The sequence below is a fragment of the Pseudomonas sp. GM30 genome (assembly GCF_000282275.2).
In the GTDB taxonomy this organism is placed as follows: domain Bacteria; phylum Pseudomonadota; class Gammaproteobacteria; order Pseudomonadales; family Pseudomonadaceae; genus Aquipseudomonas.
Genome location: NZ_AKJP02000007.1, coordinates 111,805 through 160,651, shown reverse-complemented (window position 1 = coordinate 160,651; position 48,847 = coordinate 111,805). Strand labels below are relative to the sequence as shown.

The following is a 48,847-nucleotide window of genomic DNA, read 5'->3' as shown; positions in this document are numbered from 1 at the left end:
CCGGGTTGAGCGTGTAGGTGTAAGTGCCGTCGGTGTGCAATTCCAGCGTGCCGTAGGTGCCGGTGAAAGTACCGGCGGTGACCGGGCCGGTGGGTACGCGGTCGGCGCCTTGCACGTCGTTGGTCAGGACGTTGCCGGTCAGGGTCAGATTGGTTTCTGACGCGGTGCCGGTGTTGCCGTCGTTCACCGCTTTAGGCAGGTCGTCGACCACACTGACGTCGAGGGTCGCATTGGCCGTCGTGCCGTTGTCGTCCACCACGGTGACGGCAAATTGCTCTGGCAAGGTGTTGGCGCCGTTGCCGGTTGGATGCGCGTCATTGTGATCGAGGGTGTAGCTGTAACTCACCACGCCGGTGGTGGCGTTGAAACCAGTGATGGTCAGCGTGCTGCCGAGCGGTGTGGTGACCGATTGCGGGAAGCCTGCGGCCACGCCGTTGGTGACCACGGCAATGCCGCCAACGGTCAGCGTGGTGACGCCGTCCAGCGCGGTAATGGTAAATGTGCCGCTCTGGGTCAGTGCGTTGGAATCCGGCTCGCTGCCGGTGCCGAGGTTTTTTTCATAAACCGTCAGTTCGCCACCCTCGACGTTCAAGCCATTGATCAGCACCGGATCGTCGTTGTTGTGGATCTGCAAAACCAGATTCGCGGTGCTGGTATCACCGTCCGAATCGGTGATGGTGTAGGTGAACGTCTCGGTGCCATTGCCGCCACCGTGCAGCGCTTTGAAGTCTGCGTCGCTGGTGTTGAGGGTGTAGGTGTACGTGCCATTGGCATTCAACACCAACGTACCGAAAGTGCCGGTGAAAGTGCCGGCAGTGACGGGTCCGGTGGGCACGCGGTCGGCGCCTTGCACGTCGTTGGTCAGGACGTTGCCGGTCAAGGTCAACTGGGTTTCCGAGGCGGTGTTGGCGTTGCTGTCATTCGCCGCTTTGGGCACGTCGTCGATGATGTTGACGTCGAGCGAGCCGGTGGCGCTGTCACCATTGCTGTCGCCTGCGGTCACGGTGAAATGTTCGCTGAGGCTGTTGGCACCGTCACCGGCCGGATGGGCGTCGTTGCCGTTGAGGATGTAGCTGTAGCTGACGACTCCGGTTGCGGCGTTGTAGCCGGTGATGGTCAGGGTGTTGCCCAGTTGTGTGGTGATCGACTGCGGAAAACCCGCCGCCACGCCACCGCTGATCACGTTGATGCCGCCGATGTTCAGGCTGCTCAGGCCATCCGGCGCCGACACCGTAAAGCTGCCGCTCTGGGTCAGCGCGCCGGGGTTGGCCGAGGAGCCGGCAGGCAGGTTGGCTTCGTTGAGGGTCAGCTCACCGCCAGGCACCGCGAGGCCACTGAGGGTCACCGGATTGTTGACCGGTGGCGGCACGATCGGCGTGTTGTCGCCATTGTCGATGACGACGTTATGGCGCTCTTCGGGAAACTCGGGAATACCGTTGAAACCGGCAGTCGGGAAGCCGATCACCGGATCCACGCGCCCACCGACTTCCGTTAGCAGGACAAAACTGTGGCCGCCACCCAACTCACCTGGCGCGCCGCCCGGTGCATTCGGGCCGGCGGCGGTGGCTTCTGCCGCTTTGGTCGGGTCTTCGCCGGCAGCGATGGCTTTCTGAATCTGCTCGACGTCAGTCAGTTGTGCTTCGCTGGGCGTCAGTGCTTCAGGGGAATCGACATGTACGGCCTGATTGGCCAGCAGCTGCCCGGACAGGGTCATGCTGCTGTCGCGGCCCAGGGTCAACTCGTGACCATTTTGCAGATGAATGGCGACGGCACCTTCTGCCCCGGTGATCACTTGATCGCCGGCAAACAAGCGGTCGCCCTCGACCAGGGCGCGGCGCGTGCCGTCGGTGCCCTGCGCAAAAACCTGACCAATGACTTTAGTGACGATCCCGATGAGCGTTGCCATGTGAAATTCCTCCGCTGCCGACCACCGTCGGCACTGGTTCGCGAAGCAGCCCATGGCTCAAGCGGGTTGCCGGGGTGACGCTCGCACCTCGACAGTTCGTTTCGCAGGTTGCACAGAAAAGGAAACTTCAGTGCTTTCAAGCACTTCGGCGTCCTGATCGATGCGGCAGGCCCACTAACGCTACGTAACGGTGGTGAATCACCTGAGTGACAAAAATCTGTCGCTCGTTTGCCGCTACGCGTCCCTCCCCTTCAGCAGTACTTCGCCGTATGTCGCAAAGTGAGTGGAACTTTCCTCAAGCCTTTTTGTGCTCCCTAAAGCGCATGAAACAAAGGCTTTCGCTCTGAACAATGTGCCGGTTTTCGCCAAGCGCATAAGTTTTTTTCGGCATAAGCCTTATGAAAATTTTTTCTTAGCTACGCTTCAGGATGTTCTTAGCTCTGTTGTTACAAGAGTGAAACGCTTACACCTCAAATTATCGTCAAATATTTGGCGACAGTAACGCACCATCAGGACCAGGGAGATGCACCCCATGCGCGTTTTAACCCCCCTCTGCAGCGCGGTTTTGCTGGCCATGGCTTGCACTTCCCAAGCCCAGGCCATGAACCTGACCGAAGCGATTCAAAGCACCATCGCCACCCACCCGGACCTCGCCTCGCGCGTGGACGCCAAACTGTCCGCCGATGAACAGGTGAAAGTGGCCAAGGGTGGCTTCTATCCGTCCGTCGATTTGAATGCCGCTTACGGGCGCGGTTACAGCGACAACACCAATACCCGGGCTTTCGGTAATCACCACACCGAAATCCTCAATTACACCCAGTCGGAACTGCGCCTGCGGCAGATGATCTTCGACGGCTTCAACACCGCCAACGAGGTCGAGCGCACCAAGGGCGTGTCCAACTCGCGCGCCTATTACGCACAGGGCACCGCTCAGGATCTGGCGCTGCGCACCATCGAGGTCTACCTCGAAGTGCTCAAGCGCCGTGAACTGGTGACCCTGGCCCGGAACAACCTGCAAGCGCATTTGCGCGTCAACGATCAGATCGGCCTGCGCACCCAGCGCGGCATCGGCAGCACCGCCGACTCCGATCAATCGGTGGCCCGTAAGGCGCTGGCGCAAAACAACCTCGACACCGCCGAGGTCGATCTGGCGGATGCCGAGTCAAACTTCTACGCCGTGGTCGGGCGCATGCCCGATGAACTCGAAGCCCCACCGTCGACTCGCGGCGAAATCCCCACCAGCCTGCCGGAAGCCCAGCAGAGCATGGTCGAGAACAACCCGTACCTGAAATCCGCGCAGGCGGACGTGCAGTCGGCCGAGAGCCAGTATGAAGTCGCCAAATCGCCGTTCTACCCGCGTTTTGACGCCGAAGCGGCGGTGGGTGCGAACAACAACGTGCAAGGCGATGAAGGCCACGACAACGAATGGCGCGTGGGCGTGATCATGAATTACAACCTGTTCCGTGGCGGCAGCGACAAGGCCCGTCTGGCGTCTGATGCGCACCAGATCAACCAGGCGATGGACATCCGCAACAACGCCCTGCGCCAGTTGAACGAGAACATTCACTTGGCGTGGAACGCCATGGTCAACGCCAACAAGCAGACCCCGACCGCCCGCGAATACGCCGAGACCACCAAGCGTGTGCGCGCGGCGTATCAGGATCAGTTCGGTCTTGGGCAACGCACCCTGCTCGACTTGCTCGACAGTGAAAACGAGCTCTACAACGCCAACCGTCGCTACACCGAAATCCGCTACACCGAGGAATATTCGATGTACCGCGTGCTGGCGAACATGGGCCAGTTGCTGAGCAAGCAACGGGTGGTGTTGCCGGCGGATGCGATCGCCGCAACCGAGGTGAAAAATGAAGCGCGCCTGCCCGAGCTGAAGTAAGTCCCACGATCCATTGTGGCGAGGGAGCTCGCTCCCGCTGGGTTGCGCAGCGACCCCAAAGATTTGAGCAGCAATGAGATCCATGGGGCTGCTGCGCAGCCATCGGGGATAAATCCCCTCGCCACAGGTTGGACCAGTCATTACAGGGGCGATCAATATGACCAGCATGGCCGAAGGCGGACACACCGGGATCGATCCGCGGCTGAGCTTCGATGACCCGTTGCTCGACGGTCTGTTGATCCTCTGCAAGCTCCACGGCGCGACGGTCAGTCGCGCCAGCCTGAGTGCCGGGCTGCCCCTGAACAAGCAACGCCTGAGCCTGGACCTGCTGCCCCGTGCAGCGGCCCGGGCCGGTTTGCAGGCGCGTTTGTTACGGCGTGAACTGAAAGACATCTCACCGCTGAACCTGCCGATCCTGTTGCTGCTCAAGGATGGTCGTACCGCCGTGCTGCGGCGTTTTGGCGATGACGGCAAGGCGCTGATCCTGCCCAGCGAAGCCGATGGCGGCGAGCAATGGGTGGAGCGCGAAGAACTTGCCGAACACTACAGCGGCCAGGCCTTGTTCGCCCGTCCGCGCCACGAACTCGAAGACTTGCGTTCACCGCTGGTGCCGCGGGTCCACGCCTGGTTTCGCGACACCCTGAAGCTGTCAAAATGGCTGTACAGCGACGCGATCCTCGCCAGTTTCCTGATCAACCTGCTGGGCCTGATGGTGCCGCTGTTCGTCATGCAGACCTACGACCGCGTGGTGCCGAATCAGGCCACGTCGACCCTGTGGGTGTTGGCGATCGGCCTGCTGATCGGCACCGGTTTCGAACTGGTGTTGCGGGTGGTGCGCGCGCACCTGCTGGACACCGCCGGCAAGAAAACCGATGTGATCCTTTCCGCGACTTTATTCGAGCGCATCACCGGCATGGCAATGAAAGCGCGGCCGGCGACCATCGGCGGTTTCGCCCAGAGCATTCATGACTTTCAGGGCCTGCGCGAATTCCTCACCGCCGTGACCCTGACCAGCCTGATCGACCTGCCCTTCGTGGTGTTGATGCTGGTGGTGATCGGCCTGCTCGGCGGCTGGCTGGTGGTGATTCCGCTGCTGGCGTTTCCGCTCACGATCATTTTTGCCCTGGCGATTCAGGTGCGCCTGCGCGACACCGTGCAGAAGAGCCTGAGCCTGGGTGCCGAACGGCAGGCGCTGCTGATCGAAACCCTCGGCGGCCTGGAAACCCTCAAGGCCTGCAGCGCCGAAAGCGAGCGCCAGCACAAATGGGAAAGCACCCACGGCGCCCTCACCCGCCTCGACAGCCACGCGCGCAATCTTTCGGCGCTGGCGACCAACGGCACGCTGTTCATTCAGCAGTTTTCCGGGATGGCGACGATTGTCGCCGGGGTCTACAGCATCATCGCCGGCAACCTCAGCGTCGGTGCGCTGGTGGCCAGCTACATGCTCGGCAGCCGGGTACTCGCGCCGCTGGGGCAGATCGCCGGGCTGATCACCCGCTACCAGCAAGCGCAACTGACCATGAAAAGCACTGACGCGCTGATGGGCCTGCCGCAGGAGCGCGACGGCAAGCAGCGGCCCCTGGAGCGCACGCAGTTGCAAGGCGCGCTGGACGTCAGCGGCGTGACCTTTCACTACAACGGCCAGAACGCACCGGCGCTGAGCAACGTCAGCTTCAGCATGAAACCCGGCGAACGAATCGGCATCATCGGCCGTAGCGGCTCCGGCAAAAGCACCCTGGCGCGGCTGGTGATGGGTTTCTATGAACCCGAGGAAGGCCAGTTGCTGCTCGACGGTCTTGACCTGCGGCAACTGGATGTCGCCGACTTGCGCCAGCAGATCGGTTATGTCGCCCACGACCTGCCGCTGCTGGCCGGCAGCCTGCGCGACAACCTGACCCTCGGCGCCCGCTACATCAGCGATTCGCGCATGCTCGAAGTCGCTGAACTGACCGGCGTCACCGAGCTGGCGCGGCAGCATCCGCAAGGCTTCGACCGGCCGGTAGGCGAACGCGGCCAGCTACTTTCCGGCGGCCAGCGCCAGGCCGTTTTACTCGCCAGGGCATTGCTGCTCGACCCACCGATCATGCTGCTCGACGAACCCACCAGCGCCATGGACAACAGCAGCGAAGACCTGCTGCGCCAGAAGCTGCACGGCTGGGTGCAAGGCAAGACGCTGCTGCTGGTCACCCACCGCACCTCGATGCTGAGCCTGGTGGACCGGCTGCTGGTACTGGACAACGGCCGGGTCGTCGCCGACGGCCCGAAAGAAGCGGTCATCGATGCACTGCGCAAAGGCCGGGTCGGCTCGGCGGCGGTTTAGTCGATGCAACATAAACCTGCGGCCACCTACTGTCTGTGGCGAGGGAGCTTGCTCCCGCTGGGTTGCGAAGCAGCCCCAAAGATCTTGTGGGCGCTGCGCACCCAAGCGGGAGCAAGCTCCCTCGCCACAAGGATTGTGTTGACCTGTTTCTCTTGAGTGAGGGGTATCGCCCCATGTCTGCATCTTCAGATAGCAAATCACGCGGCTACTTCGACAGTTTCGGCAAAAGCGCCGAAGCCGAGTTCATGCCGGAAACCGCCGGCGCGGCATTGCAGGATTCGCCGCGCTGGTCGCGAATCACCGTGTGGCTGGCGGCAGCGTTGCTGATCAGTGCGCTGGTCTGGGCCAAATTCGCCGTGCTTGAAGAAGTGACCATGGGCGAAGGCAAGGCGATTCCGTCGAGCAAGGTTCAGGTGATCCAGAACCTGGAGGGCGGGATCGTCACCGAGATCTTTGTCCGTGAAGGACAGATGGTGAACAAGGGCGACAAGCTGCTGCGCCTGGATGACACGCGGTTTCTGTCGAACAAGGGTGAGAGCGAAGCCGACCGTTACGCCCTGACCGCGCAAGTCGAACGCCTTTCCGCCGAAGCCGAGGGCCGTCCGTTCAAGCTGTCTGACGAAGTGATCGCCAAGGCGCCACAGGTCGCCGAAGACGAGCGCGCGCTGTATGACCAGCGCCAACGGCGTCTGGCCAGTGAGCAACGCACCCTCACCGAACAGCTGCGACAGAAGACTCAGGAGCTGGCGGAGTTTCGCTCCAAGCAAGGCCAGTACAGCTCCAGTCTGGCGCTGCTGCAGCAAGAGATGAACATGTCGGCGCCGCTGGTCGGCACTGGCGCGGTGTCACCGGTGGAGATCCTGCGACTGAAACGCAGCGCGGTGGAAATTCGCGGCTCGCTGAACGCGACGACCCTGGCCATCCCAAGGGCCGAATCGGCAATCAACGAGATCAAGAGCAAGATCGACGAATCGGAACAGACCTTCCGTTCCGACGCCGCCAAGGACCTCAATCAGAAGCGCACCGACCTGTCGAAAATCACCGCGTCGAGCATCGCCATCGACGACCGGGTCAGCCGCACCACCGTGACCTCGCCGGTGCACGGGGTGATCAAGCAGCTTAAGGTCAACACCATCGGCGGCGTGGTGCAGCCGGGCAGCGATATGGTGGAAATCGTGCCGCTGGAAGACAACCTGCTGATCGAAGCCAAGGTCCGTCCGCAAGACGTCGCGTTCCTCCATCCGGGCCAGAAAGCCATGGTCAAGTTCAGTGCCTATGACTACACGATCTACGGCGGGCTGAGCGCAAAACTGGAACTGATCGGCGCCGACACCATCACCGATGACAAGGGCAACAGCTTCTACCTGATTCAGGTGCGCACCGATAAAAACCACTTGGGCGGCGATGTGAAACCGCTGCTGATCATCCCGGGGATGGTGGCGACGGTGGACATTATTACCGGGGAGAAAAGTGTGCTGGATTATCTGCTTAAACCGGTGCTGAAAGCGCGGACAGAGGCGATGCGCGAGCGGTAGAAATGTCTGGATTTTGTGGTGAATTGGCTGGCCTCATCGCTGGCAAGCCAGCTCCCACAGTGTCCGTGTCGAACACAAAATCTGCGAACACCTCAGAACCTGTGGGAGCTGGCTTGCCAGCGATGAGGCCAGTACTGCCAACACTTATCTGTCGCCATGATTACGCTGAAAAACCTCGCCCCCATCGCCGCAATCTGCCCCTCGATCAGCGCCTCGAACGGCTTCAACAACGGCGCAAACGTCGTCGGCGCTTCGAGGGTTTCCAGCGCCTGCACAATCGCCTCAATGGTCGACAACGCCCCCGGCCCCGGTGCCTTGCGCAACCGGTAGCGCGACACCCCGCCCTGCGCCAGCGTCACCCGCGGCAACGCCGCCAGCAGCGGATTGAGATGGAGCATCTTGCGCGCCTTGCGCCAGGTGCCGTCCGGCACCACCAACAGCAGCGGCTCATCGGATTCGCGGTAAGCCTGCATCGGCTGCGCATCGTCGTTGGGAAACAGCAACCGCGCCTGATAACCGGGTCGGTTCAACAACGCCGGCAAATCCTCGAACACCTCGCCGACAATCAGCTCGGCATTGCTCAAACCTAGTGCCGCCAGGCGCGCGGTGTTGAGCGCGTGATTGACCTCGCTCGGATGCTGCAACAGCAGCACGCGGGTGCGGCTGTCGAGGCTGGGGATCAGCGGGCACAGGCAATGGGTCTGGGGGCGCAGGCAGCGCGGGCATTGGGGTCTGGACATGGTTCTTATGCCTGATTGAGCTGTGCTTTGAGCAAATCACGGAAGGTCTGAATCAACGGTTCGCGGCTGCGACCGCGGCGCATGATCATCGAGAACGGCGCCTGATAACCAAAGGTCGCCGGCAGCAATACGCGCAAGTCGCCCTTGTCGGCCCAGGCCTGGGCGTAGTGCTCCGGCAGGTAACCGATATAGGCACCGGACAGCACCAGAATCAGCTGCGCCTCCATACTTTCAACAGTCGCCGCGCTGTGTTTGAAACCATGGCGTGCGAGTTCCGCCTGACTCCAGTAACCACGACCGACCATGCGCTGCTGGGTGATGACCTGCTCGGGGATCCGCCGCTCGTTGAACAGCGGGTGGCGGCTGCTGCAATACAGCCAGTGCTGCTCGCGGTACAGCGGCATATACACCAGACCGCTCATGCGCGTGGAAAACGCACCGATGGCCAGATCGAGACGGTTGTCCTGCACACCGAGTTGCAGTTCGTAGGGGCTCATCACCGACAGGTGCAAATGCACCGCCGGGTGTTCCTGACTGTAGGCGCCAATGGCTTCGGCGAACGGCAAGGCCTTGTCGCTGACGGTGGAGTCGATCACCCCGAGGTTGAGCGTGCCACGCAGTTCGCCCTTGAGCGCGGCGGCGTATTGCTCGAAACCTTCGAGTTCGGCCAGCAGGCGCAAAGTTTCCTGATGGAACAGCTCGCCCTTGCTGGTCAGGCTGAACCCGCCACGCCCGCGATGACACAGCACCAGACCGAGCGCCGCTTCGAGCTGGCTCATGTAAGTGCTGATCGCCGAGGTCGACAGGTTGAGTTCCTGCTGCGCATTGGCAAAGCCCTGATGGCGGACCACGCTGACGAAGATGCGCAATAGTTTCAGGTCGGGTAAAGCGTTGGCCATGCGGCTCTCCAAACATCTGTCGAACGCTGATGACTTTGTGGTGAGGGGATTTATCCCCGATGGGTGGCGAAGCCGCCCCAAGCCTGCAAACCAATCCATCCGGGAAGTCGCGAGCAACGAATTTACGACTGCTGCGCAGCCGATCGGGGATAAATCCCCTCGCCACAGGGGTATCGGTACGGGTTCGGGAAGTCTATCCCGCGCCTCTCCATTAGTTTAGAAAAATCTGAACTAAGTTTTTGCCCGTAGCGATTCTTCCGCCGCACTACATTTCGCAGAATCAGCCCCACAGCGGCGTCCGAACCTGTGCTGAACGGTGCGCCGACATAAATAAAACAAAGACGATGAGGCCCTACCCGTGGACAAGATTCTTCACCAACCACTGGGCGGCAACGAAATGCCGCGCTTCGGCGGCATCGCCACCATGCTCCGACTCCCCCATGTACCGACCGCTGCCGGCCTGGACGCTGCCTTCGTTGGCGTGCCCCTGGACATCGGTACTTCGCTGCGCCCCGGCACCCGCTTCGGGCCGCGCGACATCCGCACCGAATCGGTGATGATCCGCCCGTACAACATGGCCACCGGCGCCGCGCCGTTCGACTCGCTGTCGGTGGCCGACATCGGTGACGTGGCGATCAACACCTTCAACCTGCTCGACGCCGTGCGCATCATCGAAGAAGCCTACGACAACATCCTCGAGCACAACGTGATCCCGATGACCCTGGGTGGCGACCACACCATCACCCTGCCGATCCTGCGTGCCATCCATAAAAAGCACGGCAAGGTCGGTCTGGTGCACATCGACGCTCACGCTGACGTCAACGATCACATGTTCGGCGAGAAGATCGCCCACGGCACGACCTTCCGTCGCGCCGTCGAAGAAGGTCTTCTGGACTGCGACCGCGTGGTGCAGATTGGTCTGCGCGCACAGGGCTACACCGCTGACGACTTCAACTGGAGCCGCGATCAGGGCTTCCGTGTCGTACAAGCCGAAGAGTGCTGGCACAAGTCGCTGGCGCCGCTGATGGCCGAAGTGCGCGAGAAAGTCGACGGCGGCCCGGTGTACCTGAGCTTCGACATCGACGGTATCGACCCGGCCTGGGCGCCAGGCACCGGCACCCCGGAAATCGGTGGTCTGACGACCATTCAGGCGATTGAAATCGTTCGCGGCTGCCAGGGCCTCGACCTGATCGGCTGCGATCTGGTAGAAGTCTCGCCCGCCTACGACACCACCGGCAACACCTCGCTGCTGGCTGCCAACCTGCTGTACGAAATGCTCTGCGTACTGCCTGGCGTGGTCCACCGCTGAGGGTTCGGCCATGAACGAACGTGATCAGGTGTTGCAAGCGGCTGCCGATCTGGTGTCCGCCTTCGCTCGCAACGATCGCGAAGCTTATTTCGGCGCGTTCAGCGCCGATGCAAGTTTCGTGTTTTACACCCTCGAGCAGCCACTGCTGTCGCGCGATGCCTATCAGGCCTTGTGGGACAGCTGGCGCACCGAGGATGGCTTTGAAGTGCTGTCGTGCACTTCGAGCAACGCCTTCGTCAGCCTGCAGGGTGACGTGGCGGTGTTTATCCATGACGTGGCCACCGAGCTGCGCATGCAAGGGGAGCAACACTTCAGCCAGGAGCGCGAGACGATTGTTTTCAGGAAACAAGCGTCGAGCCTAGAACAACAAGGCCATTGGCTGGCCTGCCACGAACATTTGTCCGCAATGCCGGAAGGGCTGCCATCCCCTTAGCCAAGACAGGTGACGCTCACGCACGATGAGCGCGCCTTTATGATCGGAGCAGATCATGAATAACAACAACAACGACCAAAGCCTTACGCAAATTGAAACCCACGGGGTCGAGCAGATCCCGGATCACGAACGCACCGCAGGCCCGACGGACTTGTTCCGGATGATCTTCGGTGGTTCCAATACCTTTGCCACCGCCGTGCTCGGCAGTTTCCCGGTGCTGTTCGGTCTGTCGTTTCAGGCCGGCGTCTGGGCAATTGTGCTGGGCGTGCTGCTCGGCTCGCTGATCCTCGCACCGATGGGCCTGTTCGGCCCGCTCAACGGCACCAACAATGCCGTGTCCTCGGGTGCCCACTTCGGCGTGCACGGGCGGATCGTCGGCTCGTTCCTGTCGCTGTTGACCGCCATCGCGTTTTTCTCGCTCTCGGTGTGGAGTTCGGGGGATGCGCTGATCGGGGGTGCGAAACGCCTGATCGGTCTGCCGGAAACCGACCTGACCCTGGGCCTGGCCTACGGTCTGTTCGCGATTCTGGTGCTGACCGTGTGCATCTACGGCTTCCGCTTTCTGCTGTGGGTGAACAAGATCGCGGTGTGGAGCGCCAGCCTGTTGTTCCTGCTGGGCATCTTCGCCTTCGCCGGTCCTTTCGATGTGAACTACGCCGGCACGGTGAACCTCGGTCAACCGGGCTTCTGGGCGGCGTTCATCGGCGCGGCGCTGGTGGCGATGAGCAACCCGATTTCCTTCGGTGCGTTCCTCGGCGACTGGTCACGCTACATCCCGCGTGACACCTCCAAGCAGCGGATCATGGCCGCCGTGGTGCTGTCGCAGATCGCCACGTTCATCCCGTTCCTGTTCGGCCTGACCACCGCGACCATTGTCGCGATCAAGGCGCCGGACTACATCGCGGCGAACAACTATGTAGGCGGCCTGCTGGCGGTGTCGCCGAGCTGGTTCTTCCTGCCGGTGTGCCTGATTGCGGTGATCGGCGGCATGTCCACCGGCACCACCTCGCTGTATGGCACCGGGCTGGACATGTCCAGCGTGTTTCCGCGAGTGCTGTCACGGGTCAAGGCGACGCTGCTGATCGGCGTGCTGTCGATTGCCTTCATCTTCATCGGGCGCTTTGCGGCGAACCTGGTGCAGAGCGTGTCGACCTTCGCCGTGCTGATCATCACCTGCACCACCCCGTGGATGGTGATCATGATCATCGGCCTCTTGATGCGTCGCGGCTTCTACTGCCCGGATGACCTGCAAGTGTTCACTCGCGGCGAGCAAGGTGGACGCTACTGGTTCAACCACGGCTGGAACTGGCGTGGCCTGGGTGCATGGATCCCGAGCGCGGCGGTCGGCCTGTGCTTCGTCAACCTGCCGGGGCAGTTCGTCGGCCCGCTGGGCGAGATGGCCGGTGGTATCGACATCAGCCTGCCGGTGACCCTGGGCCTGGCGTCGGTGGTGTACCTGACACTGCTGAGCCTGTTCCCGGAACCGCGGGAGGTGTTTGGACCGCAGGATGCGCGCAGCCAAGGCGCGAAGTCGCCAGCTAAATCGGCACTGCGCCAGGCGGCCTGATTCACACAGAAAATTTGAAGGATTGGAGTTCTTGTGGCGAGGGAGCTTGCTCCCGCTCGACTGCGCAGCAGTCGCAATGAAGCTGTTGGGGCCGCTTCGCAGCCCAGCGGGAGCAAGCTCCCTCGCCACAGAGAGGCATTCGATTCAGCGTTCCACATAAAAAAGACAATCGGAGACACGCCATCATGGCTTTGGATTTATTCGTCGTCCTCATCTACGCCGCCGGCATGCTGTTGCTCGGCTACTACGGCATGCGCAAGGCCAAGACCAACGAGGACTTTCTGGTCGCCGGGCGTAACCTGGGCCCGAGCCTGTACATGGGCACCATGGCCGCGACCGTGCTCGGTGGCGCGTCCACCGTCGGCACCGTGCGTCTGGGCTACGTGCATGGCATCTCCGGCTTCTGGCTGTGCGCAGCACTGGGTTGCGGCATCGTCGCGCTGAACCTGTTCCTCGCCAAACCACTGTTGAAACTGAAGATCTACACCGTTACCCAGGTGCTGGAAAAACGCTACAACCCGATGGCCCGTTCGGCGAGCGCGGCGATCATGCTGGCCTATGCGCTGATGATCGGCGTGACCTCGATCCTGGCGATCGGCACCGTGCTGCAAGTGCTGTTCGGTCTGCCATTCTGGATCTCGGTATTGCTCGGCGGTGGCGTGGTGGTGATCTACTCGACGATCGGCGGCATGTGGTCGCTGACCCTGACCGACATCGTCCAGTTCATCATCAAGACCGTGGGCCTGATGTTCATCCTGTTGCCGATCTGCCTGTACCGCGTAGGCGGCTGGGACGAACTGGTGCTGAAGCTGCCGGCAGCGGCGTTCAACTTCACCACCATCGGCTGGGACACGATCATCACCTACTTCATGATCTACTTCTTCGGCATCCTGATCGGTCAGGACATCTGGCAACGGGTGTTCACCGTCAAGACCGCCAAAGTCGCCCAATACGCCGGCAGCATCGCCGGTATCTACTGCATTCTCTACGGTCTGGCCTGCGCGCTGATCGGCATGGCCGCTCACGTACTGATCCCGGATCTGGACAACGTCAACAACGCCTTCGCCGCCATCGTCAAACTGTCGCTGCCGGACGGCATCCGTGGTCTGGTAATCGCTGCGGCACTGGCGGCGATGATGTCCACCGCCAGCGCCGGCCTGCTCGCTGCTGCCACCACCCTGACTGAAGACCTGCTGCCGAAATTGCGCGGCGGCAAACAGTCGAGCCTGGCGATCAACCGCCTGTTCACCCTGCTCACCGGTGTCGTGGTCCTGGGTATCGCGCTGGTAGTGAACGACGTGATCAGCGCCCTGACTCTGGCCTACAACCTGTTGGTCGGCGGCATGCTGATTCCGCTGATCGGTGCGATTTTCTGGAAACGCGCGACCACCGGCGGCGCCATCGCCAGCATGGGCCTGGGTTTCGCCACCGCGCTGTTGTTCATGTTCAAGGACGGTCTGGACGCCAACACACCGATCTACTACAGCCTCGCAGTAGGTCTGGTGAGTTTTGTGGTGGTCAGCCTGGTCTCCCCTCGCCCGGCGACGGTGGCGAGTGCGATCTAAGCTGTGATGTAACGACTTGATGCTTTCTTCGACGGGTGTGGCGTCGGTTGCCACACCCGTTTTTTTCGTCTGAAGGAAAGTGCTGATGAAGATTGTTTCGCGCGATCAATGGTTCGAAGTTTTGAGTTTGAGCGACGGCATCCGACTGATCCATGAGCCGTACATTCGCCCGTTCTACCGCTGCAACCTCTGGCACATTCAGGGTCGCGACAAGGATCTGCTGCTCGACAGCGGCTCGGGGCTGGTCAGCCTGCGCGAACAGTTGCCGTGGCTCACCGAACGGCCGCTGGTGACCGTCGCCAGCCACTGCCACTTTGATCACATCGCCGGGCATCACGAATTCGCCGAACGCCTGGTGCATCGCCTCGAGGCCGACATTCTTGCCGCGCCGGACGGTGACAATGACCTGAGCCGGGCCTTCGTCGGCGACGACATGTTCGAGGCGCACCCGGACTGCCCGCTGTGCTACGCCGAATACCGGGTCAAGACAGCGCCGGCCACCGGGTTTGTCGAGGATGGCGACGTGCTGGATCTAGGCAATCGCACCTTGCAGGTGCTGCACACGCCGGGGCATTCGCCGGGCGGGATCAGCCTGTATGAAGCGGCCACCGAAACCCTGTTCAGCGGCGACATCATCTACGACGGGCCGCTGATCGAAGACGCCTACCACTCCAATCTCGATGACTACGCCGCCAGTCTGCGGCGCTTGCAGGCGTTGCCGATCCGCACCGTACACGGCGGGCATTTCGGCAGTTTCTCCGGCGAACATTTGCGCTCGATGATTGACGAATGGCTGCGCCGACACGCTTGAGGCCTGCTGTAATCAGTCAAAACAACAACGAAACTGTCTGCCATGAGAAGAGCTGCCGTGCGTGCCGCCGTACATCGGTTCATCAAGCGCCTGCTGGAAAATCGCGACTTCAACGACAACACCAGCCTGGTGCAACTGGGGCTGGAGAAAGCGGATATCGAGGATCTGATCTTCCACCTGGAAGATGAATTCGGACTGACGGCATTCACTGCCGAAGAGGATCACATGCTCAAGACCGCGAAGACCGCGAATGACTTGAGCCGGTTTTTGCTGGAGATTGGACGGCATTGAGAGGGTTTGCCAAATACAACCATCAGGGTGAGCTGAAACCCTGTGGCGAGGGAGCTTGCTCCCGCTGGGCTGCGAAGCAGCCCCAAAACCATTAAGCCCGGTTGTGCCAGACGGACCTTGTTCAGTGACCTTACGACTGCTGCGCAGCCGGGCGGGAGCAAGCTCCCTCGCCACAACAGCGTCACTCACATGCGGTGGTGCTTACCGCCGGCGAGGCTGACGCCGGCGCTGTTCGTCATCGGTGCGGATCGGTACGGGTTGCAGAGGCGGTTCGATCAAGCCGAGGGCAACACCCAAATCGTGCAGCCAGTTCTGAATTTTCTCTTTCATCGTCATGCCCCCTTCAGGGTAGTGCTGAGCGACCGGAATTCTGAGGCCGCTTCGCACTGATAATAGTCCGAAGTCCTACGCAATGCTCGGCCAAATCCGCAATGATCTGTTACTGAATTGAACAGAATTACGATTGGTTGGTTCACGCCGTTTGCCGGGTTTCGTCCGATGCCACGGGATAGAGCGCTTGCTGCTGTTCAATCCAGGCATTGAGGTTGGCCCCGACCATGCCCTTGCGCCACATGAGCCACGTTGTCGCACTGGCGAACGGCTCGGCCAAAGGGTGCACCGCGACGCTTTCGCGCCCCGGCAGACTGGCGAGCATCGACTCCGACATCAGCGCCACACCGCTGCCGGCAATCACGCAAGCCAGCATGCCCTGATACGACTCGATCTCCATCGCCCGGCCCATCGCCGCCTGATAGTGGACGAACCACGCCTCCAGCCGTGCGCGATAGGCGCAGCCATGACGGAAGGTGAACACCGCCCTGCCCTCGACCTCTTTGGCGCTGCGGATCGGCGGATGATCGGCTTCACTGATCAGCACCAGACGCTCGTCACACAGCGGCACCCCGTCGATCCCGGCCAGTTGCGGCGGACCGTCCACCAACGCCGCATCGAGACGCCCGGAGACCAGGCCTTCGAGCAATTCGCCGCTGGGTCCGGACTGCACCTGCAGATTCACCGCCGGGTATTGCTTGTGATAGCGCGCGAGCAACGCCGGCAAGTGGATTGCTGCGGTGCTGTACAACGTGCCGAGGACGAAATCCCCCGCTGGTTGCCCGCCCATCACTGCCGCACTGGCCTGATCACGCAGGGCAAACAGCTTGCCGGTGTAGTCCAGCAGGACTTTTCCCGCAGGCGATAACTGCAAACGCTGACGCTCACGGACGAACAGTTCGACGCCCAATTGCTCTTCCAACTGCTTGAGCCGGGTCGACAGGTTGGACGGCACCCGGTGCAGGCGTTCCGCAGCGCGGGTGATCGAACCTTCCTCGGCGACTGCCTGAAAGATCCGCAATTGGCTGAACTCCACGAGCCTTCTCCATAACAGAACAAGTTGCTCACTATTATTCAATTTTAAAGAAAGTCAATCGGTTCTAGCCTGACGGTCATTGCTCGTTCAAAGGAATCCCGACCATGTCGCCACTGATTCGCTTATCCGCCTGCTTCGTCGCCCTGATGATGGCCATGGGCATCGGGCGTTTCGCCCTCACGCCACAAATGCCGCACCTGCTCAGTGAGGGCCAGGTCGACCTGACGGCCGCCGGTCTGATTGCTGCGGCCAACTACCTCGGCTACCTGCTGGGTGCGGTGGATGCGATGTTCGCCCACCGTCCGCAGCAAGTGCAGCGCCGTTTGCATGGCGGTTTGTGGCTGAGCGTGCTGCTGACCTTGGCGTCGTTCTGGGCCAACGGTTTCTGGGCGCATTTGCTGTTGCGCTTCGGCACCGGGGTGGCGAGTGCCTGGGTGCTGGTGATGATTACCGCGCTGAGTCAGCCACTGGCAGCGGCAGCGGGTCGGCCACGCTTGGGGGCGCTGGTATTCGCCGGTCCGGGGCTGGGGATTTTTCTGACCGGGTTGCTGGCACTGTTCTCACATCTGCTGAACCAGACTTCCGCCACGCTGTGGCTGATCTATGCCGTCGTGGCGCTGGTGATGTTGCTCGCCATCGTGCGAATCCTGCCGCAACCGGGTGTGCACACGCCGGTCGCCACGCTCAATGTCAGCCATTCGAATCGCGGCATCCCGCGACTGGCAGTGGTGTATGCGCTGTATGGCGTGGGTTACATCATCCCCGCCACGTTTCTTTTGCAAATGGCCAACGCGCAGTTTCACGGACAATGGCAGGCCGATCTGTTCTGGCCGTGCTTCGGGCTCGGCGCGGCGATTGGCGTGCTGCTGGTGAGTCTGCGTCGCCACGATCCGAACACCACGCGACACTGGCTGACCGCCACGCTGTGGCTGCAGGCGCTGGGAGTCTTTGCGTGCTTGTTGGGCAGCGGTTATGGCCTGGCGCTGGGGGTGATGTTGTGCGGCATGCCGTTCCTCGCTTGCATGCAACTGGTGATGCAACGTTCGCGAGAACTGGCGCCCCACACCACCCAGCGCAACGCCGGGCTGCTGACCGCATGCTTTGCGGTCGGCCAGCTCAGCGGCCCATTACTCGCGGCGCTGAGCAGCCATTTCAGCGGTGGTCTGCAACCGGCGCTGATCATTGCCGGCAGCGGTCTGCTGATTGCCGGCGGGCTTGCGCTGCAATCGGTCAGCGTTGGCCGAGGGCTTTGCGCAAACGCCGACGCACCCACTGCTCAGCGCTGACAAAGGTGATGCCGAGCAACACCAGCACCGCGCCGATGACGAAGTTCACGCTCAATTCTTCACCGAGCAGCACCACGCCGAAGGTGACGCCGAACAGCGGTGTCATGAACGAAAACACCGCAAGGTTCGCCGCCAGATAGCGCCGCAGCAGCCAGAACCAGGTCAGGTAACTGAAGAACGACACCACCAGGCCCTGAAACAACACGCTGGCCACCGCCACGGTGGTCAGGCTGACGTGGCTGATCTGGCCGCTGAACAACGCGATCAACAACAGCCCGACGAAGCCGACGATCAACTGATAGAACAGGGTCAACGTCACTGGCGCCTCTGACAGACGCGAGGCGCGCACCACCACGGTGGTCGCGCCCCAGCAGGCACCGGCAATGACCCCGAACGCATCGCCCAGCAGCATGCGCCGGTCGAGGTTGTCCCATGACACACCGCCAGCGAAGGCTATCGCGATGCCGACGAACGCGAGCAGAATGCCCAGCCATTGCAGCGGCCGCAGGCGCTCACTGGCCAGCAGGAAATGCACGCCCAGCGCGGTGAAAATCGGCGCGGTGTAAAGGAACACCGACATGTGCGCGGCGGTGGTCAGTTGCAGGCCTTCGGCGATGAAGAAGAACTCCAGACCGAACAATGCACCGGCCAGCAGTCCCCCACGCCAGGTGTTGCCCACCTGATCCCAACCACCCTTCCAGCACAGCAACAGGCCTACCAGCAGCGCAGAAATCCCCGAGCGCCCGGCGGCCTGCATCACCGGCGCGATATCCGGCGCGGCCCACTTGATCATCACTTGCTGCACGCCCCAGATCAGGCAGAGGCCGATCATCACCTGCAAGGCAAACCCGTCGGCATTGCGCCGCTCGACACTCACCGCAACACCTCGAAATCACACAACATGGCAGCCATCCACGGGTCGAAAATCTGTGGCGGGGATTATCAATCACTCGGGCAAAAAAAGCCGTCTGAAAAAGACGTTGTCTGCGTCAGGAACGTCAGCGGTGAATGGCCGTCGGCTGCGCCGCCATTCGCGAGCAAGCTCGCTCCCACAGTCGACCGCACTTCCCTGTGGGAGCGAGCTTGCTCGCGAAGGCGTCGGCCCAGACAACCAGGATTACGCAGTTGACCTCACAAATCGCTTCGCAGCCAGGAAACCGACCGAGCAGGCAACAGCCGTCACAAACGTTCCCCACGCCCAATCCAGCAAACTCACCTGCACCGACCACCCGCGCAATGTCGCCCAATTGGTCAGGTCATACGTGCCATACGCCACCAGCCCCAACAATGCGCCCATCTTCGCCGCCCGTTGCCAGCTCAGCGCCGGCAACACCACAAACTGCACGCAACCAAAAACGTACAGGCAATAAAAAACCGCTGCCGGAACCAGCAACGGTTTTTCGAGCATCAGCGCACCGAGCAGCTCGCGGTAGGTCGGCGCCATCAATACGCCGAGCCAGAGACCGTCGAGCAACAGAAACGCCAGCAGTGTGGCGATATAAGCAAGCAACGGCTTTTTCATTTACCCGACCTCAAGTGACCCTATGCAACATGGGCCCCGCAAGGCTCAGGTTAGTTCAATGCGATCGGCGTGAATGACGATCTTGCCTTCCTTGTACAGCGAACCGATGGCCTTCTTGAAGTTGCCCTTGCTGACCCCGAACAGGCTGCTGATCAGCGCCGGATCGCTCTTGTCACTGATGGCCAGCGTGCCGTTGCTTTCGCGCAACTTGCCAAGGATCTTCGAACTCAGGCTGCTGGCCGCTTCCTGCCCCACCGGTTGCAGGCTGAGGCTGATCTTGCCATCGGCACGCACTTCCTTGATGAAACCCTTCTCGCGCATGCCGGAACGCATGAACTTGAAGATTTCATTCTTGTGGATCAGGCCCCAGTGCTTGTTGTTGATGATCGCCTTGAAGCCCATGTCGGTGGCTTCGGCCACCAGCAGATCAACTTCCTGACCGGCGCTATAGTTGGCCGGGGTCTTGTCGAGATAGCGATCCAGGCGCGCAGTCGCGGTGATGCGGCGCGTGTGTTTGTCGAGGTAGACGTGTACCACGCAATATTCGCCAGCGGTCATCTGACGCTTTTCTTCGGAATACGGCAGCAACAGGTCTTTCGGTAGGCCCCAATCGAGGAACACACCGATGCTGTTGACTTCAACGACTTTCAGGCTGGCAAATTCACCAACCTGAACTTTTGGTTTTTCAGTGGTAGCGAGAAGTTTGTCTTCGCTGTCCAGATAAATAAAAACGTTGAGCCAGTCTTCATCTTCGCTGGGAATATCTTTAGGGATATAACGGTTGGGCAAAAGAATTTCGCCGTCGGCACCGCCGTCCAGATATAAACCGAAGTTAGTGTGTTTAACCACTTGCAAACTGTTGTAACGCCCGACTAAAGCCATTTTCCAGAACCCTCATTGCTTGGGCGGCATTCTACCCGGTTTTGCCTCTGCCGTTCGCTGGCTGAGCAGCCGCTCGAGAAAATCCGCGGGACGCCTTGATTTTCCTGGGGCTGGCGCGGGCGGGTTGCCACTCGTCTGACCAGCGCAGCACCGGCGGCGCCATTTCGCGCGAGATATTTTCACTGGTGACAAATAAATGTTCTTATTCAAAACAGTGGCTTAGGGGAATATTTCGAATAATTAATCGAGAATAATCCACCCGCGCACTCAGTTATTCCGGGGGATATTTATCAAGCAATTGTCAAGTTATTCCTGTACGATGCCTGGCCGAGTTACTTTTCTACAGGTTAATGGCCGCCATGCGTGTAAAAGCATCCACCAGCAAAGCAAAGCCAGCTCCAGCCGTTGAAACCAGCGAATCGATCAACGATCAGATCGCAGCGTTCCTCAAGTCCGGCGGTGAAATCCAGCAAATTGCCAAAGGCGTCAGCGGCCAGACGTTCGGTCCGTCCAAGCAGATCAGCCTGGGCAAGAAGTAACACCCGGTAATACACCCGTCCTGAGACGCTTTGAGCTTCGAAGCGTCTGGACTGGCACCCGCGCAATACCTTCCAATCTGTTTAACCAATCTTTTGAAAATCGACGAACGGCCATCAATGCCGAGCATTCGCCGGTATCCTTGCACGCGTCTGGATTAAGCGTTTCAGCAGGCCCACCCCCCTGCCCTCGCTGTTCATGGAGTGACGCATGCTCAAACCTTTCCGTTTATTGCTTGTAGGCCTGCTGGTCTGCTCGTCCGCGCACGCGCAGATTTTCCAGCGCGAGCTCGGCGACTTCGATCTCAAACTCGGCACCACGCCCAGCCGCAGCATGGCTCAGGGGCTGGTCAAACCTGCCGCAGTCGGTTCTTTCCACGGTGGCCTCGATCTGAGTCACGACAGCGGCCTGTATGTCGGCCAGTACGCACCGAGCATGGGCCTTACCCCGGGCAAGAACCTCGAAATCGACTCCTACGTCGGCTTCAAACAACCGTTCGATCAGTCGCTCGGCTACGAAGTCGGGATGATCCACTACAGCTACCCCAAAGTGGACACCCTCGACAGCCAGGAACTGTTCGGCGGCCTGACCCTGCTCGGCAGTCGTTTCGGCGTGGCCTTCAGCAACGACCCGGACAAACAGAACAACACGCTGTTCGCCGACCTTGGCGGCAATCAGCCGTTCGGCATCGGGATCAGCATGAAATACACCACCCATCAACTGAACACGCCGGTGTCGGTGGACGGTGGTTATGTCAGCAGTTTTACCGATTGGTCGGTGAAATTTTCCCGGCCATTCATGGGCGTCGACCTCGACCTGATCTATAGCAATTCCAACCTCAGTGGCAGCGATTGCTCGGCTTACTCCGGGCAAAACAGCGAGTGCGACGGCCTGGTCACGCTCAAGGCCGAACGCGCGTTCTATTGATCGGCTGAACTGCCGGGAGCCTCCTGCGTTCACATAGGAATCAGACGTCAGGCTCTCGCAAGGACTCGCTCATGTCTCGCTGGTTCAAGTACATCGCCACCCTGCTGATCTTCACCCTCGCCCTCGGCGCCTGCAGCCGCGTGGGTCTGGCCTACCGCAATCTCGACGTGATCATTCCGTGGACGCTTGGCGACTACCTGGACATGAACGGCGAGCAGAAGGACTGGTTCAACGAACGGCTCAAGGAACACCTGAACTGGCACTGCACCACGCAGTTGCCGGGCTATCTCGACTGGCTGGATCGCTTGCAGGCGATGGTCGAAAGCAATCAAGTGACCGACGCTGCACTGCAAGCACGAACCGAGGAAGCGAAAAAAGCCATTGCCGAAACCGCACGCCAGATCACACCGTCGGCCATCGAGCTGCTGCAAGGGCTGGACGACAAGCAAGTCGCCGAGATGAACGACGCGTTCGCCAAGGATCTGCGCAAACGGGAAAAGGAATATGTCAAACCGCCACTGGCGCAGCAGATCGCCGAGCGCGGCGCGCGCATGGACAAGCGTCTGACCGATTGGCTTGGCCCGTTGAGCGCCACTCAGGAACAACGGGTGATGGCCTGGTCGACCGCGCTGGGTGATCAGAACACTCAATGGATCGCCAACCGCGCGCACTGGCAGCAACAGTTCAGTAACGCCGTTGCCCAGCGAAAAAGTCCGGAATTCCCACAACGGATCGAGACACTTCTGGTCAACCGCGAGCGTTTATGGACAGCGGATTACCAGAAGGCCTACGCCAACACCGAAGCGCAGGCGCGTTCACTGGCGGTGGATCTGATGGCGGAGAGTACGCCGCAGCAGCGTCAGCGGTTGTTGAAGAAGATCGAGGGTGTGCGTAAGGACTTCAATGATTTGAAGTGTCTGAAGGCAGTAAAGCAGGAATAGAAGATCAAAAGATCGCAGCCTTCGGCAGCGCCTACAGGATTATGTGCAGGCGCTACCGGAGGCTGCGATCTTTGACATTCAGGCAATCTGCGCCTTTGAAGCCACTTCATCGAATGTCGCTTCATCCAGCGCATCGTCCTGCTCATCCAGCACCTGCCGTGGATGATCATTGCCGGGAATGCTGCTGTCGATAAGGCTCAACAGGCTCGACCCACGCGGGGTCAGAATGAAATTGTTGCCGGTGCTGCCCATATGATCCGGACGCGGTTCGATAAATCCACGATCAAGCAACAAGCCTTCGTATTCGCAAGCCACCGTTTTCAGGTGATCCAGATTCTCGATCGGCTCACCGGCGCTGGCTTTCGCCGCGGCATAATCCTCGGCATATTTTCGCGGCGCGAAACTTTCGCCAGCACTGTTCTGCACTTCATGCAGCAAGCGTTCAATCAAATCCCAGTTATAAGTCGTCATCCTGATTCAACCTCCGGTGCGCGTGATTTGGGGCGCTGTCATAAGTTGTGACCCGAGCGTGCCGCAGCCGTTCAGCCGCATTTTCCGGGGCGACCGACCGGCGGTCTGTCGAATGGATCGAGGGTTAATCGACTAGTCTGACAGAGACGGTTTCAACCCCCGCAGGAGAAATCATCATGAACGTCGAGAATCATCCAGTGGTGGCGCGTGAAGAATGGCTCGCCGCGCGCAAACAACATCTGGCCGACGAAAAGGCCTTCACCCGCGAGCGCGATCGCCTTAGCGCCAAACGCCGGGCGTTGCCCTGGGTCAAAGTCGACAAGGACTACCGCTTCCACGGCCCGAATGGCGAACTGAAACTGGCCGACCTGTTCGGCCGACACAGTCAACTGATCGTTTACCACTTCATGTTCGCCAAGGACTGGGAGGAAGGTTGCCAGGGCTGCTCGTTCCTGTCCGACCACATCGACGGCGCGAACCAGCATCTGGCGCATCACGATATTGCGGTGGTGGCGGTCTCCCACGCACCGTTCGAACAGTTTCAGGCCTTCAGGCAGCGCATGGGCTGGAAATTCGACTGGGTGTCGTCAGACGGTTCCGATTTCAACTACGACTTTGGTGTTTGCGCCCGAGCCGAAGACGCCAAAGCCGGAAAAGCTACCTACAACTACGAAAAGACTGACGGCGCCGAGGAAGAAATGCCGGGGCTAAGTGTGTTTTATCGCAATGCATCCGGGGAGATTTTTCATACCTACTCAACTTATGCCCGTGGGCTGGATATGTTGGTAGGGGCCTACAACTATCTCGACCTCACGCCCAAGGGCCGCAATGAGGACGAGATCATGGAATGGGTGCGGCACCACGACCGATATGAGGAAGAAACAAAATCCAGTTGCTGTCATGGCAGTTGATAAACCTGTGGCAGCAAACCTTGCTGGCTGCCACAACTCTGAACTTTTTACGTCATCCGGCCCTCCACCGATTAACCCGCCTTAACCGGAACGGAGGCCCGCCCCCATGAAAACCCTGCTCAAGCTCACTCTCGCCGCCACCCTCGCCTGCGCCCTGCCTGTCTGGGCCTGCACGCCGGAAGAGGCCACTGCCAAACGTGAACAACTGGCCAAGGAAGTGGCCAAGCTCACCGAACAGAATCCGGCCAAGGCCAAGGAGATCAACGCCGAGTTGCAGAAAATGGACTTGGATACGGCCAGCGCCGATCTGCCGGACAAGTGCCAGTTGATTGATCAACGCCTGAAGGAATTGGGGACGGCTGAGAAAAAAGCCGAGGGCTAAAAAACAAGATCAAAAGATCGCAGCCTTCGGCAGCTCCTACATCGAACTCTGTAGGGGCTGCCGAAGGCTGCGATCTTTGATTCTGAAAATGCATTTGTGCATTTATTTTATTGCATAAACGCATATCCAGACTAAGGTTACCTCGAGCAAGGAGATCGGCACCGTTCATCGCAGATGAAAACCGTTAACCACCGATCGCTCGGCATTACCGCAACACAACCACAAGCTGGACGCTTGTTTTCATTCATGGAGGACTGAAAAAATGTTAACCACTCAAGCAACATCGTTCACCGGCGAGAGCCTGCCAAGGTGCCTCGTCGGCCACCTGCTCGACCCGCAACTGGCCGAGGTTGAAGCCTCTGCGCAAACGGCGGCACTGGCCGCTGCCAACCTCAACTTCAGCATGCAGAAACAGACTCAGACCAACTGGTGCTGGGCCGCTGTTTCCGCCTCGGTCGGCAACTACTATGGCACCGGATCCTGGACTCAGTGCGGCGTCGCCAGCACCCAACTGGACCGCAATTGCTGCAGCCAGCCTGGCCCGTGCAACGTCTATGGCTACCTGGATTCGGCCCTGCAGACCACCCGCAGCTACAACGGCATGAATCAGGGTTCGCTGCAGATGTCGGCCATTCAGAATCAGATCAACATGGGCCGTCCGGTCGGCCTGCGCTGTGCCTGGTATGGCGGTGGGGCGCATTTCCTGGCGATCTACGGCACCAACGGCAACTATGTGCTGGTTGCCGACTCGATCTACGGTTACTCGACCCGCGCGCTGAACTCCTTCCCGGGTTCGTACAACGGCGGCGGCAACTGGACTCACACTTACTTCACCGCGAAAAACTAGGAGGGCGACATCATGCAACTGACTTATCCAAAGGCGCCTTCCAACGGCGTACAGACTTTGCGTCCAGTGCTGCAAGCCGCGCTGCAAAACCAGGGCTTCGGCATCAACCGCCAGTTCGCCAACGCGGCACCGGCCAAAGTCAGCCTCAGCGAAGCCTATCGCGGCTACTCGCTGACGCTGGATGACCTGAGCCTGGGCAAAGGTCTGAAAGACGCACGCATCGGCGACTGGCATTACCTGGTGTTTGCCGATGGCGTGAGCATTGCCGATGCGCAACTGGCCGAGGTGCGTGGCCATGTCGAGTTCGCTTCGCTGAACCACGGCACCCGGGCCGCCGACACCGTGGGCGCGTTGAAACTGGCGGAACAGGCGCCGCAACTGCAGGGCAAAAGCGTTGAATTACGCGTGTTGTTTGTCTCGGCACTGCACGTCGTGGCGATCTGGCTGCACGCTGACGGTGAAGATGTACTGATCCCGATCGAGCCAACGCCGAAAGAGCTGGGGGACTCGCGGCTGTACAGCGAAGCCGCGCTGCTCGCGCTGCTCAAACCGGCGGCAGATCGCGCCAAGCAGCGCTTTGACGCCGACACCAGCGGACAGTTGGGCAACTGACAAACCCCGCGCATAAAAAAACCCGGACACTGTCCGGGTTTTTTATTGGCCGCTTGAAACGACTTATTCAGCCGCAGGCTCGGCCGGCTTGCGACGCTTGAGCGGGGCCATGCCGTCGCTGCTCACCAACGAATCCGGCTTCGGCCGGTTGGCACTCTTGCGCTTGGTCGGGGTCTTGGCGGCGGTTTTCTTCTTGTCGCCCTTGGCGTCGGTCTTTTTCTTCTTCACGCCGACGGCTTTACCCGAGGCCTTGACCTTTTTCGGCCCGCCGTAGGTGCCTTTGACTTCCTTGATGGTGCGGCGCTCGAAGCTCTGCTTCAGGTAGCGCTCGATGCTCGACATCAGGTTCCAGTCGCCGTGGCAGATCAGCGAGATCGCCAGACCGTCGTTACCGGCACGGCCAGTACGACCGATGCGGTGCACGTATTCGTCGCCGCTGCGTGGCATGTCGAAGTTGATCACCAGATCCAGGCCATCAACGTCCAGACCACGGGCCGCGACGTCGGTCGCTACCAGAATCTTCACGCCGCCCTGCTTCAGACGGTCGATCGCCAGTTTGCGATCCTTCTGGTCTTTCTCGCCGTGCAGCACGAACGCCTTGTATTCCTGGGCCACGAGGCGGCCGTAGATGCGGTCGGCCATGGCCCGGGTGTTGGTGAAGACGATGGCCTTCTGGTAGGTCTCGTTGGCCAGCAGCCAGTTGACGATCTGTTCTTTGTGCTGGTTGTGGTCGGCGGTGATGATCTGCTGACGGGTGGTCGAGTTCAGCTGGCTGACCGCGTTGAGCTGCAGGTGCTCAGGGTTGTTCAGCACCTTGGCGATCATCTCGCGCAGGCCGGAACCGCCGGTGGTGGCGGAGAACAGCATGGTCTGCTGACGGTTCGGGCATTCGTCGACCAGACGTTGCACGTCTTCAGCGAAACCCATGTCGAGCATGCGGTCGGCTTCGTCGAGCACCAGCACTTCGACTTCTTTGAGGTCGAGGTTGCCGGCGTTGAGTTGCTCGATCATCCGGCCCGGTGTGCCGATGAGGATGTCCGGCACCTTGCGCAGCATGGCGGCCTGGACCTTGAAGTCTTCGCCGCCGGTGATCAGGCCGGACTTGATGAAAGTGAACTGCGAAAAGCGTTCGACTTCCTTCAGGGTCTGCTGGGCCAGTTCGCGGGTCGGCAGCAGGATCAGGGTCTTGATGCTGACGCGGATCTTCGCCGGGCCGATCAGGCGATTGAGGATCGGCAGGACAAAAGCGGCGGTCTTGCCGCTACCGGTTTGCGCCGTCACCCGCAGGTCACGCCCCTGGAGCGCCAGCGGAATGGCCGCTGCTTGCACAGGCGTTGGCTCGACAAATTTCAGCTCGGCCACGGCTTTGAGCAGGCGTTCGTTCAGGGCGAATTGGGAAAACACGGGTGCTACCTCGAAGATATGCAAAAAAACAGCTGCATAGGTTACCGGTTTCGAGCGCTCAGGCCGAGTTTCTTTATACAAACGGGCGTAATCAGTGGCTTTTTTGTTGCTCGATTTGTCACCAACGGTAATACACAGCGTCTTAAATGCTCTAATCGCCCATCGCGTCTTACAGAAGAATCGTTGCTCACATGGATTTCAAACAGCTCTGGCTCAACGCCCAAGACCTCTGGGGTGCCCTCGAACAGCACCCGTTCCTGCAATCCGGCCTGGCGCTGATGCTGCTATTGGTGATCGCGCTGGTCCTCGGACGAGTGGCGCGCTATCTGATCCTGCACGCCAGCCGCATGCTCGGTCGCCAGCCGGCGCTGCACTGGATCAACGACTTTCGCCACAACAAGGTGTTTCAACGTCTGGCGCAGATGACCCCGTCGCTGGTGATCCAGTTCGGCCTGCACCTGGTGCCGGAACTGAGCAAAACCGCGATGACCTTCCTCGGCAACGTGGCGCTGTCCTTCACCATCCTGTTCCTGCTGTTGTCGGTCAGCGCCCTGCTCAATGCGCTGCTGGACATCTACGCCCGCACCGAACACGCGCGCACCCGCTCGATCAAGGGCTATGTGCAACTGGCGAAAATGGTTCTGTACGTGTTTGGCGCGATCATCATCGTCGCTACCTTGATCGACCGTTCGCCGCTGTTGCTGCTGTCCGGTCTGGGTGCGATGTCGGCGGTGATTCTGTTGGTCTACAAGGACACGTTGCTGTCGTTCGTCGCCAGTGTGCAACTGACCAGCAACGACATGCTGCGGGTCGGCGACTGGATCGAAATGCCGCAAGTCGGCGCCGATGGTGACGTGGTCGACATCACCCTGCACACGGTCAAGGTGCAGAACTACGCGTGAGCTCCCGCCATTTGACACATCTCGTGAGCTCACCTTGAATGGACAGGCATCTCCTCCCGGATGATGTCCATGACCTCTCAACTCCCCCCTGAATCCAGCTCATGCCCGGCCACCTCCTTCAGCAAGGTGAAGTTACGCAATGTCCTGCTGTGGCAGCCCTGTGCTCCAGATCAAGCCATGGATTGGGTGGGGGATGTCTCAGAAGACGGGCTTGGCATTGAGCCTTACCCAGTCAGATCCCTTCCGTACCAAGCGGCCACAATCAACACGCTCTACTTAATCCTTCAGCCTGACGGGAGTATCTGGCGCCATGGGAGCCTGTACCTGTTCTGGCTCGCAGCAGAGCAGGGAAGGAAATCGTCCACAGTCGAGAACATCGCAGGCGACCTATGCGACTTCATGAACAAGATGCAGGACGGTGGACGGGATTACCTGGATTTTGAGGGGGAAACGTACAGACGCCCCACCTACTACTACCAAGCTCAAATGAAGAAAACCGTGATGAGAAGGAAGCTTGCGGGTGCGACTGGGAACGTTGAGAAACTGGGGAGGGCGACTGCCAATCGAAAGATTACGAGCATGATCGGGTTTTATCGATGGATGGTGAACACCGGACGACTTAAACCTCAGCAGGCCATGTGGAAGAGCACAACGAGGCATATCTCCTATACCGACCGCCATGGCTTCCGACAAACCCGGCAAATCATATGCACGGATCTAACGCTTAGGCAGACAGCTGAGATATCCAGTGGTGACTACATTGAAGATGGAGGAAAGCTATACCCCATCAACCGCGAAAACCAGCAAGCATTAATTGCTGCATTGGTTCGGCTGAACAATCCCGAGATGTTACTGATTTATATTGTCGCATTGACCACAGGAATGAGAATTCAGTCTATCCTGAACTTGCGCTTCCATTGCATCCGACAGGATGTAGGCTCACCAAACGACCCAAATAGGAATGCGCTATATGCAATCGCGATTGGAGGCAAAACCAATGTGGGAGCAAAGAACAATAAGGCACAGTTCGTACTCATGCCCGCCTGGCTCCACTATCGACTCACGACCTATCTGAATTCTCAACGACACAAGGACAGAGCCATGAAATCACCTATAGAAGATATTTTTGACGAGTATGTTTTCCTAACGAGGACGGGCAAAGCGTACTACGTAGATGATGACGCAAGCGAAACCTTCGGACACTCCAATGAGCGAGGGTCAGCGATCCGACACTTTACAAAAAGAGTTCTAGAAGAACTCAAGAAATTAAATCAGGAATTCAAATATCGGTTCCATGACCTGCGTGCCACGTTTGGAATGAACTTAATCGAGGACAACATGAAAGCATTGGAAAACGGCGAAGTATCGCAGCTCTACTTGTTGGATTTAGTTAGAAGAAGACTAAACCAAAGCAGCATAGAAGTAGCTCTGCGCTATTTGAGATTTAGAGACAACCACCCTCTGATTGCCAACGCCCAATCAGAGTTTGAGCTCCACCTTGAGGGCGTTATCAATGAGGAAATGAGACGACATGAGGGTATCAGATCGTGATATTTATGAAATCGACATTCAGGCATTAGAACTCGATGATTGCCAACAGATCATCGCCACCAAGCCTATCGAAGGGCTGATTATCAAGTGCACGGACGAGCGCAGCTTCGACATCGGCGCACTCTGCTACCAAGCTCGTAACAAACTTAAAAGATCACTCATCAAGTCCGTAGATCATGACTCCCTGCGACCGGAGCGGGTGGACGCCTTGCGCGCCTGGGTCGTACACAAGGTCACCCTTTTCTACACCAGCAAAAGCGCCTATACCATTTATCAAAATGCCTCCGAACTCAACGGCTTCTTGAATTGGGCAGATAGCAACGATTTCGAAGATCTCCTGATTTCACCTGAAAATTATCATCAGGCTCTTCAAGTGTACACGCAACACCTCAATATAAAGTTCGGCGCCGCAACTTCTAAATTCACAGCTAATCGCCTGCAATCAGAGGCGTTACGCAGCGGGCCAATCTTCTTCCCTGAGACTGCAATCAATTTTCTGGATGATCTTCCAATCATTTCCAACAAGAGCGGAAGTCAGAAGCCAACCGAGCCCCCGCTACAGCAGGAGATTGAGGCTTACCTGACACCTTGCCAATATCTCTTTGATGGCCTGACCGATTTCCTGCTCAATTTCAAAGAATTCCCTGTAAAAATTCCATTCATGACCGAATATCTTTGGTTGCTCCCCGGTGAATATCCGTACATAAGTGAAAAAGTATTCGCTGAAACATCCAAGGTACGACTTAATATCAGTTGGGACTACCAGGCAGGTAGAATTCGTACTCCTGAAGAAGCCATTAAGCTTAGTCGTAGGCCTGCATATCACGTGGATTATGATCTTGCAACTGCGCATGCTTTACTTCAAGAAGCCAACAGCGACCAACGGCACGAGAAACGTATGCGACTGGCAAAATTCGCGCATGATTCTTTTGTCCCTCTATTTGTAGCAAACAGCGGAATTAACGAGCAGCCCCTGAGGAATTTGCCATTCACCAGTGATTATGAAACCTTTGATACTGAGGAAAAAGGATTCGTAGGCATCAAGCTTCGCGCGGGTGGAAGGGAAGTGAAATTTTCCATCAAAAAAAATTTCATCAAACAATTTGAAAAGTATATACGCTTACGAAAATTCATTTGTCATGAGATTGAACACGAATTCCTTTTCGTGGGCATGACCATCTACGGTCAAAGCATCGGCGGCCAGATGCGCCCCGCCGAGATCCAAAAACACAACACCAGAATCGCAAATCATTTGATTCCAAACTTCAACGGATTAAGCTACCAAACCCTCAGAAAATACAAGAGTAACTTCTTACTTTCTAAAGGTCACTCAGTTCAGGTTGTATCGGCTTTAATGCAAACGAGTGAGGCCACCATCCTTAAGAGCTACGCTCAGGCCAATGAGACGATTGCTATCGCTGAGATCACAGCAATGATCAAGCGTTTGGTCGGCCTGCTGGATGATTATTCCGGAGAGGAAATGCCTGCTGGAGATTGCGCCGATACTAACGGGAGGTCAGAGGCAATAGATCCACCTGTTGACTACGAACCGAACTGCAAAAACTTCGAGGGATGCATTTTTTGCACTCAATTTCGGACTCATGCGAACGAGCATTCAGTTCGCAAGCTTCTCAGCATGCGCTTCGTGACTATGGAATACCTGAGCTCTTGCTCCGACAAAAACCATTTTGACAAGGTACATGGTGCAGCTGTCGCGCAAATCGATCGGATCATTGCTCAGCTGCTTGAAGAGCGTCCCGATATGGCGAGTGTAGTTGATCGGGTTAAAAGCGAGATCAGTAACAACTTTGAGCTCTCTGAATATTGGAAGCGCTTCTACCATCGAATGATTGAAATGAGGGTGATGAAATGAGTATTAAACGAAAATATTCCGTCAGCAGCCCTGCTTTCCCGCTCAAGAGGGCGCACTTGCAAACCGATGCTTATTACGGGATGTCCCTGTCTCGTATTGGCCCAGGTCTGGTTATGTCCCGATCGGTAGACGATTCAATCATTTCTCTCTTTGATGATGACGAATGGCTCTTCCCTGCATTCGCATTTAGTGTCAAGGACAATCCGTACTTTAGTTTCTTGCCATTCCGGCAGGAGGGCAAATTCGCTTCGGAGAATATCGCCACCTGTAAACGAATGTTCACGATCAAGATGTTTTCCACGAAGTCGAAGACCGGCAAGACTATTCGCTTGCCCACAATGCAGTCTCTTCTCACAACACTTAATCACCTAAATACATTTAGCAACAGGCGAGATATTCAAATCGAAGAGGTATTTGGCACAAAATCCATATTTGAAGAAATGCAAGCAACCCTGCCAATCTCTTACAATAAATCAATGCTCGGATTGATGCGAACCTTAGTGAGCATCGACAGCGTGTACAGAGGCTTCACGATCGACGGTTCTATTTTGCCGTTCCTCGAAAAAACCACTCGTGATTCACGAAATGAAGGTGACCAGCATGCCGTGATACCCAGCAGGATCCTTTGGGCCAAGTACAAGCAGTACAAAGAGTGTCTCGATGACTATCTCAAAAATAAGAAGGCTATACACGCCTTTATAGAAGCCTCAATTGACAATCGATTCTTCGGAAGATCCGATCGTGCCCGCTCCATGTATCAGAATGAATTCATGTTACTGCCGGCTGAAATGCAAGTAGCTCAAATTCGAACGCCGCTGACTTTCTCGAAGGCGATTGAAAAGTACAAACTGACGAGCTTGGCGAAAAAGTATAACTGGAGCTCAACTATGAGCCCGCCTAGATTTTTGTCACTAGTCCAATACTGCGCAAAATGCTTGATTCACCTTTTCACCCTCATGCGAGACAGCGAGGTATTGAATCTCCCTGTAGACTGCTTGGAGCCAATTCGAGGCTGGAATGATGAAGCGCTATATCTATGCGGTACATCTACTAAGCTTGAGAGTGAAAAAACGGATGCAAAATGGATCACAACCGACGATATTCGAGAGCCTGTACAAATTCTTCAGTCCATTCAAAAATTGGTAGCTGCCCACGTAAAGTTCGACATAAAAGTAGACTGGCTGCTGTTGGCAGCCTCCAACTTACCTTATTCTGGTAACTCGTCAAAAAAAGGTGTCGTCACTGCTAAGAGTCTGGAGGCTCGACTTCCCCCTGTAATCATTACTGAAGCGGACATTCGCGAACTGGAAACAATTGATCCATACCGAAACTGGCGTGATGACAAAAAATTCAAAATCGGTAAGCCCTGGCGAGTTACTACGCACCAATTCCGACGCTCGATCTCGGTGTTTGCCGGCCAGAGTGGATTAATCTCCCTCCCCTCACTCAAGCGGCTGCTCCGGCACATTACCAAAATCATGGCCACCTACTACATGAAAGGTTGTTCGGCCAAAAACTATCTGTTCAGCGACATCAATCCCAAGCTCACACTTGAGCTCAAGAGGGCGAAGGAGGAGGCTGATGCTGCGCTGTTCATTCGTGATGCGCTCAAGTCTGCAGAACAAATGTACGGCCTCGCCGGGCGTCGAGCCATGGACATGCGAAAAGAATCCCTCTGGCTGGCGGGTACAGAGACGCAGACAAATCAGCAAGTGAAGCTTGGTTTGATGGCTTACGAGGAAACCCCTGCCGGTGGATGCACCTCTCCCACCCCCTGTGATAAACGTGCCCACGCGAAGATGGATACCTGCGTCAAATGCAAGCACCTTGTAGGGCAGGAATCCAGGATGGATGAAACGATCGAAATCATGGAATTTGATCTGACAGAACTCAAACCTGGAACCATTGAGTACCGCGCCGAGCTTCAGAACCTGGAAGACTTCAAAGCCCTGCGTGCCATGATTATTGCGCGCGGTTGAGTCCTAATTACTTGAAAGCGGAGAGTCCGATATGTCCGAAGAACACAAAAAACAACCGACTTTGAAGGCCTACTATGACTCCGCGCAGCGGATCTTCACCGATGCCACATTGATTTTGCCTAAAGGTTCGAAAATGACGCTAAAAAACGTCGCATTAGAGGCTGGTAGGTCTGCGGGAAGCATCAGAAAAGAAAGAGATATTTTCCTCCCGCTTATCGAGGATGTCACAAAACTGGCCAAGCAGATGAGCGAGCACAGCGCTCCAGGTGAGGAAAAGGTCAAAACCGCACAGCAGAAAACAAAAAAGGCGAAGGCAAAGGCTCAAGATTACGAAGCGCGTTATAAAGACTCATTGGCGCGAGAGATCATGCTGATCAAAGCACTGGATGACGCAGAGCGCGCCCTTCGGCGCAATGAAGATTACATCAACCAGCATGACAACGTAGTTCCCTTTCCGAATCCACGTCCTTGATTTCGAGCAACCGCCAGTACGCCTACGAGGGCCGGTAAATGAACTACGCTCAGTTAATTCAGCTCCAAGCCAAGCAAGTCTTTGGCAAAAAAGAAAAAGCGAATACTTGGCTGAATCAGCTCAAAGCCTCTCTTAGTGGTCACCCCCCAATTGAGCTCGCCCGCCGGAAGGTATCCCTATGAAGATGAATAGCACTCAAGCAAATCTAGTTGATCGCCATCGCGACGCACCGACGTGCTGTAATCTATGGTGATAGAGATGCTCGTTGGCAAAGCGAGGTGCAGATGGACGATTCTCCTTACAGGCAACATCGGGAAATGCTGCTCACCGGGCGCTCCCCGACCGAATGCTGTTTGCAGGAGTTTGCGATTTCCATGTTCGCAAGCTACCGCTTCAAATTCAGCTCTGGCTGTCTTCGTGCATTCACTGTCGAACAGCTAGGAGTCTTCGGGGAAATGGCCGCCTCGTTCCAACGACACGGTCACAACGACCCAGACTTCGTTGACGTCTGCCAGATAATAATTGCAAAAAGGACGAAGGCGGCGCAGGACAATCTCGCGCTGCTCATCAGTTATCAGACTTTACAAAAAAGTGGCCTACCTCTAAATGAGTACCTGGTACTGCTGAAAACCTACCAAATGCAGCACAGGGTGAATCGAGAGAAGGGCTACATCGATACAGATAATCTGACGCATCCCTCTATCGATCCCGAAGCTGATCTTGGTAGCTGGTACTTCGAAATACTGTAGGGCGGAACGGGGCAATCGGTCATAAGATGTCCGAAGCGCGAAGCACTGAGTACCAGACCATCCACTACCACTATGTCGCGTGAAAATTGGGTGCGACCTATCCGTATGAACAAGGAATGTGCATGGGCATCAAGATGAGCTCCGCCTGGGATCAGAACAAGCAAGAGTGGGGAGCCGATACCTACCAAAAAGGTTTTGGGGCCGAACCTCTACAATGTAAGCATTGCGGTACACACGTCACCCATAATCCCCCGCACACCAGGGAGATGCACGATAAGTCGGTCTTCGTGCAGGGGTATTTCCGTTTGTTGCCCAAAGGCGCACACGCTGCAAACTGCCCTTTCGGTGTAGATGAAGAGATCAACAAGATCGCGAAGACATCTGAAGGGTTGATCGAGAGCATCCAGCAGGACAAATACCGGATGCGGCTGGTGATGATCAAGGAAGCCCTAGAGGGGGCAGGTGCCCCGAAGAACCCGGGCGGAGGGGACAGAGCAAAAACGGGCAGGACTTATACCTCCAATCCTGGGCTACTGCCGGCCTACATCAACTCGGCCAACCGAGCCTTGAAACTCCGAACGCTCTGCGCGAGTAACCAGGATATCGAACAGCATCTGGAGCTGGTCTTCGAAGGCAATGTGAAGGTCACTTGGAACCAGTTTTACTTTGAGCCGGAAGAGCATATGGCCGGTTTTCATGCCGTTTCACAGAACACCGTGCAGCACCCCATCGCCATCCAAGGGCAAGTGAGTAGTGTGCGCTGCGAGATCAAGGGAAAACCGAACTCGAACGTGATCAACCTTCAGATGAACAAATTCCGTCAGGATCCTGAAGACCCTGAGAACGGTATAGGCCTGGAGGTGAGTATCTGGTCACCCCAATCCGCATGGTTTAAAGGCATCAAAAGTGGGGATGAGATCGTGGTGCTTGGTATGTGGAAACCAACCACTCTCCCTCCAGAAACGACACAGCGAGGAGGTCGCTACAAGACGTTCACCAAACGTCGTCTGAGCTTAAATTTGGTACTGAAAGCACAGATCACCAAGGTACGGGAGTGAGCAACCATGAAAGTCATCCACCGATTGTTTAAAGCGGCCTCGCTTTACCCTTGAGTGGTCAGCCCCCCCGCCCCTCGTTAAAACAAGAGGCTGCGGTGCGTTGATTGAACGTAAATCGCCCCGTGATGCCATTACAGGTCAAGTTGCTCTTGGTGTCAGGAGTGATCCGCCGATCATCTATATCATATTTCCAAAATTGACCAGCCAGCCTGCTCAATAGCGGCTCTTCTCTTCACTTCAGTCTTCCCCTCTCCCAGCGAACTTTTGCGCATGGCTAAACACAGCATGTGTGTTGGCCGGGTCATCCCAACGTACATGAGCATCATGTTCTTTTTCGCGCTCTCGTTGGGACGCTTCGCAGCTGAGGCCTTACCCTCAAGCCATGGCAGAAGCCTGTTAACAAAGTGGGTGCGATTGAAGGTTTCGAGAATCAGCGTGGCAGAATGGGTTTTGCCCTTCTCGGCATGGATGGAGGACAATCGAATCTGAACATTGTCATTCCCTTCTTCAAATTTGTACGTATTGAGAAGTGCGCCTCCATTGTCGCCAGGATCTGCCGCAACGGGAGCAGGTGTCCATTCAAGGTAGGGATGAGCCTCAGCTGCAGCCAACACTGAATCTGATCCCGTCATCTCCGCTACCAGCTCCAAAAGTGTGGGTGCCGCATTCGAATCCCATACAGTTTTCGTTAGCTCAACCGAGTCGAAGAGGAGTCTTTGGAGGCATTCTCGGTAGAGAACAACCAAATCTGGCCTTCCGATCATCAATTGCTCGATCCATTGGTGATTGCGCGACCGGGCAGGAATAAATTCTTTTGGAAATGCCAGTCGTACCAATGTGAGCAGACAGACCGCAACCAACTCCACGCCTGACGCCGCCGTCGCATCGCGCTCCAGATATCGGCGCGCAATATGCGCCCCCTCTGCGAACGTACGCGGCTTGAAGGACGCCTTATTCACCCCTGACTGATACGAAGGCCAGTAATGTTCCACAGCCTTGGGGTAATGCTCTGGCTTGAAACCTTCAAGCCGATGAACCGCACCCAGCGCGAAGACATCGGACTTGCGGACATCCACTGGCAGATGCTTGATCAGTAGGCGCCCATAGGCATCCAGTACCTGGCTGGCGTCGTGATCTGGAAACACAATGACTGTATTGGGAATGGGCTGGTTGGCTACGTCTTGACGCAGGCCTATCAAACCTCCGGTAATGGGCAGATAAGCGAATGGGTTTGCAATTGACGCAATCGCCTGGCTGAACCTGAAGCTGCTCGCGATTTCCATCGAGCACGCCACATCAGGGAAGGGCTCGGGAAGCTCGACCTTTTCCTCAAAGATCTCTTGGTTTGGATCTCCCACTCGGATGACACAAACATCCGGATCCCGGCGTGGAAATACCCTGCAGAGGATATTGGCTTGTTCATGTCGGGTGTCCTGCATCTCATCAACCAGAATGCAAGGGAAGCGCACGCGCAATGCGGTGGCTACCGCTGGCTCTTCATCAAGCAGAGCGTTGGCCAGGACAAACACCTCATCGAAGCAAAAGTGCCCCGTCTTTGCCGCATGGCTGAGAGCCTTGGATACGCTTTTGTAGGTTGCCGTGTGGGATGCAAAGTGAAATTCTCGGCCAGCGAGGGGATTGTCGAAGTCGACAGTCTCTATGCGCAGCTTCTCTATATTGAGACGTGCAGACTCAAACGCCGTCCTCATGCCTCTGTATTCCCAGGGTGCCAGCGCTTTCCTGCGAGCGTTATGCGTTGCCTCATCATCAATCGCAGTCAGTGTGATGCCCTTCGACCGTAGCCATGGCGAGGCCAGGAATCGCGCAGTGAAACCGTGGATTGTGTCGATGTAGTGCGGATAACGAAGCAGGCGTTGCCCTACGTCCGAACCGCCAAGGCGCCGCTCGATTTCTTCACGAGCAGCATTGGTGTGTGATAGGACGCAGATACCCTGGGTTCGGCTTTTCCAGTGGCGTGCAAGTATCGCCAGTTTGGCGACCACAAGTGTGGTCTTCCCGCTTCCAGGGCAGGCAGAAACGTCCAGCGTGCTCATGGACTTCAGGAAACTGCGGCGTGGCTCGTCCAATGCTTGCAGTGCCATGAGTTCGACGACCCATTCGACGTCATCATCAGTTATCGGAGAGATGAGCTGGTTGAGGTTCATTCCTTACTCTCCTCCATGGGCGCCGGGGAGCCAGGGTCGGCGACAACACCTGCGAGGATTGCAGATGCGGTGCTTGCCACAGCAGGTATCGCTGAACCACTTGTTGCGTACTCGATGGCGTGAATCACGTATTCGGGCAACACGCCACGCAAGGTAGCAACGTCCAAGGTGCGATCAACGAATCGCTGCTCGATGAGATCGATCAGATGTTGTGCTGCAATGGCTTTGGAGGCTCTTTTGAACATTTTGTAGACCGAAGAGCATTGGGCTTCCTTGGTGGAATGCGTGGCCTCTATCGTTTTGAAAGCAGCATCCGCATCGGCCAGCAAAGTGGTTTTGGTCGCCTTTTTCTGGTCAATTTTCTCCTCGTTAATTGCAAGGTACGCAGCCGCATGCACCTCACGAGCGAGGCCTGCGAAAGCTAGGTCATATTCGAGAGTCCAATGATCCGCGACGAAGGTACGTACACATTGGCCATCGCTTTCAGTGCGTTTCTTCCGATGCTCTTCCAAGGCTGCTTCCTGGTCTGCAGGCGTGCTTCCAAAATCACGAACTGCTCTCCATCGCCGCTTCGAAATGTTGCCCCACTTGGGGTCAGTGGGCCCCGTTACTAATTCATGTATTTCAGCGGCACAATCTGGCATGACATCCATGTCAGTGATGCACGCTGTTGGGATCGTTATCTCGCCGTTCGAGGGATCTCGGCGTTGCATGATTTTCGAGTAGCGTCTAAGCCCAACTCCGCCGACGTTGATAACGGACACGCCATGCTTTGTGAGATCTTTACCGAGCCTACGGGCGAGCGCTGGCAGAAGTATCGCTTCGGCATCTCCCTCCACCACCAGGAGACCTTTCGCGAAGAACAATCCGGCCTTCGTGACATCCAGGAAGCGACTCAAAAACCTGTAGTCATCGGCGCCGAGACAGGTCTGATCTTCGGCAAGAGAAAACGCCTGTAATCGGTGCATTATCACGAGATTTTGAATCGGAATCTTGGAGCTCAAGTTAGGGCTATGGGTGGTTAAGATCACCTGAACTGGCCTTAGCCCATCGCCAGGCTTCGCTGCTTTCTCAAGAAACTCCATTAACTGCAGTTGACGCTGTGGATGCAAATGGGCCTCCGGTTCCTCCACTAGAAGCAAAGGTAATCCGTCTGGCTCCTTACCAAGCAGTAGCAGCTCACAGGCCATGAACAACACGTTATTGGAGCCCAGGCCATAGACGCCACGAGACTGTCCCGACGCATGATCGAGCAAACCAAGTTCAAGACGCTCAAGGATCTGCTTGAGTCTCGCTGCCTCCGTGCCCCCTTCCCCGAAACTAATACGACTTGTAAGTGGCTGGCCAGCGAGAGATAGAGGTGCCAGATAGTTATTGTTGATGGCCTGTTCGGCACTGACGATAGCGCTGTGCTTGTTCACCAGGTGACGCATGTAATCACCCATACCCGCGATGCTCAGTGTTTCTGCGTCCAGCGTGGTGGCTGGCGGAGTTGCTGTGTCGAAGTCGTTGCCGGCATCGATATTGGGGAAGCTGCTCAGTACTTGGGATAACCGGGAATTACGCCCTGGTGACATCTCACGCTCTGCGTCCCGCAATGGCTTCAGGTACGCAGAGGCGAGTAGTTGCCGTACGCCCGCATCCAAGGATAGGCCTTCCCCTTTTTCTCCAGAACGAACACTGATGTCCGCCCACCTGCGAGTGAGATTGAAGCCATGCACACGCTTGGCTGACCAATGAATGTGCAGCCGCCCAATCTTGTTTTTGTAAGTTACATATTCTGCGAAAGCGCCCAGCTCAGCTTTGCTCAAGCCATCCAGAGTGCACATCAGTGTGATCGTGTCAGCCTGAGAGCCGCTATCATCGATATGAAAGTCTTCGAGTTGCAGCTTCAGGTATTCGGCATCGCGAGTTTGGAGCACATAACGGATCGCATCGATAACGGCTGTCTTGCCTGCATCGTTTTCCCCTACCAGCGCAGTCACACCTTCGTTGAAGCTGATTTTCAGCCCATGCCCGGCGTGGCCAAACTGTCGAAAATTTTCAATCGTTAAGGCAGATAGGTACACAACGTCGCTCCCTGATGCGTATGTCGAGACAGGGATCGGCGTCTTGGCCATTCACGCCACTACGAGACTCATCCCTGAAAACTGATAACTGTATGACATGATCTTGCGTGGGAAACCAGTCCTGCTCAGAAACGTAAATCGAGGTGAGCGGCAATGGCCGCAAGCTTGGTCAGAGTGCGGCGCAGGGTGAGGTGAACGTCACCTTCAGCCCCCTTACAGCGCTATGACAAAACAGGACCCTTGTGAGCTAAGCCCTGACGGACTTTCACCTCATAGCATCTCGGTCTACCCAACAGACTGATCGTGGTGTTAGCTGTGTGGTGCCCTCCTTGAATTGCCAATTGCGTCTCCAAGAAGCGAAATGCTAGTCTCCCGGCCCAATGGTACTCGGTAGGTGCCTGCCGTCCACGCGGGCGAAGCTTCAGCACTATCGTGATAGTTGATACACCTAACCTGATTCCATTCAGGTGACCTTGTAGTGGACGCCAGGCCCAGCCCTACGGGAGCTGAATATGCATCAAATTACCTCCACCGAAATCAAGCAGGTCAAACGCCTGGCCAGGCAGCTTGAATGCACTTCCCCTCACTTGAAACACGGTCAACGTCTAGACATGGCCGCCACCCAAGTCTTGGGCACCCGGAACTACCATGAAGCAACCCGCTTATACGAAAAGTGGATCATGCTCCATGTCCACACACCAGAAGACAGGTTGGCAGTCAGCAAGTGCAACTATTGTGGGTTCAGCTTCGCGGCAGATCTAAAAGAAGATCGCCAAGAGCACTGCGAACGGCATGAACAATTTCATGATGCCTGTGAGGCCTTGGACTACCACCCCGGCACTCATGTACAGCAAGAAATCATGAAGCGTGACGGGCACGAACTGGCCACATACGGCCAGACCATCGACGAGCGAATCAAAGGTGTCCTTCAACTGCTGCGGGGGTGGTTTGATCGCTCTCTGGCAAACGCTATTTATGGTAACTACTGGCGTAAGCATCCAACATTCGAAATCTACGTAGCCATGGCTTTAGATATCCTAGGAGACAGGTACGCTGAGCTTCGGTTAACGTTGGCGACTCGCTATGGGCACATTCCCGGCGTAATAGAATCAACAAGCAATTGGTACCCGAAGAGCTGCTGATCACAACGAAAGGGTTTACTCACAGTGAGTAGGCCCTGCTCTATCAAACATGGACAAATGCCCTGCCGCCGACTGAAAAACGAGCGTGTATCGGTACCCCACAAGAGCCAGGCATGAATTATGTTGAGTTGATTCAGCGTCAAGCCGAGATGGTCTTTGGCAACAAAGAGAAAGCCGACACCTGGCTAAATCAGCCGAAAACCATCTTCGGCGGAAGCACACCATCTCAAGCCGCTCATAGTGAAACGGGGTACGATCTCGTTAAGGCTGAACTGGAGAGAATCAGCCAAGGCTATGCCTGCTAGTCACCAAGCCCAGCTTTCCCGATACCTCCCGTCATACCTCTTCAAAGCTGATAAACCCGCCTGCCTATCAATCCAATATCACAATGATGTGCTGACGCGGCTGCCGACACATCGGGCGAGGGAGATTGGACAACTGCTGCCGCATCAGTAGATACCGGCCTGACCTACGCAAATCGAGTTGGGCGGACACTTACTTGAAAGGGAGCAACTGCAAACAAAAGTTGCAAGAGACGTCATACGGAATGCATGCCAAAATAGTGGCACTCTTGTACAAGCTTGGAGCAGTCAGTTGAGCACGCAGCACAAACCGCAACAAGGTGATCGGGTTTTCTGGTACTTGGTGGCCGCGATCGTAATCACTATGGTCTGCGGTACATGGGCCGTCTGGACAGGAACAGGTGAAACGCTACGGCTTGCCAAGATTGTCGAAGTGCTGGCCGCTATGCTCGCAGCTTCGGGTGTCATCCTTTCCACTTACCTCAATGTAAAGCAGTCCAAGGACACGCTCAGCAAGCTGGAAGCTGAAAAACAACGCGCTGAACTGCTCCTTGCTGACAACAAGCGGCACGCCAAACAGGAGGAGACGTTTCGTCTGATCGAAAAGTGGGATGATCCCCACTTTCTGGAGGCACGTACGTTCAGCCGTGAGTTGGGCAAACTCGCACATAGGATGACGCCGGATGAGCTGATAGCCAAGGTAGACAGCGAACCATCGTTGCGCAGCTCGGTCGGGCTGATGCTGAATTTCTTCGACTACATTCGCATTTCGATCATACACAAGAGAATTGACGAGGAGCTCATCAAGTCCCAGCTTTCCGAGGTGGCGCTCGCCACACTGGATCGCTTTGCGCCTTGGATGGCCAAGCAAAAGCCGATTTATCAAGAAGGCTTTAAAGAGTTCAGAAAGCTCATGTCTTAAACGCTTTGGCTAATCACGTCAAAGCAGATCACAGCGTGAATTCACGCCTTCTTCACCCATGGAAGCACCAGTATGCTAGAAAAAAGTATGTGGTCGGGCTCTTATGAGCGCAGCGCATTTCCCAAGTATGATTGCCCAAGGTGTGAGCGCGGAAGGCTCATCGGGGACGTCGCTGACCTTTCCATGAAGGAGCCAGCCTTCTCCAAGATGCTTGGCAATCATCCGGATTGGGAACCTGAATGGGACACCGAACGGTTCAGCCTCACTCTGACCTGTGATAATAAGGACTGTGGGGAAATCGCGCTGGCCATTGGCGACACGGACATCGTCGAATTCTTTGAGGAAGAGTATCAGACCTGGTGCACGGTAGCGTTGCTCAGGCCTCGCGGCATCTACCCTGCGCCCAAGATAATTCAGGTAGACAAGGACGTACCCGAGAATATTAAGCGAGAACTTTGTAAAGCATTTGAGCTGTTCTGGGTGGACTTCAATGCCTGCGCCAACCGGCTGCGCGTGAGCGTAGAGCTGCTCCTGAACCATCTCAAGGTACCGGCCACTGGGGTGGATAAAAATGGCAACACGAGGAATCTGGATCTTAACGGACGAATTTCGATCTTTGAGCAGACCACACCGGAACACGCGCCAACACTGACGGCTCTCAGGATGATTGGAAACCTGGGCTCCCATGGCAGTGAGGTCAACAGGGAACCGCTTTTGGATGCTTTCGAAATCTACGAGTACTCACTGAGTGAGCTCTGTGGTCAACGCAAGTCTCGCCTCGATCAAATCCGTCAGAAGCTGATTGCCACCAAAGGTAAATATTGACCGCGATTGGCTGGGCCTGCACACCCCTGATGCTCTGAAGAAAAGCGGTGCTTGTACACCGCCCCCCCCCAAGAACTTCGTTGGCACATGAGAATCCTGGCGATAAGGGTGATTGCGTCCGCTTAAAAATACGCGGACACCATCGCCCTTAAGGCTGGAATTCGAAAGGTGACTTGGCCGGACGCTTACGACATAGGGTTCGTACGTCCAAGCACATTGACGGCACGGCGACTCATAAACCCGAGGCCCAATCTGAAGAAGGAACCGATAGCGAGATGTTTAAAAGCCTACGCCGCAAGAAAAATGTGAACACTCTCAGTGGAATAAATTACAAGGAATTACCGGGCTACGGAGTGCCATCCGTTGATGACTTGCGGTTTGAAGCTATCGAATTCGAAAAGTCCATTGTTAACTATGTCCATCGAAAGTCCGGGGCTGCCCCCCAAAAGCCACTCGGATACATCGTCCAGAAAATGCTGGGGGATTACCCCCTGCTTCCTGAAATTCCAGAGCATTGGTCTGCGTTTGTAGAAGAAGCCAAGAAGCTGAAAGACCTGAGGAATAACGTCATCCACTCTGATTTCGTCGGACTTCCGCCTCTTGAAGAGCTTTACGAAAAATTCAAGAAAGCAAATGAAGTTTTGAGGCCCTTCAGGATTTGTAGTGCAGGACGAGACAGGTTCACTGATATCCGGTGGCGTGGTGACACCCTGCTGCTGAAAATCGATGAGCATCGATATGAACTGGAAGTGGATGACATCAAAAACCTGATGATAGAGCTTCATCCTGCAAGCAGAGGTCAAGTGCACTTCCTCAAGGGCAAGCTCGTCGTCAGCAAGGTGCTCGATTACCACTACGAAAAGATCACCTATTTCATCGAGAGCTATGACCCATTCGAACTGGATCTTGAAGAGTCGATGGTTCTTGAAGATTTGCTGGGATGCCTCCTGGGACAGCATTTTCACGGCCAGTAAGTAGCTCAAATACTCAAGGGTGGTAAAGAGGACAGGTTGGCCAGGGTTCAAGCATTCAGTGGGATTGAACTCAAGTGGCCGACGCCCTCAGCTCCAATCGCGCACGAAGCCGCTACAACGTAGCGGCTCGTCGCTCACTGTTTCCGGCTCGAAGCCAGAGTTTTTTCCCGAGGCCTTCAGATTCCAGGTCACACCAAAGGGTTATGTGTGCGATCACCTGTCATGTAGGTGCAGATCAGCATGAAGGCAACGAGCGGTTTGGTTTGGCAGGAGATAGTCTGGAGAAGCTGCACGTTGGGATCCCTCTGAAAACCCATTTTGATCGCATATCCTGACCGTCGGCTCGACTGCCTACGACAAGTAAGAACGACGCTTCAGTCGTGCCTGTCTGTAGTCTGGGTTAATCAAGAGCCAAAGCAAGAAACAGAAGCACAGAGAACCTAATACATCCATGCTGAACTGATCAGCTTGAAAAAACCCTGTCCGCCCCATCTGCTGAAGCTCCCAGTCAAGCGATCCCCCAATGTAAATCATTGCAATCACTGCAGCCCACTGGGCGATGTAGACTGAGCGGAAGACATTCAGAATTCGTTTTCGAAGCTTGATGAACCAATGCTGGCGCAGCCAGGTTTTTTGGAAGGGCACCTTTTTCGATAACGCTGAAATGACCGCTACGAGAAAAACAAAAAGTGCCACTGCTGACATCGCACCCAGCAAGTGCTCTATGAGGCTCTGCTGCCCAAGGCCTAGCTGCTTGAACAAATCACTGAGCTCAACACTCAAACGAAATCGACTCACGAGTGCTAGCAAACCGGCCCCTATACCTACGAACCCAGCAAAAGCAAAAAGCTTGATCGGAAATCCTGATCGCCCCATATCTCCCCCTTCATAATCCTGATTTTTGTGGAGTGCATTTGCATGCGGGCGGCTTTCAAAAATCACTGCCCTTCTCGCAATGCGCTTCGAGCAGAATAATGCTTCCACCTAGAGCTTTGTGCGAGCGATTCACGTGTATTTTCTGCTGAGTCCATCCTCTGCACGTCCTGGTGTCAGGGATAGCAATTTAGCTGGATCAAGAAGATGCACTGACAACACTGGTACGCCCGCATCACTTTTGTTCGCGTCAGAGCTAGAGCGATCAGACAGTACAGCCCGTGAGTGGAACCCTTGCCCACTCCAACTAGACTTACATCTTTAGCTCCCATGGGAAGACAATGATGAATGAGTCGCCCTACCTTACTCACCGAGAAATCCTGCTCAACGGCATGTATGGCACGGCCTATTGCCTGCAGCAGTTCGTCCTTCATCAGCTAGACCCATATCGCTATGCATTTGACATCGATAACCATAGCGGTGGGTTCGATGGTCGGCATATCCAGATCTACAAGGATATGAAGCAGTGGTACTGGGACAATGGCCCGGCATCAGTTGGTTTCAAGGAGGTGGCTGAGATCATTCAATCCCGTCGGACTCAACAGGCTCAATCCAACCTTGAACAACTTCGCCGCCTGCGAGAAATGCGGCCCGAGGACTACCCCCATGAGCCAGGAGAAAACCAGTTGGAGGCCTATCGCAGCGACGTCGAACTCCATGAGTGGTTCCACCGGAAACATGTGGCCAAGGGTGACATAGACGAATAGGCATCGAGTTCATAAGACCGCCGTAGACTGTTATATGGCATTAGGCTATGTTCTGCCATCAAGCACCGAGACCTTTCAGGACGATCAGCTACCTTTCAGTGGCACTTGATCGAGATTGAGGTATACCGGCTTGGACCGCACCTCAGTCTTCAGCCTGGAAAGGACGCCCATGATTTACCAATGCAACGGATGCCACAGAACCACTTTTGAGACAATCTGTCCTTGGTGCAACGGCTCGCAGATATCGCCGCCCGCAGAGCTGCGCGCTCAGCATCTGACACCACTCGACCCATCCTTCTACCCGGACTTTCAGTACCAGTCCAAGGGACTCATCAAGGATTTCCTGGGCAAGAAGAAAGAGCAGGCACAGCTGAACGATCTGCTCAACAATGTGCTCAGAAAATACGCGCAGCTCAAGCAGCCCTACTTCACGAACTTCATCCACACTACCCGTGAAACCTCTTCCACCAGCAACGATGCCGGCGTACCAGGCCCAAGGCTCGATGGTGTGTACACCGAACGTGAGCTGTTTCGCGAGGTGCTGATCCGCAAGGGATTCGATGAGCTTGAAGGCTTACCCTCGCTACTGGATAAACTGCTTCTGACCACTGCATTCAACTCGACCTATCTTGGCTTCTCCAGAGCGCTCAGCCGCCACATTAAAGCCGACTTGGCCAAGACCCTTCGGTCATGGATCGATGAGGCTGGAACGACATTCAGATCCGATCTCGCTTTGTTCTATTACTACCTCTGGGAGAACGATATTTCGTACCAGGGTGTCCAGTTCAACGCTCAAGCGAACGCTACGGCCAACACTCCCTTGATTTCCTTGCCGGCTTTCCGCTCCGGGCTGAGTCTTTGCGAAGCTATCTACTTCGACATCCTCGTCGAGCGCTTGGGTAGCCAGCTTGAGCATTTCAACCCCAACCGGTTCATCACCATGTATTTGGTGGACGCAATGGATGGGTTCCAGTTCGAGTTGTTCCTGGTCGAGATCTTCCAAACCATCGGCTTCGACGTTAAGGAAACCAAGAAAACCGCCGATCAAGGGGCCGACTTGTTCGTGAGTCGATTCGGCAAGAACATGGTGATCCAGGCCAAAAACTACACCGGTTCCGTTGGCAACGCCGCAGTTCAGCAAGCGATCTCGGCCAAGGCGTTCTACTGTTGTGACGAAGCCATGGTCGTCACCAATTCGTACTACACAAAGTCGGCCAAGGAGCTCGCCACCACCGCCGGGGTACGCCTCGTTGATCGGGAGGGTTTGCAGAGCTATTTGGACGATTACAACCAGAAACTCATTGAGGTCTTCCAGGCTGAAGCAGAGGAAGATCATGAAGAAATGACCGTACGGTAGTCAGGACAACCGTTTTTCTGGGACAGCCAGGCGGGCTTGATAGCCTGCCTGGGCAGGAGCGCCCCCCCCTTCAACCTTAAACACAATCGTCCTCCTGTAGCCTGATGCCTACCGTGACGAAGTCGTTCAGCTAAAGAATTGGTTCGACAAATACAGCCAGTCTGTCGATGGTGAGCAGTCTGATTGGATGTAGATCCTTCAAGCATCAATACCGTGAGAACAGTCAAGGTCTGGAGCGCCTTCGCAGTTTGTGAAGAATTGCCGAAGGCTAACGTCTGGCTAGCTGATTTCGCCGAAAGTCTGCATTCAATCAACGAATGATGTCCACGCCGCCCATGTAAGGCTTGAGCACCGGCGGAATCCGGATGGAGCCGTCGGCCTCCTGGTAGTTTTCCAGTACCGCCATCAACGTACGACCGACCGCCAAACCGGTGCCGTTCAGGGTGTGCACCAGTTCCGGCTTGCCGGCTGCCGGGTTGCGGAAACGCGTTTGCATGCGGCGGGCTGGGAAGTCGCCACAGTTGGAGCACGAGGAGATTTTGCGGTATTTGTCCTGGCTCGGAATCCATACTTCCAGGTCATAACTCTTGAATGCGCTGAAGCCCAAGTCGCCGGTGCACAGCGCCAGGATGCGGTAAGGCAGGCCCAGCAGCTGCAGGACTCTCTCGGCGCTGGCGATCAAGTCTTCCAGCGCCTCATTCGACTTCGACGGCTCGACGATCTGAACCAACTCGACCTTGTCGAACTGGTATAGGCGGAACATGCCACGGGTGTCGCGACCCGACGCGCCGGCTTCGCTACGGAAGCACGGGGTATGGGCAACAAACTTGAGGGGCAGCTGTACTGCATCGAGAATCTGCCCTGCCGCCAAGTTGGTCAACGGGACTTCGGACGTAGGGATGAGGTAAAGATCGTCCTCACCTTCACGAGCGATCTTGAACAGATCTTCCTCGAACGTCGGCAGTTGACCGGTGGCTTGCAGCGCCGGGGCCCGCACCAGGTACGGGGTGTAGGCCTCTTCGTAGCCGTGCTCGCTGGTGTGTAGGTTGATCATGAACTGCGCCAGGGCGCGATGCAGACGGGCGATCGGGCCGCGCAGAAAATTGAAGCGCGCGCCGGACAGCTTGGCGGCGGTTTCGAAGTCCACCCAACCGAACTTCGCACCTATGGCGGCGTGGTCTTTGATTTCAAAATCGAAGATTCGTGGAGTGCCCCAACGGCGCACTTCTACGTTGTCGTCTTTGCCTTCGCCGATCGGCACGGACTCGTGCGGCAGGTTGGGAATGCCCAGTAGGATCGCTTCCAACTCGGCCTGGATCTTGTCCAAGGCAGCCTTGTTCTCGTTCAGCTGGCTGACCGTGTTCTCGACATTGGCCATCAGCGGTGCGATGTCTACGCCGCGTTGCCTGGCCTGACCGATGGACTTGGAGCGCGCGTTACGTTCAGCCTGCAGTGCTTCGGTGCGGGTCTGGACGGTCTTGCGCTGTTCTTCCAGCGCTTGGATGCGCGCAA

Annotated in this window: 43 protein-coding genes and 2 pseudogenes (1 of these 45 cut by a window edge); 31 read left to right on the top strand and 14 right to left on the bottom strand. The window is 56.7% G+C overall.

Going from position 1 to position 48,847, the window contains the following annotated elements; all coding sequences use genetic code 11:
* Nucleotides 1-1,906, bottom strand: a 1,906-nt coding sequence (locus PMI25_RS06170) for a retention module-containing protein (protein ID WP_024164432.1), incomplete at its 3' end; no start/stop codon positions are given.
* A 532-nt stretch (nt 1,907-2,438) separates the two neighbouring features.
* Between PMI25_RS06170 and PMI25_RS06165 the strand changes: the two genes are divergently transcribed.
* The 3 genes from PMI25_RS06165 to PMI25_RS06155 all read left to right on the top strand — a co-directional run bounded on the left by PMI25_RS06165 (nt 2,439) and on the right by PMI25_RS06155 (nt 7,652).
* On the top strand, nt 2,439-3,797 hold the full coding sequence (locus PMI25_RS06165) for a TolC family outer membrane protein (RefSeq protein WP_007962570.1): 1,359 nt from the start codon (nt 2,439-2,441) through the stop codon (nt 3,795-3,797).
* A 157-nt stretch (nt 3,798-3,954) separates the two neighbouring features.
* Complete coding sequence (locus tag PMI25_RS06160; RefSeq protein WP_007962569.1) at nt 3,955-6,117, top strand: type I secretion system permease/ATPase; 2,163 nt, start codon at nt 3,955-3,957, stop codon at nt 6,115-6,117.
* Nucleotides 6,118-6,290: 173 nt separating this feature from the next.
* Complete coding sequence (locus PMI25_RS06155) at nt 6,291-7,652, top strand: HlyD family type I secretion periplasmic adaptor subunit (protein ID WP_007962568.1); 1,362 nt, start codon at nt 6,291-6,293, stop codon at nt 7,650-7,652.
* Nucleotides 7,653-7,796: 144 nt separating this feature from the next.
* On the opposite strand, the pseudogene PMI25_RS06150 reads toward PMI25_RS06155, so the two are convergent.
* A pseudogene (locus tag PMI25_RS06150) lies at nt 7,797-8,392 on the bottom strand (tRNA-uridine aminocarboxypropyltransferase).
* 5 nt (nt 8,393-8,397) lie between these two features.
* Nucleotides 8,398-9,291, bottom strand: coding sequence for a LysR family transcriptional regulator (locus PMI25_RS06145; RefSeq protein WP_007956593.1), 894 nt, complete (start codon nt 9,289-9,291; stop codon nt 8,398-8,400).
* A 358-nt stretch (nt 9,292-9,649) separates the two neighbouring features.
* Between PMI25_RS06145 and speB the strand changes: the two genes are divergently transcribed.
* The 6 genes from speB to PMI25_RS06115 all read left to right on the top strand — a co-directional run bounded on the left by speB (nt 9,650) and on the right by PMI25_RS06115 (nt 15,267).
* Nucleotides 9,650-10,600: an agmatinase gene (gene speB, locus PMI25_RS06140; protein WP_007962566.1), complete on the top strand. Its 951-nt coding sequence runs from the start codon at nt 9,650-9,652 to the stop codon at nt 10,598-10,600.
* A 10-nt stretch (nt 10,601-10,610) separates the two neighbouring features.
* Nucleotides 10,611-11,033 (top strand): YybH family protein, encoded by a 423-nt coding sequence (locus tag PMI25_RS06135; protein WP_007962565.1) that lies wholly within the window; start codon nt 10,611-10,613, stop codon nt 11,031-11,033.
* A 55-nt stretch (nt 11,034-11,088) separates the two neighbouring features.
* On the top strand, nt 11,089-12,600 hold the full coding sequence (locus PMI25_RS06130) for a purine-cytosine permease family protein (protein WP_007962564.1): 1,512 nt from the start codon (nt 11,089-11,091) through the stop codon (nt 12,598-12,600).
* 185 nt (nt 12,601-12,785) lie between these two features.
* Nucleotides 12,786-14,165, top strand: a complete 1,380-nt coding sequence (locus PMI25_RS06125; RefSeq protein WP_007962563.1) for a sodium:solute symporter — start codon at nt 12,786-12,788, stop codon at nt 14,163-14,165.
* Between the two features lie 85 nt (nt 14,166-14,250).
* Nucleotides 14,251-14,976 (top strand): MBL fold metallo-hydrolase, encoded by a 726-nt coding sequence (locus PMI25_RS06120; RefSeq protein ID WP_007962562.1) that lies wholly within the window; start codon nt 14,251-14,253, stop codon nt 14,974-14,976.
* Nucleotides 14,977-15,018: 42 nt separating this feature from the next.
* A complete protein-coding gene (locus PMI25_RS06115) occupies nt 15,019-15,267 on the top strand; it encodes a hypothetical protein (RefSeq protein ID WP_007962561.1) in 249 nt (82 codons plus the stop codon).
* Nucleotides 15,268-15,468: 201 nt separating this feature from the next.
* On the opposite strand, the gene PMI25_RS29755 is transcribed toward PMI25_RS06115, so the two are convergent.
* On the bottom strand, nt 15,469-15,597 hold the full coding sequence (locus PMI25_RS29755; protein ID WP_003184145.1) for a PA1414 family protein: 129 nt from the start codon (nt 15,595-15,597) through the stop codon (nt 15,469-15,471).
* A gap of 142 nt (nt 15,598-15,739) precedes the next feature.
* Nucleotides 15,740-16,633 carry a putrescine utilization regulator PtrR gene (gene ptrR / locus PMI25_RS06110; protein WP_007962559.1) on the bottom strand — a complete coding sequence of 298 codons (894 nt, stop codon included), beginning with the start codon at nt 16,631-16,633 and terminating at the stop codon, nt 15,740-15,742.
* Nucleotides 16,634-16,737: 104 nt separating this feature from the next.
* On the opposite strand from ptrR, the gene PMI25_RS06105 reads away from it, so the two are divergent.
* A complete protein-coding gene (locus tag PMI25_RS06105; RefSeq protein WP_007962557.1) occupies nt 16,738-17,919 on the top strand; it encodes an MFS transporter in 1,182 nt (393 codons plus the stop codon).
* Here PMI25_RS06105 and PMI25_RS06100 read toward each other — a convergent pair.
* From PMI25_RS06100 to PMI25_RS06090, 3 genes are all read right to left on the bottom strand, one after another.
* Nucleotides 17,864-18,796, bottom strand: a complete 933-nt coding sequence (locus tag PMI25_RS06100; RefSeq protein ID WP_007962555.1) for a DMT family transporter — start codon at nt 18,794-18,796, stop codon at nt 17,864-17,866. The two genes, PMI25_RS06105 and PMI25_RS06100, sit on opposite strands and share 56 nt — an antisense overlap.
* 240 nt (nt 18,797-19,036) lie before the next feature.
* On the bottom strand, nt 19,037-19,441 hold the full coding sequence (locus tag PMI25_RS06095) for a DUF2177 family protein (protein WP_007962554.1): 405 nt from the start codon (nt 19,439-19,441) through the stop codon (nt 19,037-19,039).
* 45 nt (nt 19,442-19,486) lie between these two features.
* Nucleotides 19,487-20,323: a CvfB family protein gene (locus PMI25_RS06090; protein WP_007962552.1), complete on the bottom strand. Its 837-nt coding sequence runs from the start codon at nt 20,321-20,323 to the stop codon at nt 19,487-19,489.
* A gap of 350 nt (nt 20,324-20,673) precedes the next feature.
* Here PMI25_RS06090 and PMI25_RS06085 point away from each other — a divergent pair, with 350 nt between their 5' ends.
* From PMI25_RS06085 to PMI25_RS06075, 3 genes are all read left to right on the top strand, one after another.
* A complete protein-coding gene (locus tag PMI25_RS06085) occupies nt 20,674-20,862 on the top strand; it encodes a hypothetical protein (protein ID WP_016985943.1) in 189 nt (62 codons plus the stop codon).
* Nucleotides 20,863-21,070: 208 nt separating this feature from the next.
* Entirely contained in the window at nt 21,071-21,787 is a 717-nt protein-coding gene (locus PMI25_RS06080) for a TorF family putative porin (protein WP_007962549.1), read from the top strand.
* Nucleotides 21,788-21,858: 71 nt separating this feature from the next.
* Complete coding sequence (locus PMI25_RS06075) at nt 21,859-22,728, top strand: DUF6279 family lipoprotein (RefSeq protein ID WP_007962547.1); 870 nt, start codon at nt 21,859-21,861, stop codon at nt 22,726-22,728.
* A gap of 78 nt (nt 22,729-22,806) precedes the next feature.
* Here the strand turns inward: PMI25_RS06075 and PMI25_RS06070 are convergent, their stop codons facing one another.
* Nucleotides 22,807-23,199 carry a hypothetical protein gene (locus PMI25_RS06070; protein ID WP_007962546.1) on the bottom strand — a complete coding sequence of 131 codons (393 nt, stop codon included), beginning with the start codon at nt 23,197-23,199 and terminating at the stop codon, nt 22,807-22,809.
* A gap of 176 nt (nt 23,200-23,375) precedes the next feature.
* Between PMI25_RS06070 and PMI25_RS06065 the strand changes: the two genes are divergently transcribed.
* The 4 genes from PMI25_RS06065 (at nt 23,376) to PMI25_RS06050 (ending at nt 25,951) form a co-directional block, all read left to right on the top strand.
* Nucleotides 23,376-24,110 (top strand): DUF899 domain-containing protein, encoded by a 735-nt coding sequence (locus tag PMI25_RS06065; RefSeq protein ID WP_007962545.1) that lies wholly within the window; start codon nt 23,376-23,378, stop codon nt 24,108-24,110.
* 106 nt (nt 24,111-24,216) lie between these two features.
* Nucleotides 24,217-24,492 (top strand): hypothetical protein, encoded by a 276-nt coding sequence (locus tag PMI25_RS06060; protein WP_007962539.1) that lies wholly within the window; start codon nt 24,217-24,219, stop codon nt 24,490-24,492.
* Nucleotides 24,493-24,754: 262 nt separating this feature from the next.
* Nucleotides 24,755-25,339, top strand: a complete 585-nt coding sequence (locus PMI25_RS06055; protein ID WP_007962537.1) for a papain-like cysteine protease family protein — start codon at nt 24,755-24,757, stop codon at nt 25,337-25,339.
* A 12-nt stretch (nt 25,340-25,351) separates the two neighbouring features.
* Entirely contained in the window at nt 25,352-25,951 is a 600-nt protein-coding gene (locus PMI25_RS06050; protein WP_007962528.1) for a hypothetical protein, read from the top strand.
* A gap of 63 nt (nt 25,952-26,014) precedes the next feature.
* On the opposite strand, the gene PMI25_RS06045 is transcribed toward PMI25_RS06050, so the two are convergent.
* Entirely contained in the window at nt 26,015-27,355 is a 1,341-nt protein-coding gene (locus PMI25_RS06045; protein WP_007962527.1) for a DEAD/DEAH box helicase, read from the bottom strand.
* Between the two features lie 191 nt (nt 27,356-27,546).
* On the opposite strand from PMI25_RS06045, the pseudogene PMI25_RS06040 reads away from it, so the two are divergent.
* The 7 genes and pseudogenes from PMI25_RS06040 to PMI25_RS06010 all read left to right on the top strand — a co-directional run.
* Nucleotides 27,547-28,251: pseudogene (locus tag PMI25_RS06040) on the top strand (mechanosensitive ion channel domain-containing protein); the annotation flags it as partial.
* A gap of 75 nt (nt 28,252-28,326) precedes the next feature.
* Nucleotides 28,327-29,808: a tyrosine-type recombinase/integrase gene (locus PMI25_RS06035; RefSeq protein WP_007962525.1), complete on the top strand. Its 1,482-nt coding sequence runs from the start codon at nt 28,327-28,329 to the stop codon at nt 29,806-29,808.
* Nucleotides 29,789-31,681, top strand: coding sequence for a hypothetical protein (locus PMI25_RS06030; protein ID WP_007962524.1), 1,893 nt, complete (start codon nt 29,789-29,791; stop codon nt 31,679-31,681). Before PMI25_RS06035 ends, PMI25_RS06030 begins: the two co-directional genes overlap by 20 nt.
* On the top strand, nt 31,678-33,660 hold the full coding sequence (locus PMI25_RS06025; protein ID WP_007962523.1) for a hypothetical protein: 1,983 nt from the start codon (nt 31,678-31,680) through the stop codon (nt 33,658-33,660). The genes PMI25_RS06030 and PMI25_RS06025 overlap by 4 nt, the downstream gene beginning before the upstream one ends.
* 31 nt (nt 33,661-33,691) lie before the next feature.
* Nucleotides 33,692-34,132 carry a hypothetical protein gene (locus PMI25_RS06020; RefSeq protein ID WP_007962522.1) on the top strand — a complete coding sequence of 147 codons (441 nt, stop codon included), beginning with the start codon at nt 33,692-33,694 and terminating at the stop codon, nt 34,130-34,132.
* A 284-nt stretch (nt 34,133-34,416) separates the two neighbouring features.
* Nucleotides 34,417-34,881, top strand: coding sequence for a hypothetical protein (locus PMI25_RS06015; protein WP_007962517.1), 465 nt, complete (start codon nt 34,417-34,419; stop codon nt 34,879-34,881).
* 122 nt (nt 34,882-35,003) lie between these two features.
* A complete protein-coding gene (locus tag PMI25_RS06010; RefSeq protein ID WP_007962516.1) occupies nt 35,004-35,939 on the top strand; it encodes a hypothetical protein in 936 nt (311 codons plus the stop codon).
* A 182-nt stretch (nt 35,940-36,121) separates the two neighbouring features.
* Here PMI25_RS06010 and PMI25_RS06005 read toward each other — a convergent pair whose 3' ends face one another.
* The gene (locus PMI25_RS06005) at nt 36,122-38,104 is read right to left on the bottom strand and encodes a UvrD-helicase domain-containing protein (RefSeq protein WP_007962515.1); all 1,983 of its coding nucleotides are present in this window, start codon (nt 38,102-38,104) and stop codon (nt 36,122-36,124) included.
* Complete coding sequence (locus PMI25_RS06000) at nt 38,101-40,173, bottom strand: ATP-dependent nuclease (protein WP_007962514.1); 2,073 nt, start codon at nt 40,171-40,173, stop codon at nt 38,101-38,103. Before PMI25_RS06000 ends, PMI25_RS06005 begins: the two co-directional genes overlap by 4 nt.
* A 512-nt stretch (nt 40,174-40,685) precedes the next feature.
* Here PMI25_RS06000 and PMI25_RS05995 point away from each other — a divergent pair.
* From PMI25_RS05995 to PMI25_RS27990, 5 genes are all read left to right on the top strand, one after another.
* Nucleotides 40,686-41,315: a hypothetical protein gene (locus PMI25_RS05995; protein WP_007962511.1), complete on the top strand. Its 630-nt coding sequence runs from the start codon at nt 40,686-40,688 to the stop codon at nt 41,313-41,315.
* 113 nt (nt 41,316-41,428) lie between these two features.
* Nucleotides 41,429-41,620 (top strand): MbcA/ParS/Xre antitoxin family protein, encoded by a 192-nt coding sequence (locus PMI25_RS05990; RefSeq protein ID WP_007962509.1) that lies wholly within the window; start codon nt 41,429-41,431, stop codon nt 41,618-41,620.
* 289 nt (nt 41,621-41,909) lie between these two features.
* Nucleotides 41,910-42,539, top strand: a complete 630-nt coding sequence (locus PMI25_RS27700; protein WP_007962507.1) for a DUF4760 domain-containing protein — start codon at nt 41,910-41,912, stop codon at nt 42,537-42,539.
* Nucleotides 42,540-42,722: 183 nt separating this feature from the next.
* A complete protein-coding gene (locus PMI25_RS27695) occupies nt 42,723-43,364 on the top strand; it encodes a DUF4145 domain-containing protein (RefSeq protein WP_160165319.1) in 642 nt (213 codons plus the stop codon).
* A gap of 173 nt (nt 43,365-43,537) precedes the next feature.
* Nucleotides 43,538-44,338, top strand: a complete 801-nt coding sequence (locus PMI25_RS27990; protein ID WP_238547070.1) for a hypothetical protein — start codon at nt 43,538-43,540, stop codon at nt 44,336-44,338.
* Nucleotides 44,339-44,689: 351 nt separating this feature from the next.
* Here PMI25_RS27990 and PMI25_RS05970 read toward each other — a convergent pair whose 3' ends face one another.
* Nucleotides 44,690-45,322, bottom strand: coding sequence for a hypothetical protein (locus PMI25_RS05970; protein WP_150113608.1), 633 nt, complete (start codon nt 45,320-45,322; stop codon nt 44,690-44,692).
* A gap of 233 nt (nt 45,323-45,555) precedes the next feature.
* On the opposite strand from PMI25_RS05970, the gene PMI25_RS05965 reads away from it, so the two are divergent.
* Together PMI25_RS05965 and PMI25_RS05960 are read left to right on the top strand one after the other, a co-directional pair.
* Nucleotides 45,556-45,978 carry a hypothetical protein gene (locus PMI25_RS05965; RefSeq protein ID WP_045121997.1) on the top strand — a complete coding sequence of 141 codons (423 nt, stop codon included), beginning with the start codon at nt 45,556-45,558 and terminating at the stop codon, nt 45,976-45,978.
* Nucleotides 45,979-46,147: 169 nt separating this feature from the next.
* Complete coding sequence (locus PMI25_RS05960) at nt 46,148-47,335, top strand: restriction endonuclease (protein WP_007962502.1); 1,188 nt, start codon at nt 46,148-46,150, stop codon at nt 47,333-47,335.
* A gap of 310 nt (nt 47,336-47,645) precedes the next feature.
* Here PMI25_RS05960 and serS read toward each other — a convergent pair whose 3' ends face one another.
* On the bottom strand, nt 47,646-48,847 hold the 3' portion of the coding sequence (gene serS, locus PMI25_RS05955; protein WP_007962501.1) for a serine--tRNA ligase. 79 nt of this gene lie beyond the right edge of the window; 1,202 of the gene's 1,281 nt are visible here — the last part of the coding sequence; its start codon lies beyond the right edge, outside the window — the gene reads right to left on this strand; its stop codon occupies nt 47,646-47,648.

Coding starts and splice junctions, on each gene's coding strand:
- PMI25_RS06025 (WP_007962523.1), top strand. CDS start 31,678: ATGAGTATTAAACGAAAATATTCCGTCAGCAGCCCTGCTTTCCCGCTC.
- PMI25_RS06005 (WP_007962515.1), bottom strand. CDS start 38,104: ATGAACCTCAACCAGCTCATCTCTCCGATAACTGATGATGACGTCGAA.
- PMI25_RS06020 (WP_007962522.1), top strand. CDS start 33,692: ATGTCCGAAGAACACAAAAAACAACCGACTTTGAAGGCCTACTATGAC.
- PMI25_RS29755 (WP_003184145.1), bottom strand. CDS start 15,597: ATGAAAGAGAAAATTCAGAACTGGCTGCACGATTTGGGTGTTGCCCTC.
- PMI25_RS06160 (WP_007962569.1), top strand. CDS start 3,955: ATGACCAGCATGGCCGAAGGCGGACACACCGGGATCGATCCGCGGCTG.
- PMI25_RS06070 (WP_007962546.1), bottom strand. CDS start 23,199: ATGACGACTTATAACTGGGATTTGATTGAACGCTTGCTGCATGAAGTG.
- PMI25_RS06130 (WP_007962564.1), top strand. CDS start 11,089: ATGAATAACAACAACAACGACCAAAGCCTTACGCAAATTGAAACCCAC.
- PMI25_RS06065 (WP_007962545.1), top strand. CDS start 23,376: ATGAACGTCGAGAATCATCCAGTGGTGGCGCGTGAAGAATGGCTCGCC.
- PMI25_RS06050 (WP_007962528.1), top strand. CDS start 25,352: ATGCAACTGACTTATCCAAAGGCGCCTTCCAACGGCGTACAGACTTTG.
- PMI25_RS27695 (WP_160165319.1), top strand. CDS start 42,723: ATGAAGGAGCCAGCCTTCTCCAAGATGCTTGGCAATCATCCGGATTGG.
- PMI25_RS06075 (WP_007962547.1), top strand. CDS start 21,859: ATGTCTCGCTGGTTCAAGTACATCGCCACCCTGCTGATCTTCACCCTC.
- PMI25_RS06030 (WP_007962524.1), top strand. CDS start 29,789: ATGAGGGTATCAGATCGTGATATTTATGAAATCGACATTCAGGCATTA.
- PMI25_RS06090 (WP_007962552.1), bottom strand. CDS start 20,323: ATGGCTTTAGTCGGGCGTTACAACAGTTTGCAAGTGGTTAAACACACT.
- PMI25_RS06035 (WP_007962525.1), top strand. CDS start 28,327: ATGACCTCTCAACTCCCCCCTGAATCCAGCTCATGCCCGGCCACCTCC.
- PMI25_RS06165 (WP_007962570.1), top strand. CDS start 2,439: ATGCGCGTTTTAACCCCCCTCTGCAGCGCGGTTTTGCTGGCCATGGCT.
- PMI25_RS05965 (WP_045121997.1), top strand. CDS start 45,556: ATGAATGAGTCGCCCTACCTTACTCACCGAGAAATCCTGCTCAACGGC.
- PMI25_RS06145 (WP_007956593.1), bottom strand. CDS start 9,291: ATGGCCAACGCTTTACCCGACCTGAAACTATTGCGCATCTTCGTCAGC.
- PMI25_RS06135 (WP_007962565.1), top strand. CDS start 10,611: ATGAACGAACGTGATCAGGTGTTGCAAGCGGCTGCCGATCTGGTGTCC.
- PMI25_RS06115 (WP_007962561.1), top strand. CDS start 15,019: ATGAGAAGAGCTGCCGTGCGTGCCGCCGTACATCGGTTCATCAAGCGC.
- PMI25_RS05960 (WP_007962502.1), top strand. CDS start 46,148: ATGATTTACCAATGCAACGGATGCCACAGAACCACTTTTGAGACAATC.
- PMI25_RS05995 (WP_007962511.1), top strand. CDS start 40,686: ATGCATCAAATTACCTCCACCGAAATCAAGCAGGTCAAACGCCTGGCC.
- PMI25_RS06055 (WP_007962537.1), top strand. CDS start 24,755: ATGTTAACCACTCAAGCAACATCGTTCACCGGCGAGAGCCTGCCAAGG.
- PMI25_RS06120 (WP_007962562.1), top strand. CDS start 14,251: ATGAAGATTGTTTCGCGCGATCAATGGTTCGAAGTTTTGAGTTTGAGC.
- PMI25_RS06105 (WP_007962557.1), top strand. CDS start 16,738: ATGTCGCCACTGATTCGCTTATCCGCCTGCTTCGTCGCCCTGATGATG.
- PMI25_RS06155 (WP_007962568.1), top strand. CDS start 6,291: ATGTCTGCATCTTCAGATAGCAAATCACGCGGCTACTTCGACAGTTTC.
- PMI25_RS05990 (WP_007962509.1), top strand. CDS start 41,429: ATGAATTATGTTGAGTTGATTCAGCGTCAAGCCGAGATGGTCTTTGGC.
- PMI25_RS06010 (WP_007962516.1), top strand. CDS start 35,004: ATGGGCATCAAGATGAGCTCCGCCTGGGATCAGAACAAGCAAGAGTGG.
- PMI25_RS06085 (WP_016985943.1), top strand. CDS start 20,674: ATGGCCGCCATGCGTGTAAAAGCATCCACCAGCAAAGCAAAGCCAGCT.
- PMI25_RS06080 (WP_007962549.1), top strand. CDS start 21,071: ATGCTCAAACCTTTCCGTTTATTGCTTGTAGGCCTGCTGGTCTGCTCG.
- PMI25_RS06060 (WP_007962539.1), top strand. CDS start 24,217: ATGAAAACCCTGCTCAAGCTCACTCTCGCCGCCACCCTCGCCTGCGCC.
- PMI25_RS06015 (WP_007962517.1), top strand. CDS start 34,417: ATGGACGATTCTCCTTACAGGCAACATCGGGAAATGCTGCTCACCGGG.
- PMI25_RS06125 (WP_007962563.1), top strand. CDS start 12,786: ATGGCTTTGGATTTATTCGTCGTCCTCATCTACGCCGCCGGCATGCTG.
- PMI25_RS06095 (WP_007962554.1), bottom strand. CDS start 19,441: ATGAAAAAGCCGTTGCTTGCTTATATCGCCACACTGCTGGCGTTTCTG.